Here is a 57,671-nt window from a genome sequence, read left to right on the forward strand (position 1 = left end):
TACATTTTATTATCTATTAAGCATCCTGAAAAATCGCCTAAAAAATCAAATCCAATAACAGTCTCTTAAAAAACAAAAATCATCACTGCCATATGCGCCGCTCTTAAAAATACGCATACGTCCACATCCCAATATGAAATACAAGACGCCTAATAGCTTGCTTCTTTAACAAGTATGATAAAATTTGTTTGCCATATCTTATGCCCTGAATGCTGTTACAAAACCGTTCAGCAAAGAAACATTTAGGCAATAGTAAACATCCAAAAGAGGCATTTACTCTCTATCTTTTCTAAAATAATGAATGCGATAGCTATAGAAAAAACTATCATATGTTTATTACTATTTGATATTTACCATTTTTATAAAATTCTTCATTATTTCACTCTTTTCTCTCCTTTTATTCAAAATCAACCAACGTATAGTGATAAAACTCATCCTAAAATTGTTTTATAAAAACCTCGATTTCCATTGTTATGGATATAATTTTTATGCAGCAATATATACATAATAAATAAATTAAAGAGATATTTTACTATTTTTAAAATCTACAAAAATAAAATACTTAATTTATAAATTATTTATAATATACAATTTATATTTTACTACTGCAGTTCAAAAATATCAATATGTAAAAAATATTTTTTTACATATTGATATTTTTAAAATTATAAAGATAATTTATTTGATTAGATATATTACATTATAAAATAAAAAATTTCATAATTTTAATATTTTTTATATATAATAAATGTTATATAATTGCATTTTTGTTTCAAAATGAAAATAATAATGATCATTTCAATATGATTTTCCTATGAAACAATATTTTCATTAAAATAGATTAAGGAAAATTTTTAAATCTTTATGGTACTCTGAAATCTGGTAAAAGCTCTTAGAACACAATGCGTAAAAATGAGGAAGACCTATTTATCACTTGGCTAATTGTCAATAATTACCTTTTGACTTTATGATGATCTCTGCTTTTTCATGATTGAGCAACCATTACAGACCAATGGCATAGATATATCTTGCAAGTAAATGAGGCTTGGCAGATTATTTCTAATCTTGGTTGCCATTATTAGATGTCCTTCTAGCACAAATCATTAGCCTTTTGTTGTTGGCTTAATCCTTATTCGTACCCTGGTGTCTCTTATTTTTCTCAAAATTAAAAAGTTTTAGTGCATAAAAGCAAAGAATAAGCCAAGAAATCCAAATAACACCTACGATTAAAACGGGTCGTGTATCATCAAAAAACCATAATAAAATAAAAACAAAAACCATAAATAAGATAGAAAAAATTGATCCTATAGGCCAAAATGGAATTGGAAATTTCAAACTAGATTGTATCTCTTCCGACATTTTAAGACGCATAAAAATTTGCGAAAGTAATATCATCATCCAAACAAAAACTGTTGCAAATGTTGCCATTGCTGCAATGAGAAAAAAAAGCCGATCGTGGTAAAAATAATTCAGGACAACGCCAAAAAGAAAGATGATAAAAATTAGTAAAATAACAAAAATAGGTATACCGTTTTTTGATAAATATTGAAACCTCTTCAAAGCATAACCTTCTTGCGATAAACCATATATCATGCGACCAGCACCATACATTCCACTATTCATTGCCGAAATAGCCGCTGTAACAACAACAACATTCAGAATATGAGCTGCTGATGAAATTCCAAGGCTTTCAAAAATTGAAACGAATGGACTCTCCATAAGGCCAATTTCATTCCAAGGATAAAGTGCCATCAAAATGGTTAACGTCATGATATAAAACAGTAAAATCCGAATGGGAGTAGAATTAATAGCCTTTGAAATTGTTTGATGAGGATCTTGCACTTCCATCACCGCCATCCCGATGATTTCTATGCCCCCAAAAGCAAAGATAACCACACTAAAGCAAGCAAGAAAACCAAACCAACCATTTGGAAAAACACCACCATTTTTCCATAGATTATTGATACTCACTGTAGAGGAAATTGTACTTGTACCCAAACCAAAGAAAATAATTGCTACTCCTAAAACAATGATAGCGATGATAGCAACGATTTTGATGGAAGAGAGCCAAAATTCTAACTCACCATAAACTTCTACTGCTGCCAAATTAATACCGGTAATGATTAATGTAATGCTAAGGGCCCATATCCAAGGTGCAACATCAGGATACCAAAATCCCATATAAGTCGCAAAAGCTGTGATATCTGCCAGACCAACAAGAATCATCTCAAAAACATATGTCCATCCTGTTACAAAACCAGCCAATGGTGATATATAATTTGCAGCATAGCGTGCAAAAGAACCAGGGAGTGGATTATGAATGATCATCTCACCGAGAGCACGCATAACCATAAAAATAGCTAAACCAGCAATACAATAAGCAATCAAAACACTTGGACCAGCAAGCTTAATGGCTTGTGCAGATCCGTAAAAAAGACCCGTTCCAATAGCAGAACCAAGAGCTAAAAAGATAACCTGGCGCTTACTCATACCCCTTTTCAGTTCATTTGTTATCATTTTTTCCCTTAATTCATTGAAATACTGAAAAAACCACACTCGAACACCAGCTTTATGATAAATAAAGCCTCATGTTTCTTTCACGGAATATATTTAAAAATCATCGAACAGCGACCACTTAGACATTTGGTCTTAGTAACGAAAATACTTTTATTGCGAATTATCTAGCTTTTTATAGCCTACAACTTTGTATCATTTCATTCATTTCATATTCTCTATTTTTTGCAGAAAAAATATTAGATTTCAGGCACCATTCATTCCTATACTTCTTTTTTGTGTACCGAAACAGAAATTCAAAAATTCACAACGTACTAGTTTAGCATGAATGTGCTAAAACTTTTTGTTACTTTAAGCAAACTCTCTCTATGTTTTTTAACCCATAACAATAAAAAATTATACACTGTACCGTATAAAACAACTTCGAACACCAATGCAATAGCTTAATCAGTGATAAAGTGAATCTCGCCAATCTTCAAAGGCTTGAGAAAATGTAGTCCCTACCCATCTCTTAAAAACTCCAACCATCTTAAGAGCAAGTGTTCCAAGGAAAAGAGCTATTGCGGTAACCTTTTCAGCCTTTTGTCTAATAATAGATATATCATTTTCTTTAGCATTTTGACCTGAAATACCGATAAAAATTCTATTTTTTTCCTTAAAAAGAATATCTTTTTCTTGTAAAACCATGGCCATAACAATACCTTCTTGAGAACGACATTTCCAAAGATTTGCATTAACCTCTACAATTTGTGAAAAACAAAAAATAACGACCATTAAAATACGTAATATGCTGTTCATAAACATGTATTTCCCTTTATTTTGATTTTTTAAATACAAATAAGTAATACGAAACTCATAAAGTATCCAAAAAACAAGAATAATAGATAATAAAACTATTCGCTTTAATTAATGGAATACACATAATACAATTTTGTAAGAGTAAAGAAATACAAGATGAAAATCCAATTTGTAGCTTTCTCTCAAGTAGGCTAAAAAGCTCCGTAAAAACCACTGGCAAAGCAGTCTTCCAAATATTAGCTTTTACAAACTAGTGCTTATAAATCATATACCAATGAAATATAATATTAGGAAGATAACTGAACACAAACACCCAACACATATAATCACTTAAATGAATGTATATTCATTTAAGTACGCAAAATATCATCAATTCCACAAATGTTGTATGAAGAAGTCCAAGAATTAAATGCCTTTCCTTCCTGCTTCTATCAAAATAAATATTATTTTGGCTTTAATTGTGGAAAAATTGTTTCTGATAAAACGGATAATAAACGCCCTTCACTTACAAGGATATGCGCTTTATGGAGATCTGACGCCAGATAACGATCTCCCTTCAAAGTATCAATATTTTTGCGGAGATATTCCATAACAGACTGTAATAAGGAGCTTGTTTTTAAAGGAGCCCGATATTCAATTCCTTGTGCTGCAACAAGCGTTTCAATACCAATAATAGTAAAGAGATTTTCACTCATTACCAACAATCGACGAGCACCATGGCAAGCCATTGAAACATGATCTTCCTGATTTGCTGAAGTTGGCGTTGAATCAACCGAAGCAGGATGTGCCATTTGTTTATTTTCAGACATTAAAGCTGCTGCTGTTACTTCAGCAATCATAAAACCCGAATTAAGACCCGCATTTTGGGCTAAAAAAGCTGGGAGCCCATAAGAAAGCGCTGGATCAACCATGAGAGCAATGCGCCTTTGAGAAATTGATCCTATTTCACATAATGCAAGAGCGATCTGATCAGCAGCAAATGCTACAGGTTCAGCATGAAAATTTCCACCCGATACAACTGTATCGTCGCTTAAAATCAATGGATTATCTGTGACCGCATTTGCTTCAATAATCAATGTTCTTGCTGCTGCTATAAGAAGATCAAAACATGCGCCCATAACCTGTGGTTGACAACGTATACAGTAAGGATCCTGTACACGGTCATCATCACGCAAATGTGCAACGCGAATTCCCGAATCCTTTATAAGATTTTCTAATGTCTCCGATACAGCAATCTGGCCATAATGGCCTCGTAAAATATGGATATCAGGATGAAATGGTGCTGTTGATCCCATAACAGCATCAGTCGTCAAAGCCCCTGCAAGAAGTCCACCACACAATGCTCGATAACCTCGAAAAAGACCTGCAAGAGCAAGTGCTGTTGATGTTTGGGTACCATTAATAAGAGCCAAACCTTCTTTTGCCTCTAAAGTAATAGGACATAATCCTGCTTTTTCTAAAGCAGCAGCCCCACTCATACGAATATTCTGAAAAAAAGCTTCTCCCTCTCCCATCATAACAGCAGCCATGTGAGCAAGTGGGGCAAGATCACCTGATGCACCAACAGACCCCTTTTCAGGGATAACAGGAATAACTCCATTTGCAAGCATATTTTCTAGCAATTGCACCAACTCTAGACGAACACCTGAAGCTCCACGCCCTAACGAAATAAGCTTTAAGGTCATCATTAAACGCACAATATTTTCTGCTAAAGGCGCTCCCACACCACAACAATGTGACAAAATGAGATTTCTTTGTAGAATAACCACATTATTTGCATCGATTTTAATCGATGCTAATTTACCAAAACCGGTATTGATACCGTAAACTGGTTCACTTCCAGCAGCAATTTCTGCAATGCGTTCAGCTCCTTTTTTGATAGCATGATAAGTATCATGATGAAGTTTGCTTACTTCACCATTCCAATAAACAGACTCAAGTTGGCTAAGCGTTACTTCGCCCGGATTTAGTACAATAGTCATAATTTTCTTTCTCGCTTATTTATAGCATAATGCTTAAGACTGCTGCTCATTTGTTCATTAAACAAAAAAGGACCTTTGCTCTTTAATGCTTAATGTGATAATTAAAATTGTTGAGATAAAATAATTCTGCCAATTCTTTAAATTCGCTCATTAATGATACTCATATATTTTTCTTTCTACAATTTCACAAAAAGTAAAATATTAAGATATATATGCGTCTCACTTTACGAATAATCTTTATAAAATTTTCAATGCAATATTATTATAAATAGTCCTCTCCCCCCTGCTCATAATAAAGAAACGAAGATGTTGAAAACAAAAGTGCTGACTTCTCATCTGTTTCTTAAAATAACGAAAAGAGCAGTTTTCTTATTTCATAAATTAAGAAAAATTTTCTACACAGAAAGTAATACCTCTAGCAAAATAACAAAAATGATAGCAATTTTTTCCATTAATTCCCCCCACTTGCTCGATTTTAATACCCAAAATAATTAACCGAAATGGCTCTCAAAAAAGCAATAAGTTTTGCTCTTTTTAAATTACTTTTCCCATTCAGTATAGAACTGAATAACATATTCCCGTGAAATTACTTTAAAATAAGAACACTCTATTGCCAAAAAACCAAAACCCATTACAAAATGGTAAAAAATGAAATGGAAACTTTGGTGCACCCGACAGAATTCGAATCTGTGACCTCTGCCTTCGGAGGGCAGCGCTCTATCCAGCTGAGCTACGGGTGCTTATCACTGATTGTTAAAATCATCTGTAGTCTTTTAACTGATCATACTTACTGCTTCAATGATGAATTATCATTCTGATAAAAATACTTGTTTATGTTTTATAAACACTGTGCAATCCTCCTCCCCTCTCCGGCAATGATCTTTTCTCTTTAAACAGATTACCTTTTGTAAAAAATCCCCTTCTTATTATAAAGATGGCTTTTATTACAACTTCAAAACTCTCAAAAAGTAAGTTACAAAATAAATTGCAAATATCAGGATAATTTTTAATGACTCGATTACCAAGCCGCTTTCATTTTATTTCCGCGGAAACTGAAGATGCTATCCAAGCTACTAATAAATTAATTTCTGCTTACGGTCACTATTCTTTGGAAGAAACTGACGTCATTGTTGCAATTGGTGGCGATGGAACAATGTTACAAACAGTGCGCAACGTTATGAACACTGGAAAACCTATTTACGGCATGAATCAAGGCTCCGTAGGGTTTCTTATGAATGAATTTCATGAAAAGAAATTGCCAAGCCGCATTGCTGTCGCACATAAAAAGGAAATTCATCCCCTGCGTATGATTGCAAAAGCTGAGTGTCAAGGAACTATTGAAGCACTCGCCATCAATGAAGTCTCCCTCTTTCGTCAATCTTACCAAGCAGCAAAAATTCGTATCAGCATTGATGATAACGTGCGTATGGAACAATTAAGTTGTGACGGTATCCTCGTTGCCACGCCAGCAGGATCAACTGCATATAATTTATCAGCACAAGGACCTATTTTGCCTCTCATGGCTCCCCTTATGGCGCTTACTCCCGTTAGCCCTTTTCGTCCTCGTCGTTGGCATGGAGCACTGCTTCCTAATACGGTAATAGTACGCTTTGATATGCTTGAGCCTGATAAACGTCCTGTAAATGCTGCTGCTGATAATGTTGAAGTGAAATCTGTCCATTCAGTGACTATTTCAATGGCAACAGAAGTAACAGCCTCAATCCTCTTTGACTCTAACCATTCATGGGATGAACGTATTTTATCAGAGCAATTTCTCTATTAATTATTGTATTATGCTCTCTATGCGTGTATGTCCGTTATAGTTGACTTTTTTATGAAGGTACTTTACCCCTCTGTATAATTTTATAATGCAGGGTACTTAATTTTACTAAGAGTTTGGAGAGCGAAATTAAAATCGCAAAACAATTGATAGAAAAAATGGCACCATCTTTAAACAGTTTTGATGATTTAGGTCTTTCTGCAAAGGTTATTAAAGCAGTAAAGTCAGTCGGGTATACCGTTCCAACGCCTATTCAAAGTGGGACAATTCCCCATGTATTGCAAAAAAAAGACGTTTTAGGAATCGCCCAGACAGGAACTGGAAAAACAGCATCTTTTGTTTTGCCTATGCTGACACTTCTTGAAACAGGACGCGCAAGAGCACGTATGCCCCGTACTCTCATACTAGAGCCAACACGGGAACTTGCAGCCCAAGTTGAAGAAAATTTCGATAAATACGGAATAAATCATCGTTTAAATGTTGCTCTTCTCATTGGTGGTGTGTCTTTTGAACAGCAAGATCGCAAACTTGAAAGAGGGGTTGATGTTCTTATAGCAACACCAGGACGCCTTCTTGACCATTTCGAACGCGGTAAATTGCTTTTAATGAGCGTTGAGATTCTTGTGATTGATGAAGCTGATCGTATGTTGGATATGGGTTTTATTCCTGATATTGAACGTATTTGCAAGCTAACCCCCTTTACGCGTCAAACTTTGTTCTTTTCTGCAACAATGGCGCCAGAAATCACAAAACTAACAAAGCAATTTTTACATTCTCCTGTAACTGTTGAAGTTACAAAAGCATCCTCGACAGCTAGTACAATTACACAGCGGCTTGTCAAATCTGGAAATAAGTCATGGGATAAAAGAGCTGTTTTGCGAGCACTCATCCACAATGAAGGCGACAAACTTAAAAATGCTATTATTTTTTGTAACCGAAAGAGAGATATCTCTGAACTCTTGAGGTCACTTATCAGACATAATTTTAGTGCTGGGGCACTTCATGGCGATATGGACCAACACTCCCGTATGAGCACGTTGGCCGATTTTAAAGATAATAAAATCACACTTCTTGTCGCCTCTGACGTGGCTGCTCGTGGACTTGATATTCCTGCAGTCAGTCATGTTTTCAATTATGATGTTCCTACACATGCTGAAGATTACATTCATCGAATTGGTCGTACAGGACGCGCGAATCGTAGCGGAAAAGCTTTTACGATTGTCACAAAAGCTGATCAAAAATATATCAGTGCCATTGAAGAAATAAGCAACGAAAAAATTGAATGGCTCAATGGAGATCTCTCTACTTTAGAAAACTCTGACCAAACAGATGATCTTATTTTAAAGAAAAAATCTCCACCATCATCAAAGAAAACTGCTCAAAAAGAGCGTTCTGTTCACACCCAAAAGTCATCGAAGGATGATAAAGTTACTTATATAAAGACCACAAATCATAAAGTAAATCTACTTGAAAAGCGGCATCCTCGAAAAAACAATACTCATACTCCCTTTGGATTTGGTGATGATATACCAGCATTCATGCTCATAAAAACCCGCACTAAATAGAAATTTGCTTCTTAAAGAAAACAAATACTCTACCAAGTACTCAAGCGAATACAATACTCTAGGAGCAGTAGGCTTTATTTCCCTTGCATAATCAGTCTTTTTATTACTTTCTCACGCCCTAAGAGCTGTAAAAGCTTTCCCATTTCAGGCCCATGATCCATTCCAGTAAGTGCCTGACGTAAGGGCATAAACAAAGCTTTCCCTCTACGATCTGTTTTTTCTTTTAATGCATTCGTCCAAACTTTCCAACTTTCGTCATTCAATGCACCCTCAGGCAAGAAATTGAGTGACTGACGAATGAATGCACGATCCTCAAGCGCCACTGTATCAAAATTCTGTTCCTCATGGAGCATTTTCCACCACAAAATAGCATCATTTACTTTATCAATGTTCCTTCTTATCGCGTTCCAAAAATATTCCACCTTTTCTCCCTCAATAGAAAGATTTTTAAGCCGCTTTTGAACTTCCTCATAGGTTAACTCATGAACAAGATGACTATTCAAAATAAGAAGATCAGCAATATCAAATTTTGCAACCGATCTTGATGTCTCTTGCAGATTGAAATGCCCTAAAAGAGCTGCTTGATTAGGATAAGGATGCACATTTTGTGACGTTCCAATCAAAACGGCAAGACACTGAACAGCTATAGATTCAAATCCCTCTGCCCGTAGAGAGCGAATAGAAAGATCATTGTTTCGTTTTGAGAGCCCTTTCCCTAAAATTGTAGTCAATAAATTGATATGACCAAAAGTTGGCAATTCTGCACCAAGAGCTTTAAAAAGAGCAATCTGCGCACCCGTATTTGTAATATGATCATCCCCACGAATAATATGTGTAATGCCCATATCTATATCATCAACTACGGAAGGTAGCGTATAAAGGTAGCTTCCATCTTCCCGAATGAGAATAGGATCTGAAAGAGAAGCCAAATCTATTGTCTGCTTTCCCTTTACTGCATCATTCCAGCAAACTTCTGTTCGCTTTTTTTGTAAAGGATCATTTTCAAAATTAGGAAGAAGAAAACGCCAATGCGGTTTACGACCTTGTGTTTCAAATTCTCTTTTCTCTTCTAGTGTTAACTTTAGTGCAGCGCGGTCATAAATAGGAGGCAATTTGCGTGAAAGCTGGATTTTACGACGCCGATCTAATTCTTCTGCTGTTTCATAACAGGGATAAAGAAGACCACGTTGTTTGAGAGTTTCCGCAACTTCATCATATCGATTAAATCGCTTAGATTGATAATGAATTTCATCGGGATGAACATCAAGCCATTCAAGATCAACAGCAATAGCATCAATATATTCCTGCTTAGAACGTTCAACATCTGTATCATCATAGCGCAAGATAAATGTCCCATTATGTGCTTGCGCATAAAGCCAGTTGAACAAGGCAATACGGATATTGCCAATGTGAACATAGCCTGTTGGAGAAGGTGCAAAACGAACTTTTATCATAAAATAGTACTCAATTTTTATTTTGTATTATCGCGAAAACGATTGACAATGGGATAACGGCGATCGCGTCCAAAGTTCTTGGAACTAATTTTTACACCAGGGGCGGATTGTCGTCTTTTGTATTCGGCACCATAAAGAAGGTGTTCTATTTTCTCAACTGTTTCCCGTAAATACCCACGTTTAATAATATCACAAACACTCATGTCATCTTCTATAAGAGATTGCAAAATATCATCCAGAATAGAATAAGGAGGGAGAGAATCTTCATCTTTTTGATTTTCCCGAAGCTCTGCGGAAGGCGCTTTTGCTATAATATTGGGAGGAATGGCAATTCCCTTTGGTCCCTTCAAATTTTGCAAATGATTTTGATTGCGCCACTGTGCTAATTTGTAGACTTGCGTTTTGTAAATATCTTTAAGAGGGTTAAAACCTCCATTCATATCACCATAAAGTGTTGCATATCCTACAGCCATTTCCGACTTATTGCCTGTTGTTACCAGCATTGAGCCAAATTTATTCGAAAGTGCCATCAAGATAACACCACGTATACGACTTTGAAGATTCTCTTCTGTCACATCAGATGGCAATCCTAAAAAAAACGGCGCCATTGTCTTCAAAAAAACCTCAACAGGTTGTGCAATCGGTATTATTTCATAATGACATCCTAAAAGATGCGCACATTCTTTAGCATCTTCTAAGGATTCTTGTGATGTATAATGATAAGGCATCATTATGCTGCGAACTTTCTCAGCACCAAGAGCATCCACCGCCATTGCCGTACACAGAGCTGAATCAATCCCTCCTGAAAGACCAAGAATAACGTTCTGAAAGCGGTTTTTATCGACGTAATCTCTCAAACCTAATACACAAGCTTGATAATCAGCAGCTAACCCATTAAGAAGAGTTTCATTGGGACCAAAAACACATTGCCATCCAGCTGCTTTTCGTTGCCAATAGCTCAAAGCAATATGGCTTTCAAAATGTTTCATTTGAAATACCATTTTGCCTTGTCCATCCAATGCAAAAGATCCCCCATCAAAAACCAGCTCATCTTGACCACCAACTTGATTAGCATAAATAACTGGCAAACCGGATTGAAGCGCTTGTGCACGTACGACTTCTATCCGTTTAAGTGTTTTATCACGTTGATAAGGAGAGCCATTAAGAGTGAGGACAATCTCAGCTCCTTTATTGGCAAGTTCTGCACAAAGAGAAAAATCATTCCAAATATCTTCACAAATCACTATTCCTAGTTTTAGCCCATGATAGACGATAGGCTCAGGGCGTGGACCAGAAGAAAATACACGTTTTTCGTCAAATTCAGCATAATTAGGTAGATCAAATTTTAAGCTTTCAGCAACTATCTGCCCTTCATCAAGGAGCACAACTCCATTGTAAATGTTATTATTATACCTTAGAGGAAGACCAATTATGATTCCTGGTCCCCTCTTCGTTACCTTTGCTAATTTTTTAACAGCATCTTCACATGTTTGAGTAAAAGCAGGTTTCAGAACGAGATCTTCCGGTGGATAAGCACTTATAAAAAGCTCCGTGAATAAAACTAGGTCAGCACCCTCTTCTTGAGCCTTCTGATGCGCCCTTACGGCAAGAGAAAAGTTCCCTTCAATATCACCAACGATAGGATTTAATTGGGCAATTGCTACCCGGAAATCATTTTTCATAAGCTTTTGCACCATTTCATCCGTTTGGCAAACATATCTCTGTTTTTACTTATTGCAAAAACACTCCTCTTTTTTAAAAACCTGCTTTTATAAAACCTCATAAAAATGTTATGTTATTTCCTCTAGCCACTGGCAGCCAATATTAATGGTTCCGTATTACGGTTTTTTTTCAGAAGCTCAGCTACAAGAAAGGCTAATTCTAACGCTTGATCTGCATTTAATCGTGGATCACACTGCGTATGATAGCGATCAGACAAATCTTCCACAGAAATAGCACGTGCACCCCCTGTACATTCAGTGACATCACGACCAGTCATTTCAATATGAATGCCCCCTGGATAAGTTCCCTCTTCATAATGCACTGAAAAGAACTTTTCTACCTCTTTCAAAACATAATTAAAAGGTCGCGTTTTGTAACCATTGACAGTAACTGTATTTCCATGCATAGGATCACATGACCATATCACACTCCTTTTTTTGCGTTCAACGGCACGGATCAATTTAGGCAAATAATTCTCAACTTTATCATGGCCAAAACGCGTAATGAGTGTCAATCGCCCTGGTTCATTTTCAGGGTTTAAAATATCAATTAATTTCAAAAGCTCATCAGGCTCAATGGAAGGACCACACTTCAATCCAAGTGGATTTTTAATACCGCGGCAATATTCAACATGGGCATGATCAATCTGGCGTGTACGATCGCCAATCCATAACATATGGCCAGACGTTGCATACCAATCCCCAGAAGTCGAATCAATGCGCGTTAAAGCCTCTTCATACCCAAGCAAAAGCGCTTCGTGACTGGTATAAAAAGACGTTTCACGTAATGAAGAATTCGTTTTGGAGGTAATTCCTATGGAGCGCATAAAATCAATCGCTTCAGAAATACGCTCTGCTAACATTTCATAACGCTCCCCCTGTGGACTATTAGAAACGAAACTCAACATCCATGCGTGAACATTTTCTAAATTGGCATAGCCCCCTTGTGAAAAAGCACGCAATAAATTAAGCGTTGCAGCAGACTGGCGATAAGCCATAGACATTCTTTGTGGATTAGGAATACGAGAATCGCCCTCAAATTCAATGCCATTAATAATATCCCCGCGATAGACAGGAAGCTCAACACCGTCTTTACTTTCCATGTCTGAAGAGCGTGGCTTTGCAAACTGACCAGCAATACGACCAATTTTCACAACAGGCTTAGAACTGCCAAAAGTTAAAACGATTGCCATTTGCAAAAATACACGGAAAAAGTCACGGATATTATCAGCTTCGTGCTCTGCAAAACTTTCTGCACAATCTCCACCTTGTAATAAAAAAGCCTGCCCCTTCGCAACAGTTGCTAATTCATTTTTCAAATCACGTGCTTCACCCGCAAAAACCAAAGGAGGATAGCTCCCTAGTTTTCGTTCAACATCTGCTAAAATAGATTTGTCAGGATAAGTTGGAACTTGTTTAATTGGCTTTGCTCTCCAGGAGTCTGGTGCCCATTCTTTTATCATTATACTCTCTCCAGAGGCTTAAGCTTGCACCTTTTCGAAAAGCTTTAGACTCTACCGTAATATACACTGCTGTTCAATCGTCTAGTTTTTTCCCGTTTTCATATACATAACTTGGTTTATACATCGTTACTAATTCTTCTGCCATCGTTGGATGCACTGCCATAGTCTTATCAAAAATATCCTTTGTTAGTTTCCCCTTGAGAGATATGCCAATAAGCTGTGCCATTTCACCAGCATTTTCCCCTAAAATATGAGCTCCTACGACGATACGGCTTTCACCATCAACAATAAGTTTCATAAACATTTTTTCCGAATTCCCGGAAAGAACATTGCGCATAGGACGAAAAACTGTACGATAAATCTCTACACGCTTATAACGATGGAGTGCATCTTCTTCTGAAAGACCAACTGTTCCCATCTCCGGCTGTGAAAAAACCGCTGTTGTGATTAGATCATAATCAGGTGTTGTGGGTGTATTCTCAAATGCTGTCTTAACGAAACACATTGCATCATGAATCGCAACAGGTGTCAATTGAATATGACCTGTTACATCACCAACAGCCCAAATATGTGGGACATTTGTTGTCATTCTTTCATCAACAATAACTGCACCAAATTCATTCACTTTAACACCTGCCTGCTTAAGTCCTAAACCCGTTGTATTTGGTACACGCCCCATAGCCAACATAACCAGGTCAGTACGAATTGTCTGCCCATTTGCTAAAACAACATTATAACAATCCCCTGTAGACTGTACTTGAGAAACAGTGGCTCCGTAGAGAATAGAAATCCCTTTTTCAACCATTGCATCATTGAGCAACTGGCGCAAATCATTATCAAAATTACGAAGAATTAAATCACCACGGTGGAGAAGTGTTGTTTTCACACCTAATCCATGAAAAATATTAGCAAATTCAACGCCAATATACCCTCCCCCAACAATGACTATTGATTTTGGGAGTTTTTCAAGATCAAAAATTTCATTGGAAGTAAGACATAAATCACTGCCTTTTAGGGCAGTGTTTGATGCAACTTTTGCACCCGTGGCAATCAAAATTTTTTCTGCGCTTATCCGTTCACCTGTCACACAGAGCTCTAATGTGTGTTCATCAACAAAAACGGCACGACTTTCATAAATATGAACATTGTTATCTTGTAACCCCTTGCGATAAAGACCTTCTAATCTTGATATTTCTTTATTTTTAGCCGCAACCAATTTTTTCCAGTTAAAAGTCGGATCAGCATATTCCCATCCAAACCCACCGCTTTTCCTAAACTCTTGTGCATATTGAGACGCATAAACATAGAGTTTTTTGGGAACACAACCGCGAATAACGCAAGTTCCTCCTATACGATATTCTTCTGCTATCGCAACACGCTTACCGAGTGCTCCAGCAAGGCGTGCAGCGCGTACCCCACCAGAACCGCTTCCAATAACAAACAGATCAAAGTCAAAAGATCCCACAAACTATTCCTTTTTCTATGTTTTCAACAAGAGATTCTTGTTATTTCTATTCAATGAAAGTGCTTTTTTATTCTCCAATATCATTTTTTCTATAAAGCACCCTGCTAAAAAGACTTACTTTTATTAAAAATGACGGAAAAACCGACACTTAAAAAAAACAAAAAACCTCATTATTTTGCAAACGATACCAAACTATTTGGGATTCGCTGAAGAATTAGATTTCGCAGGCGTGACAGAATTTTCCAAATGAAGGGTTTCAGACATTTCTTTTTTTACGTTTTTTACAAGATCTTGCATAATGCTAGAACGCCACGCATCAAACGTGGAATAAGCATCACGTGCAATACTCGGAACTTCTGTCAAAAACTTTTTACCGGTATCAGAACTATAGAACGCAGTGATTGCATCAAGCTCTTCTTGAGTAAAATACTTTGCGTATACCTGAGCAATTTCTTTTTCTAAATCAGAACGCCTTTTTACTAAAGCCAACGCCTGCTTATCAACAATCTCAGAAATAGCCGTTGCCAAATTCGGATCATCGCCTATCAATTCATTTTTGAGATCACGTGCTGCAGTTGGTAAAAAACTATCAAATTGATCAGTGGCATGAATCGCGTTGATAGCCTTTCTTGCTGAAATTAAATGCTGAGCGCTCACACCCTGTGCATCAACTATTCCAATATTTAAAAGCACAACGGCAACTGCACTAAAACATCCTATAAAACACTGAAAAGAAATTTTTTTTTTCATTAAATGATTACCCCGATAATTAATTGTAATTCAAATTTATTATTTTATCTAAAACCTTTAATCTCACTTTTATTACGCTGATCTAGAGATCATGTAAATTGTCTTACCTAAAAATCAAACGGTTCTAAAACTTTTATTTGACCATCTGCCATCGCTACAATTGCACGTGAAGCCAATCCTAAAAAAAGACCATGCTCGATAACACCAGGAATTGCAAGGAGTGCCTCCGATAATAATTGGGGCTGTAAAATGCACCCCCAAAATGCATCAAGAATGAAATGACCACCATCTGTTTTAAAAGGATTATTTCCATTCATCCGTAATATAATTTCACCCGAAAGCCCTAAATTATCAGCTACTTTTTCTATGGCAATGCGTGTAGTATGTACACCAAACGGATTAACTTCAATCGGCAACGCAAAAGCACCAAGCGTTTTTACCATTTTTGTTTCATCAGCGATAATGAGCATTGTACGAGAAGCAGATGCGACAATTTTTTCATATAACAATGCCCCGCCCCCTCCTTTAATAAGAGTCATCTCTGGACCAATTTCATCGGCCCCATCAATATCAAGATCTAGTTCAGGTATTTGTTCTAAGGTGCTGATAGGCAAGCCAAATTTACGACAGAGTTGTTCAGAATACTGCGAGGTCGCAACACACCTCACGCGCAAACCATTGGCAACGCGCTCACCAAGAAGAGGAATAAACTCATTTACCGTCGAACCAGACCCAATCCCAAGCCGCATATCATCTTCAATAAATTCAAGCGCCTTTAAAGCTGCCATTTTTTTTAACTGCTGAACATTCATAAATCTTTTTACCTTTTTACCAAAGCAGTGACATTTATTAAAATTTGATCACAAAGAGTAACCTATTGTATCACTCTTCCATATAATTTATTCGCCACCTTCTGGTTGAAGAAATATTAGTTATTATAATCATAAAAGAGAATAATTAACAATTTTATCTCTTGGTAAAGATTATTAACATTTTCCATATTCAATAAGCATTTTTAGTGTATTTCTCACTCTCGATAAGATGCATGCGTAAAATGCTCCCACAAAATTATAATTGTTTAGATTGCCAATTTTTTGAAAAACTGTAAATCAAGTGGGGAGCTTTAGTGAAACTGATAACCCTATTAAAATAATAAAGCCTCATCAAAAAATGTGCCTATCATTTGCTATTCTCTTCTTGCCTAGATATGAAAAAGATGGAGAATGCAGTAGTTTGTGAGATTTTTGTGAATACTGTCTGTGCCTATTCCATGGTCTATAAAACCCCATCGAGGACCAAATAACCTCTCCACTTTTGGTCATCATCACACTGCCTCGTGAGAGCAATTGTTGGAGAGTGAATATTTTTTTTGTCTTCTTATTACAGGTTTGATCATTCATTGCAAAAGTCTTAATTATGATGTCTGCCTCTCTACATTGCTCTGTTGTTTCTCCATACAGCACACTCACTTTTAATCCATTTGAGAATAAGGACACACAGGCATGATTATCACACATAAATTGTTCATTAAATGAAGGACCATATTTTGTTGGCTTGATTATCTCATTCACAAGAAATGATTTTTCCCATATGGATGTCGTGAATTTAGGGATACGGTAATGATCAAGATATAATTTGTTTTCACTGATAACACCCACAAGCCTCATATTCTCTGCTATAATGAGTTGTACAGGTGAATTCACCAAGCAAACATAAATACCAGCCAAAATAAAAGAACTAAAAGAAAACCTCAGAGATGTTTTGCAAAAAGTCAACCCAACCAAGCCTATAGTGAATAAAACCAACGCGGATAATGGCATAAATCCAGGATTAAAATCAGGAGAAATGGATGTGATAGCATGTGCAATTTTTATTACAAGACCAACACCAAAACCCATAATTTGAAGGGGCAACCATTCAAGTCCCCAAAACATTGCAAAAACTGCAATGAATCCAAAAGGGATGACGAGAATTGATACTATCGGCAAAGCTAAGGCATTGCTGATAATGCTAAAAAATGCAATATTCGAAAAATGATAAATAGCATAAATCCCACTGGCAATCCCCGCCACAAATGAAGATGCACATATTGAAAGTATCGATAAAAAGGCAAAATAGACTACTCCCGCTCCTACATAAGAGGGAGTTGTTTTTCTTTTGCGAAAAAATGACTTTCCACTGCACCAATCAAAAAATGCAATTAAAGCTGCAGTTGCCGAAAAAGACATTTGAAAGCTGGGACCTAATATTTCATGCGGCATAATAGCCAGAGTTACCAAACCCGCAATAGAAAAATTACGCATTGTTACAGCAGAACGATTACAGAGAACAGCAATCAACATAATAGCAATCATCACAAAACTTCTTTGTGCTGATACAGCTATACCGGATAGTAACAAATAAAAAGCTATTATCATTAATGCAGCAATAGCAGCGAATTTTTTAGCAGAATAATAGGATGAGAAAACTGGAAAAAGTGCTAAAAAACTACGGACAATCATAAGCACTACGCCACTCAACAAAGCCATATGCAAACCTGATATTGATAAAATGTGTGCTAATCCAGCCGTGCGTAATGCTTTATTTATGTCATTTGAAATACCACCCCGCTGTCCCGTTATAAGTGCAGCCGCAACGCTACCCTCTTCCCCCTTAATTGCCATACGGATTCTTTGTGTCATGTTCGTCCGTAAATTTTCAATTTTCTGTAAGACTATAGAGAATATTCTCTTCGGCTGTGAAATTGATATTTTGACTGGTTTTCCTAAATAAATCCCCTGCGCACCAATGCCTTTAAAATAATTATGGAAACTAAAATCGTATCCTCCCGGATATACCGGCCCAGACAATGCACGGATCTTGACTTTCCCATATAGACCATCCCCAATTGCCAATCCATGTGGTAAACGTCTTGCTGATAAACGAACACGATGAGGACCATGGCGTAATGCTGGTTTTTCTGTACTCAAGACCTCTAGAACTAAACGGTATTGTCCTCTTTGCCTTGCTTCAATAGAAACAATTCTTCCTGTTAACGTAGTAAAGACATCGCCACCCAACATTGGTGTAGAGATACGCCACGTTTCTATTTTCGCTGCCACAGTACCTAAAACAATACAAAATAGAAATCCCGTAGTGATCCATATTCTTCGGTGAGAGCGTAAAATATAGAGTATTCCAAGCAAGAGACTAACCAATACAGCCAATTGCCCCCAACTTGGCTCTCGCTCTAACCTAAAATAAAAAATGATGCCTATGGAAAAAAAGACTAAAATCAACGAAAAAAGAAGCCCAAAAGAGATTTCTTTGTTTATGCAATCTATCAACCACCTCCAGAAAAAAATTATTGCCCTTTTTAAGGGTGTAAATAAAAAAATCTTTTGTTTTTTATAATTGTCGTTCTTAGCATCATAAAAGATAGAAAAAACACCATGCCCTATCAGACGCAATGTTTTCTTTTCTGATATATTGCTTATGGACAAACCATCCTTAACATTATCTCGATGAAACATCTGCAAATCCCCCACTTTACTTGCAATGCGGCTATTGCACAGCCTATCACCTATGCTAACATATCTATTTCACAAAGTTTTATAAATAACATTGTAATTTTAAAGGAAGATATTCGTGCCCGTTATTACCCGTTTTGCCCCCTCACCAACAGGATTCCTTCATATTGGAGGTGCGCGTACAGCGCTTTTTAATTGGCTTTATGCAAAACATACCGGTGGAAAAATGCTCCTACGAATTGAAGATACAGATCGAGAGCGCTCAACAGAAGCAGCTGTAAAAGCTATCATAGATGGTCTCCATTGGATGGGACTTAGCTATGACGGTAACCCTATTTCGCAATTTGAACGTGCAGAGCGTCATCGCCAAATCGCTGAACAACTGGTAAAAGATGGAAAAGCTTATTATTGCTATGCTTCCCCTGAAGAATTAGCTGAAATGCGTGAAAATGCCCGAGCAGAAGGTCGTCCACCGCGTTATGATGGGCGTTGGAGAGAGCGTGATATATCGAAAGCTCCTAAAGATATAAAACCTGTTATTCGTATCAAAGCACCACAAGACGGCGAAACAATTGTGCATGACCGCGTTCAAGGGGATGTTTGCTTTCCTAATAAAGATCTGGATGACTTTATTATCTTACGTTCTGATGGTACACCCACTTATATGCATGCCGTCGTCGTCGACGATCATGATATGGGGGTAACACATATCATACGTGGTGATGATCATCTCACAAATGCTGCCCGCCAAACAATCATCTTCAATGCCATGGGATGGGATATTCCTGTTATGGCACATATTCCACTTATCCACGGTGAAAATGGCGCAAAATTATCAAAACGGCATGGCGCACTCGGTGTCGATGCTTATCGAACAATGGGGTACCTTCCTGCTGCTTTGCGCAATTATCTCGTCCGTCTGGGTTGGAGTCATGGTGATGACGAACTCATGTCAATCGAAGATATGATTTCCTGGTTTGATATTGATGATATTAATAGAGGTGCTGCACGTTTTGATCTCAAAAAGCTCGATGCCATCAATGGACATTATATACGTACGAGCAATGATCAGGACCTTTTTGATGCTGCTCTTAGTATTTTAGAAGAAATTAAAGGTGGATTACAAATCATGGAAAGGCTTGATGAAAAACATCGGGATCAATTTCTAAAAGCTATCCCCAATTTGAAAGAACGCTCCAAAACACTGTGTGAACTCATTGATAATGCCTCCTTCATTTTTACAAAACGTCCATTACAGCTTGATGAAAAAGCACAAATGCTCCTAGATAAAAATGGCCTAACCATTTTAAAAGCTGTTTATCTTGCACTGAAAACTTGCCCTTCTTGGGATGTGAAAAGCTTGGATGAAACTCTTCGATCTTATGCACAAACACAAGGGCTTAAATTTGGATCTATTGCTCAACCCCTTCGCGCTGCTCTTACAGGACGTCCAACATCTCCGGGAGTTTTTGATGTCCTTGTTTTATTAGGACGCGATGAATCTCTTAACCGTATCAATGACCAACTTGCAAATTGATTGCGCATGGCATACAAATTAACCTGTTTAACCTAAGGAAAATATACTTAATTACTCTGGACTTCAAGGATAGATGCCTCAACGCAAATTAAAAGTTATCTTCTCTTGCAAAGAATTGAAATACATGTTTAGCCAAATCACAAATATAAAAATATTTTTAGATTGCATGTATAAACTTTTAGAGTAAATCTACCCTCACATAGTAGAAAAAGCTTCGTTATTTATAGCGTTCCCTCTCTGATGAAGCGGCATCTTGATTTTCAAGGGAGAAGGATCTGAAAGGAATATCTTATGTCTGAGAATAAAGCACACATTACTGTGAATGATAAAAAAATAGAACTCTGCGTGCGTAAAGGTACACTTGGTCCTGACGTTATTGAAATTGCTTCTCTCTACAAAGAAACAGATACTTTCACCTATGATCCTGGCTTTACCTCAACCGCTTCTTGTGAATCAAAAATTACTTATATTGATGGCAATGAGGGAATTTTGCTTTATCGTGGTTACCCTATCGACCAATTGGCTGAAAAAGGGGACTTTCTCGAAAGCTGCTACCTTTTACTTTACGGTGAGCTGCCAACAAAACAAGAAAAAATTGATTTTGACCGCTGTATTATGCAGCACACGATGCTACATGAACAGTTTGTAAGATTTTTTCATGGTTTCCGTCGCGACTCTCATCCTATGGCAGTCATCATTGCATGTCTTGGAGCTATGTCTGCATTCTATCACGACTCTATTGATATTACAGACCCTCAACAGAGAATGATCGCTTCTATTCGTCTGATTTCAAAGGTTCCAACTCTTGCCGCTATGGCCTACAAATATAGTATCGGGCAAGCATTCGTTTATCCACGTAATGATCTTAGTTACGCTGCAAATTTCCTCCGTATGTGTTTTTCTGTTCCTTGTGAAGAATATAAAATTAATCCGGTGCTTACTCGAGCTATGGACCGAATCTTTACTCTTCATGCAGATCACGAACAAAATGCTTCTACATCTACTGTACGTCTTGCAGGATCATCGGGTGCTAATCCATTTGCATGTATTGCAGCAGGTGTTGCATGTCTTTGGGGACCAGCGCATGGTGGAGCCAATGAAGCATGCCTCAAAATGTTACAAGAAATAGGTTCTGTTGAAAGAATTCCTGAATTCATTGCACGTGCAAAAGATAAAAATGATTCTTTCCGCCTTATGGGTTTTGGTCACCGAGTCTATAAAAATTATGATCCACGTGCAAAAATCATGCAACAAACCTGCCATGAGGTTTTAAAAGAACTGAACATTCAAGATGATCCACTTCTTGATATTGCTATCGCACTTGAAAATATTGCTCTGAATGATGAATATTTTATTGAGAAAAAACTTTACCCTAATGTCGATTTCTATTCTGGCATTACATTAAAAGCTCTAGGCTTTCCAACCGAAATGTTTACTGTTCTTTTTGCACTAGCACGCAGTGTCGGCTGGGTTGCACAATGGAAAGAAATGATTGAGGATCCTGCACAAAAAATTAGTAGACCACGCCAACTCTACACAGGCTATACTACACGTGAATATGTCCCTATAGACAAGCGTGTAAATTAAAAAGAAGATAATTACTCAATAAAGCTTCAGTTTCTTGAAGCTTTATTGAGAATCTTCAAGGGTCTAAGATCAAAATATTTAAAAAACCTTGTTTCTGAAACTCTTTCCATAAGCTATAACATAACTACATAAAAATCATGATGAAAATTTTCTGATAAACTCTGTTTAGTGAAACAATAGAATGAAAGACATTTTTTCTAGATAAGTAACGTATTTGCAAAATAAAAAAACTTTTATTGGTAATTCCATTCAATGAGATACGTATTGCTCCCCGCTTCATCTATAACTTAGAAGCCACTATCCACATATAAAAAACTCAGAGATGATAAGAATTTCACTCTCCCCCTAAAAAGGTATCGTAAAAAATCGTCCAAGTGTTATTTTATATTATTTAAAACGAAAAATAGTTTCTGTCCTTTCTCTACAAATTCAAAAAAGATCTCAAAACTATTATTGAAATTTTGCTATAAAAAGCCAACAGCTACAGCAATTATTGTTGTGTGCTTATCATAATCCTGTAAAAAAAATCTTTTTGGGATCATCTGTTAACGATATAATTCTTTTACGAGTAAAGAGTTTCTCTGTACAAGAAATAATTGATCTTTTTTATGTTCATCGTATATAGATATTAATAAAGTTATTTTACTTAAATTGCATTTTTTTCAAAACTAAATTCTCACCTTTTGTGAATAAAATATTTCTTTCTTTTGTATCTTATCTTGAATAAAAATAGATAATTTTTTTAATAATGATACCCTTAAAACGATAATGAAATGAATCCCTATAAATTTTCGGATTGCTCTCAGAAGAACTTACAGATTATAAAATACATTGATAATCTAATATTCTCTCGCTTATCCGACAGGAGAACATAATGAAACTATTAGCTGTAGTCCTCATAACAAGTGCAACACTGTTCGCCCAATTGGCCAATGCTAAAACGCTGAAAATTGCAAGTGATGCTTCCTATCCCCCATTTAGTTATGTCAACTCAAATAACGAACTTCAGGGTTTTGACATTGATATATCTTATGCACTGTGTAAAAAGATGAATGTCGAGTGTACCATCGTCACCCAAGACTTTGAAGGAATGATCCCCGGCCTTCTTGCAAAAAAATATGATGCTATTATTTCTTCCCTCGCTCCTACAGAAGAGCGCCTACAGAAAATTGACTTCACTGATGCATACTACAGCACAGAATTAGTTGTAATTGTTCACAAAGATTCAGGCATTAAAGAAATCTCTGCAGAAGCTTTTAAAGGTAAAAATCTTGGTGTGCAATCAAATACAACACAAGCTGCGTACGCAGAAGATCATTATGCCTCTGAAGGTGCAAATATCAAACTTTATCCTACAGCAATAGAAGTTAAGCGTGACCTTTTAAGTCGTCGGCTTGATGTCGTCATCACTGATAAACTGGCAGCAGTAAACTGGCTCGAAAATGAAGAAAAAGATTGCTGCCAACTTCTTGGAAATCTGGAAAAAACAAAACTTCCTATTGCAATTGCTATACGCAAAAATAATAACGATCTTAAAAATAAATTCAATGAAGCAATAAAAGGAATCCGTGAGGATGGGACCTATGATAAAATTATGAAAAAATATTTTACATTCGATATTTATTAAAAATATCACTATAAACTAAATTTGAACAAATTATTTATTTGTAAGAAAATTTATCTTATTTGTGAGGAGCACAAGAATGGCTGAAAACTTAGCATTGCTATCATTTAGCAATGGAGGGTGGGGTGTGGTTATACTTTCGAGTGCAGGGATGACATTATCATTGGCTTTCTGCTGTGGTCTCTTAGGACTTCCTCTAGGACTGCTAGGTGCACTGATGATACGATCCAATATCAAGATAGCTAAAGCTGTAGCTACCCTTTTTTCATCAGTATTTCGTGGATTACCAGAGCTTTTAACCCTGTTTTTAGTCTATTATGGTTTACAGAGTGTTATTCAAACTACTCTTGATTATTTTAATATTGAAATAATATTTAGTATCAATGCTTTTATTGCTGGTGTTCTTGCACTTAGTATGGTTCTTGCTGCTTTTTCTTGTGAAGTTTGGCTCGGAGCATTCAACATTTTTGACAAAGGTCAATATGAAGCTGCTAAAGCTCTGGGGCTTTCACGCTCAACTACGTTTTTTCGTGTTGTCTTTCCTCAACTTATTCGGAATGCCTTGCCAGGACTTTCCAATAATTGGCTCACTTTACTTAAAGATACATCACTCGTTTCAACCATTTCACTTGTTGACCTTATGCAACAAACAAATTTAGCAGTCGCTGCCACTAATAAACCTATGCTATTTTACCTTGTGGCATGTTTACTTTATTTATTATTTTCAGCATTTTTTTCCGCAATCCTATATTATCTAGAAGCACGCACTCAACCAGGATGTCAAAGGGTTTTAGTACCATGATTCCTGAGTGGCTCCATTTCCTTTTCAATCCTACTCTCTTGAACCGTTATGGATTGAAATTTATTGATGGATTTCTTGTTACTTTTGAGCTGGTTTTTATTGCTTGCTCTCTTGGTTTTTTTCTCGGTATGCTCATTACATTTGTGCGCTTATCAAATAATAGGCTTTTGCGGTATTTTGCACATGCTTATGTTTATTTTTTCCGTGGATCTCCCTTATTGGCTCAACTTTTTCTTTTTTATTACGGACTTGGTTCAATGAGCAACTTTTGGCAACAGGTTGGTTTATGGTGGTTTTTCCAGAACGCATGGTATTGTTGTATTTTCATTTTTGCACTCAATTCTGCTGCTTATCAGTCCGAAATTTTTAAAGGGAGCTTTTTATCCGTAAAAACTGGACAAATTGAAGCATCAAAAGCTCTAGGGTTGAAAAGCTCTACAACTTTTTTTAAAATTATTCTTCCACAAGCAATGATTGTAGCATTACGTCCCTTAGGAAATGAATTTATTTTAATGATTAAATCCAGTGCCATTGCCTCACTTATCACTATTTATGATTTAATGGGGATTGCTAAACTCACTTATTCACGTACATTTGATTTTCAAGTTTATGTTTGGGCTGCTCTTATCTATCTTCTTACCGTTGCCCTTATTCACCGTTTTATAATCGCGATTGAACGCTACCTCACCCGACATTTACGATAAACAAAACTGATCAGAAAAATTTTTACCAAAAGGAAAATTCTTACCAAACTAGAATATTAAATTAATCAATTTATTCATCAATGAAAGAATAAAAAAGATGAATTTGAAAAATAATAAACCTATCTCTCCCTCTAAAAGCGCAGTAATCTCTATTCGGAATTTAAATAAATGGTACGGAAACTTTCAGGTGCTTCATGATATTAACCTAGATGTTGAAACTGGACAACGTATCGTGATTTGTGGGCCCTCTGGATCAGGAAAATCAACTTTAATTCGTTGTATTAATCAATTAGAACAAGCACACAAAGGTTCAATTTGTATCCATAATATTGATATCCATACCGCTCCTATACATCAACAAAAAACGGTTCTGCGCAAAGTAGGAATGGTTTTTCAGCATTTTAATTTGTTTCCCCACATGACTGTTCTGCAAAATTGCATTTTAGCACCTATGACAGTCCAAGGGCTTTCCAAACAACAAGCAAAAGAGCGTGCAATGCATTATTTGACACAGGTTGGAATTGAAAAGCACTGTGAAAAATATCCTTTACAACTCTCTGGTGGACAACAACAACGTGTCGCAATTGCACGTGCACTTTGCATGAAACCTGAAGTGATGCTTTTTGATGAACCAACATCAGCTCTTGATCCAGAAAGTGTTGGAGAAGTTCTAGAAGTTATGGCTCAATTAGCAGATACAGGAATAACAATGATGTGTGTTACCCATGAAATGCGTTTCGCTCGAGAAGTTTCAGAAAGAATAGTTTTTCTAGAAAACGGAAAAATTATTGAAGATACAGCATCTGACGAGTTTTTTACCAATCCCAAAAGTCAACGTGCTCGTGATTTTCTTGCTAAAATTAAACATTAATCATCACCATTATTTTATTTAGTTGTTTTATTTACGAAAATTTTAAAGGTCCACCTCTCTCTTTAAGGAGGGTGACTATTGTTTGAGCAGCGATAACTCCAGATGGCATTTCAGTCTTCATTTTCTGTTCTACCATCTCAAAAGCATCGAGCTGTGCCTGTCGTAATAAAGGATTATACAAAAGTTGTTCTATCTGCCTTGCTAACATGCCAGGACGTAGGAATTCATTAAAATATTCTGGCACAATAGGCTTATCAGAAATAATATTTGGAAGAACACCACTCCATAACATTATTTTGGGAAAAATGAATAGTTTAGAAAAACAGTCAAGTTTATAGCAAAGAACCATAGGAATTTTTGCTAATGCTAATTCAAGTGAAACCGTTCCAAGTGCCGCAAGTGCAACATCTGCCTTCGAAAAAGCATGCCATTTCGCATCTTCACCAATAACAATTTCTACTTTGCTTTTCCAGCTCTGGATAAAATTTTGAATTTCACCTACCAAATGGGGTAGGGTTGGTAAAATAATATGTAAATGAGGGATGCGTTGTACAAGAGTTTCTACTACTTCTTGAAAAATAGGCATTAAGGAGCGAATCTCTGAATTGCGTGACCCTGGTAAAATAACTAACGTAGGCGATAATGTTTGTTGAGCAAACAAATGTTTTTTTTCTGATTGACGTCTTTTTTCTAATTGAATAGTCAAGAGCGGAGGATAAGTTACAAGACGATGTCCAACGTAGGTAGTGGGTGGACCTCCCAAATCCTGCATAATCTTTTCTTCAAAAGGAAAAACCGCCAAAACATGATCAACAAATTGACGCATAGCTTTAGCGCGCTCAGGCCGCCATGCCCAAACCGTTGGTGCAATATATTTGACGATAGGAATAGAAGGCGCTAGAACACGCACTTTTTTTGCAACACGATGGGTAAAATCAGGGCTATCAATAATAATTAAACAATCGGGTTTTTCTTGTGCAATAAATTTGGATAAATTGCCAATCTTCATCAATAATGATGGAAGTTTCTTTAATACTGCGCCTAAACCGATTAAAGCAATATCTTGAGAATCAAAAAGGCTTTTTAAGCCTAATGCCTTTAAATGCCTCCCTCCAACACCAATCAAATCAATGTTGCATCCTGTCTGTTGTGACAAATAAGACATTAAATCTGCTGCAAGCAAATCACCAGATTCTTCGCCTGCAACAACAGCAATTTTTAAGAAACACTCATTCATGATTAAATTTTTCAAATGTTTCTATAAACAAAGAATATTTGTTGGCTTTTTCTAAGGTTGTTTTCACTGACAATATCAAACTTCTATTTGCTTCCACGGCAATTCCAGCCAATCCACTCTTTGCAATATTCATTATTGTTGTAGGCCCAATTGAAGGCAAATCAACGCGATGATCTTGTTGTGGCTTTGCACATTTAACAAGAACACCACCTTTAGGGGGAATTTGTCCTCTCTCTCGCATTTCGCAAATCCGCCACAGCATATTATCAGTTCCCTCTGCTCCCTCAACCGCAATCACCCTTCCATTGATAGCCACTGCTGCTTGCCCTATATCTAAACTTCCTAAAAGCTTTGCTGCTTCTGCTGCTAATAAAATATCTTTTTTTTCTTTTCGTGTAGCTCGCCGTAATGTTAAATCAAAATTTCTTGGAGCTAAAAGATTTGGAACTATCTCATGAGCACCAATAACACGAAAACCATGTGCTTCAATAACCCTTATAAAGGCTTTTAATAACACATCATCTCCTCTCCTCAAGGCTCCAATTAACTTAGGGAGAGCTAAAAATGTTGTCCAATCGAATTGCAATTGCGTAAGGAGCGGACGCCTTTTTACACCACCAGCCAAAACAATATTACAAACGTCAGCTGTCTTTAAGATTTTAACAAGCCGCGCTAATTCTACAATTGATAACTCGCAATGTTCATAGCGATAAAGCAAAGCATCTGCTTCATCACGCAAAAGAACAAGAAAAGGATTCTGTCCACCTTTTTCAAGTTCTTGAGCAATCGTGATAGGTAGAATACCATTTCCTGCTATAATAGCAGTGCGGCCGGAAGGAAAACTTCTCGCACCAAAGACAGGCATTTTTAATCCTTATTTTCTTTTATTCTATCACCTTCAAATTTTGGCGTACAATAAAAACGTTTCCCTTCTTCTTTAATAAAATTAACAACATCAATAACAGACTGAGAAGTAGGATAGGAAGAAGCAACATCGCTGACACGCTCTTTAAACGGCTTGCTATGATCAAAAAGCATAGCAACTGCATGGCGTAATGCATGAATATCTTTACGCTCAAGACCTGCACGCTTCATACCAATAATATTTAATCCTGCCAGTTTTGCCTGCACACCAACAGCTGTTCCATAGGGAATTAAATCGCCAACCAGTGCCGACACCCCACCAATAAATGCATGATGCCCAACACGAACAAATTGGTGAACAGCAGCACCACCACCAATAATAACATAATCACCAACAGTAACATGACCAGCGATCATCACATTATTTGCAAATGTGACATGATTGCCTACAGAGCAATCGTGGGCGATATGTGCATAACAAAAAAATTGGCAATGATCACCCACGGTCGTCATTCCCACACTCGAATCGGAGCCTCTATGCATTGTTACGCCTTCACGAATCGTACAATTTTTACCAATAGAAAGAGTTGTACAACCTCCCTTATGTTTATTATTTTGCGGTTCTGCTCCCAAAACTGCATGTGAAAATACTTTACTATCGGCTCCTAACGTTGTTTTTCCCATTATCACAACATGACTCATCAAACTGCATCCATCACCAATAACAGCCTGTGAACTAATATGACAAAACGGCCCAACGCATACATTCTCACCAAGCTGCGCTCCCTTCTCTACAAGAGCAGTTGGATGGATTTTCGTACCGGACATTTTTAAATCCCCACCAATATCGTTTACTCTTTCTCGAGAATCATTGCAGCAATTTCGGCTTCGGCAACACGAACTCCCTCTACCACTGCAACACAGGAAAAACGCCGCATGCCAGATCGCTTTTTTAAAAGCTGGACATGAATCTTTAGCTGATCACCAGGCACAACTGGCTTACGAAACTTCGCATTATCAACAGTCATAAGATAAACCAAATTTGTTTGCTTATTCCCTAATCTTAAAAGCGAAATTGCTCCTGCTGTTTGTGCCATAGCTTCTAAAATCAACACACCAGGCATAACTGGTTTTGCAGGAAAATGTCCCACAAAATGCGGCTCGTTAATGGTTATATTTTTAATACCAATAGCCTCTTGTTCGCCGTCAATTTCAACAATCCGATCAATCAATAAAAACGGATAACGATGCGGTAATATTGAGAGCAATTTTTCAATATCTACCGTCTCTAAACTTTTAATTCCTTCGGTGGTGACCATATTAGCGTTTCTCCTTTTTCACTTTGCCAATATTACGCAAAGCAGCGACTTCACGGAACCATTGTTTAAATGGTCGCGCAGGACTACCTCCCCATTTTTCACCATCCGGAATGTCATTCATAACACCACTCCCAGCAGCAATCTGAACATATTTACCTATGACGATATGGTCTGCCACCCCAACACTGCCGCCAAGTTGAGACATATCACCTATGGATGTACTTCCAGCAATTCCACATTGAGCGGCAATAAGACAATAACGACCAATCTTTACATTGTGAGCGATCTGTACTAAATTATCGATTTTGCTTCCCTCACCAATAATGGTATCCTCAAATGTTCCACGATCAATTGTTGTATTGGCACCAATTTCTACACCATTCTCAATGATAACACGACCAAGCTGCGGAACTTTTTCAATTCCAGAAGCACCACCGACATAACCAAAACCATCTTGCCCAATGCAGGCACCAGGGTAAAGATGAACTTTATCACCTATCAAAGAATACTGAACCGTTACCTTGGGAGCAATATAGCAATCACGCCCAATACGGCAGTTTTCACCAATGACAGCAGTCGATGCAATAACAGATCCTGAACCAATCTCAACATTTCTCCCAATAACAGCTCCTGCTTCAATACATACATCCTGTGCAAGCTTAGCACTTGGATGAATATGCGCGTGCGGAGAGATCTCTCTCTGTCCAAACCAAGGCATTGGCTTAACAGAATCAGGAAATAAGATGCGACCAATCTGAGCAAAATCACGCTGAGGCGTCGATGTCACCAAAATTGCCATAGATTCCGGAACTTTAAAAACGATTTCATTCGTACAAAAAACAGCAACAGCAGAACTTCCCACCAAAGCATCAGAAAACTTCCTATGCTCCACAAACACAAGAGAACCTTTTCCAGCACTTTCAAGCGAAGAAAGAGTATTTATAACTGTATTAGAAAACTCTGGATTAAGAAGTTTTGCACCTGTTAACTCCGCAATATTGGCAACTGTCAATCGCCGGGACGGCGTAAAAAAAAATGTATCCGCCATCAAAACACTTTCTCTCCCAGCTTACCCCATTCTCTTTAAATTGTTCCCTCTAAAGGAAATTTAAATCAGAATTTCGTAGAAATACCAAAGTTCAATTGCTGCAAACGATCCCCTTCTTGCTTTTTTATTGGCCAAGCATAATCAAAACGCAGCGGACCAAATGGTGAATCCCACATCAAACTCACCCCTGCAGAAGAACGCAATGCACTTTTAACATTCGTAACAGGCGTTTCACCCTGCAAAACAGGTTTATAATTATTGCCATAGAGCGTTGCAATATCGGCAAATAACGCACCGCGGAATCCTAATCCTTCAGGCACAACAGGTATAGGAAACTGTACTTCAGCAGTTGCATTCATATAGGTCGTTCCCCCTAAGAAATAAACTTCACCTTTGTTGGAAACCTGACGTGGACCTATGCCGTTATATTTGAAGCCACGGATCATATCAGTATTTACTTTAAACATATCGAAAATACGCACACCCTCTCGGCCTATTTCGTGGATATAACCACCACCAAAAGAAAGTAAACCGACAAGATCCATCCGGTCAGAAAGCGTTTTATACATCATCGCTTTACCCGTTGTCTTCAAGAATTTCGCATTGCCGCCAAGTCCTGCATATTCCTGAAGAACACGCACATACCATCCATCATGGGGATTTTTCATATCATCAATACTATTATAGGTTAGACCATAACTAATTGATGAACGTTTCCAAGGGCTATGCTGTGCTGCTTGAACAATTGCACCAGAATATTTCCCATATAACTCTCTTATATCAGTCTCTTTGCTTAAGTCATATTCTTTACCAAAATCATATTCTTCCTGCACATAAGAATAAGCTAAATTAGCAGACAACTGGTCATTAACAGGCATCGAAAACCGAAGTGACCCACCCGTCTGTCGTACATCATATGCTTTATCAGCACGGTAAGTACTGCGAAAAATATCAACCCCAGCAGATAAACGATAACCCAAGAAGTAAGGATCAACAAACGACAAATTGTAATTACGCGATTTCTCTTGCCCAGCACCTAAGCCTAAGCGAACATACTGACCACGCCCCCCTAGATTACGCTCGGTAACAGATACCTCAAGTGACATACCAGGACTTGTACCACCGGTTGTATACCCTCCAGAAAAAGAAAGATCTCCTGTTGGAGCCTCAACAACATCTACAACCAAAATAACCTGATCGGCTTGATCGGTGGGAACCATCGAGATATTAACAGCTTTAAAAAAGCCTAAACCTTCTAGACGAAGTTTCGCTCGCTGCAATAAGGTCTGATTGTAAGCATCACCTTCATTTAAATCAAGCTCACGGCGAATGACATAGTCACGTGTCTTTTCATTACCACGGATCTCAATACGCTGAACATACGCCCGAGGACCTTGTTCAATGTTATACAAAATAGAAATTGTGTGATTTGCCAAATCACGATTGCCCCGTGGCTCAACTTTAGCAAAAGCATACCCCGAATCAGCAGCCCTATTGTTAATAATTGCAACAGATTGTTCAATATTCTCTGCACTATAAATATCACCTGGATGGGTTTTAAGTATCCCTTTCATAGATTGAACATCAATCCCATCGATATCACTTTCAATCTTAACATCCCCAATTTTGTAGCGCACCCCTTCATCGAGAACAAAATCAATTTTATAAGCATTATGTGCTTCATCAAAAACTGCTTTAGAGGAAATAACGCGAAAATCCGCATAACCACGATTATAGTAAAAGCGACGCAGCGCCTCTTCATCAGCAGCCAAACGCTCTTCACTATAAACATCACCTCTCAACAACAACGAGAGTATTCCTGAAGGCTTTGTTGAAATTACATCACGTAAACGGCGACTTGCAAACGCATGATTTCCTTTAAAAGTTATATCACTAATCTTTGTTCTGCGACCTTCAGCGATATTAAAGACCACATTTACGCGGCCTTTCCCAAGGTTAATAGTTTGAACACTAACAGCAATATTATTACGACCAACAGTTTTATAAGCTTCACGAATCACATTAACATCAGCTGAGAGCTTAGCAGAATTAAAAGGCTCATTGGGCTTTAAAGAAATAAACCGCTTAAGATCAGGATCTTTAAGAGATTTATTTCCTTGAAACAGTACTTGATTGACAACTTCGTACTCTTTGACAAAGACAACAAGCTTATCGCCTACTTGGTTTATTTTAACATCATAAAATAATCCTAGTCCAAAAAGACGCTTTACAGCAGAATCCACATCACCACTAGAAAAATTCTTGCCAACTTTAATATCTATATTATCTCGAACTGCCTGAGCACTGACAAATTTATTTCCGTGAACGTCAATGGAACGGACAACAGATGCCTGCACCCCTCCAACCATTGCAATTGATACAAAGGCTGTTGTTGGGGCAATAACCCTCATACCTAACACCAACACAGATGCTGCATTTAAAAACCTTGAATTGATAGTCATTGGTTTTTTACCTTATCTTATTCCCTGAACACAACGCCTCAAAAAGCCAACTGCCATAAAAATTCCTTTACACAGCGAGACTTTCCACCCCTTAATTACTCATTATAGTGCACGATGCCACAATATTTTGTGGATATGGTAAACAACTTTTCATTTATATCTTTCTATTATTACCTAATTTGTAAAATATTTTCCATAATTTAATTAGCTAAACCAACAAAAATAATCATTAAAGAGCGCAAAAAACATAAACAAGAGAACAATACAAAGGCCCAAGCGAAAAATAATCTCCCGAATTTTAGCTGATACTGGCTTTCCAGTAACGATTTCAACAACATGAAATAACAAATGCCCACCATCAAGTGGAGGAATTGGAAAAAGATTAATAAGTCCAATACCTATCGAAAGAAAAGCTGTAAAATTCAACAAAGAGAGGAAACCTGTCTCACTCACTTTCCAAGCAATTTTAACTGTCTTAGAAGGGCCACTTAGACGACAATGATCTTCTTTTCCACCGAGTAAACGCCCCACGAAAAAAATTGTTTGGGTAACAATAAATGTAGCACGTTTTGACGCTTCTCTCAAAGCTCTACCAAAACCATAATGAATGTGTTTTACATAGGCTTGATCTAAACGTGCAGGATTATTTGGATCAACAGGAACCCCCACACCTATCAGTCCACTCCGAACCCGATTACCAAATCCATCATCTCTCTCGACCACTTTTGGTGTAATCACCGTCGTAAATAGCTGCCCACTACGTTCCATTTTAAATTCTATAGGCTCTCCACCGTGAAACGACACATAGTTCATCAAATCTTCAAAACTCTCAACCTGTTGACCATCCATTTCAATAAAACGGTCGCCTAATTGTAAACCAGCCTGAACAGCAGGAGAATCTTTTACAAAAGACCCAACAACTGGCTCAATAGCTACACGACCATATGTAAAGAAAAAAAATGTTAAAATAACAACGGTAAAAAGAGCGTTGAATAAGGGACCAGCAAAGACAGTCGCTGCTTTTTTCCAAGCATGCGCACTAGCAAATGAACCGTCAACAATTGGACGTGATTGGAAAGATGCTCCACACCCATCCTCCTCATCCCCTATAAATTTTACGTACCCCCCCAAAGGAATAAGTGCTAAACGCCACTGTGTACCATGCTTATCTTTGTACCCAACTATTTGTGGTCCAAACCCAAGCGAAAAAATTGATGCCTTGATACCGCACCACCGCCCAATAAGATAATGCCCAAGTTCGTGAACAAAAATGATCACTATAACGACGAAAAAAACGCTCAAACTTCTCAAAAGTAAGTCGCTCAAAGCACTTATATGATTCAAAAAATCCAAAATATCTTCTCCCGATTAAACCATAGAAAAAAGATTAAAAGGTGTATCCATATCAGACATAAAAGAACCAATTAAATAAAGAAGAAAAGCAGCCCCTACTAACCCATCCATACGGTCCATAAACCCACCGTGTCCAGGCAATAAAGAACTAGAATCTTTAACAGAAAATCGCCTTTTGAGCCACGATTGCCCCAAATCACTCATTTGCGAAACAATTGATAAAATCAGTGCAAGAAATGGCACAAAAAAAAATTGCTGAATTTAAATCAAAAAAACGAAAAGCAATCAATAGACCGCCAGAAACTCCGACAAATGTACCACCAATTGCCCCTGCCCATGTTTTATTAGGGGAAAATTGTGGTGCTAATTTAGGACCACCAAATGCACGTCCACTAAAATATCCAGCAATATCGGTTCCCCACACTATCGCAAATAAGAAGAGAACAGCCCAGAATCCTAACGGCTCATGACCACGTAAAAAGCACAAAGCCAAAACCGGAAAACATACATATAAAAAACCAGAAAAAACCCAAATAGTCCTTCTCAACGGCCCGATAGCTAACAGTGCTGAAAAAGCTAGCAAAAAACAAAAAATTAATGAAGCAGAAGCGTTCGATACAAAAAAAGCGCCAAAAACTAAATAAAAAATACTCGCTAGTATTTTTTGTGAAACATGCCACTTTTCTTTCGTAATACTCACCCATTCGTAAAGAATAAAACCGCCAATAACCCACACAAATAAAAAAAATACAATGCCCCCAACCCATGTTAAATACAAAGCAATAAATCCAAAAACAAAAGCAGTCAGAATACGAGAAATCAGATTAGACAAAATAATTTCCAAACATAAAATTAAAAAGACAAACCTCAAAAGCCCCTGCAAACAAAAAAGTTCGGCTTTGCTACACAGTATTTTTATATTTACATTTTGCAAACTTTACCGATAATTTACCATAAATGATCGACTCTACCAAGAGAGTTGTTCATAAGACCAATAAACAGTGATAACAACTTGAAAAGTTTACACATAAAAATCAATCCTAAAACATATGTTCCAATATATCATTCACTTTCAAAATAAAAAAATGCGCTTCACTCACCATATACCCCATGAAGATCCTGTAGGATAATTATCTGATATTAAAGTTTTTTTTCTAAAAGATCACTCTTCATTTGTTCAAAAGTAAAAAACATCAAACAAACGCTCAAGACAACCATCCTTTATCTCTTCCATTGCTTCATTTGTAACGGAAAGTCATATCAAAATTAAGATTAACTCTTTGACAAATAATCGCTTTTCGAAATTTTCCGTGAAATATTCGAAAAATCTTTAATCATGAAAACATTATTTTTTATCATACAACCCAAAAAACTAGACTTTGGCAAAAAACCTTCATTATCTAGTTAAATAATTGCGCTCCAGAAGATATCCTCACAAAGTGTCAATAAAGTTTCAAAAAATATCTGCCACTTCAAATCAATCTTGCCTATAGCGTACAATGCGATAAAATACATCTTTTCTCACTTTATGCCTTGCTATCAACAACACATATAAAGCCGCTTCCTCCCAATAAAAATAATCTTGTAAGATAGGAGCGTGATATTCTCTTTTTGATGAAAAAACCGTCTTAGACGTGCATAATTTCAGATTCTTTGACAGCTAAAATCTTATCAATATCGGCAATGGTTTCATCCGTGAGTTTTTGAACTTTTTCGGACAAACCATGTGCTTCATCTTGACCTATCTCGCCTTCTTTTTCTAACTTCTTCAAATTATCCATACCATCTCTGCGAACATGGCGAGTAGCAACACGGGCTTGCTCTGCATATTGATGGGCAATTTTTACCAGTTCTTTACGCCGTTCTTCATTCAATTCAGGTAGAGGAATACGCAAATTCATACCATCAGTAATAGGATTTAAACCAAGACCAGAATCACGGATAGCACGCTCCACAGCTCCTACCATCGCTTTATCCCAAACAAAGACTGAGAGCATTCGCGGTTCGGGAACAGAAATATTTGCAACCTGATTTATATGTACAACAGAACCATAAGCCTCCACCGTTAATGGCTCTAGTAAACTGGCTGAAGCTCGCCCAGTTCGCAATCCCCCTAATTCATGTTTAAAAGCCGAAATAGCACCGTGCATGCGACGTTTCAGGTCATCCATAATTGATGTAACATTCATATTTCTGTCTCCTTTAATTACGCCTTGAAGATTATCTTCATTCCGATACTATTGTAAACCGTCCTGTTCCATTCAAAACCCTAGCTAAACCACCTTTTTCATGAATGGAGTAAACAATGATCGGTACATTGTTCTCGCGCGCTAAAGTAACTGCGGTTGTATCCATAACGGATAACCCCAATTGCAAAATCTCGACATGTGTTAGCTGATCAAAACGCTTAGCCGTAGGATCTAACTTTGGATCTGCAGAATAAATACCATCTACTTGCGTTCCTTTCAGAAGAACATCTGCACCAATTTCTGCTGCACGTAAAGTAGCAGCAGAATCAGTCGTAAAGAACGGATTACCAGTACCGCCTGCAAAAATAACGACCTTTCCTTGATTCATATAACCTATCGCCTTACGCTGTGAGAAACTCTCACAAATTTGCGGCATGGCAATCGCAGATAAGACAACCGTCTCAACACCTAGTTTTGTCAATGATGTTCGCAACGCTAAGGAATTAATAGCCGTTGCCAGCATTCCCATATGATCACCTGTCACACGATCTCCACCATGCGAAGCAACAGCAACACCACGAAAAATATTACCTCCACCGATAACAATAGCGACCTCTACCCCCATCGCCCGCACTTCAGCAACATCAGCAGCAATACGGTCCGCAACGGAAACATCAATTCCAAAACTCTGCCCTCCCATAAGAGCTTCACCAGAAACCTTTAAAAGAATACGTTTATATTGAAGCGCTAATGTCATTGATAATCTCCCCAAAAGCATATTCACTTTTTGCTTTTGACACCACTAAGGGCACCACTTTACTCTGTGACGCCCTCTTAATAACTATACTCTTTCGCTCTCAGTGATTTTACAATCAATGTTATGATTTAAAATCTCTGGTCAATCATTAATAAATGGTTATCCTTTTGCAGCAGCTGCAACCTCTGCAGCAAAATCAGACTGCTCTTTTTCCACACCTTCACCCAGTGCAAAACGAATAAAACCTGTGATTTTTGCCGGTGCACCAATCGATTTTTCAGCATCCTTCAAAGCAGCATCAACAGTTATATCAGGATTCATCACAAAAGCCTGAGAAAGCAAAACAACCTCTTCGAAAAACTTACGCATACGCCCTTCAACCATTTTCTCAATAATATTTTCAGGCTTTCCAGATTGACGCGCTTGTTCTGAGAAGATCGCTTTTTCACGCTCAATGGCATCGGCATCAACATCTTGCGCTGTTAGCGCCAACGGATTGGTGGCTGCGATATGCATTGCAACTTGCCTACCAAAAGCTGCTGCCGCCTCCTTATTTCCTGTTGTTTCGACAGCAACCAAAACACCAAGTTTGCCAAGTCCCTCAGCTACACTATTGTGCATATAAGTGGCAACGACACCATCCTCAACAGAGAGTTTAGCAGAACGACGAAATGTCATATTTTCGCCAATGGTCCCAATTGCATCCTTAATTGTAGCCTCTACAGTCTTCTCAGAACCGGGATAAAAAGATGCACAAACAGCATCAACACTTCCCTCTGTTCCCAAAGCAGCTGTCGCCACATTGCGCACAATATCTTGGAATACATCGTTGCGGGCAACAAAATCTGTTTCAGAATTGATCTCAACTAAAACCGCGCTTAAATCTTGTGATACAACTCCAACCAATCCTTCAGCTGCCGTACGCCCAGCCTTTTTATCGGCTTTAGCTATCCCTTTTTTACGAAGCCAATCAACAGCAGCCTCCATATCACCGTTGGTCTCTGCCAGCGCCGCCTTACAATCCATCATACCAGCGCCTGATAATTCTCGAAGTTCTTTTACTTGTGCAGCAGTAATGCTCATATTTGCCTCTTTATTCTGTAACTGTAAAAGGCGTGCAAAAAGAAAATCCTGTGCACGCCTATAACTTTTTCTCTAGAAAACAAGCCCTAATAGGCGTTTTTAATATCACTCAGAAACCGGAACAGCATTTTCCAAAACAGGCTCCATAGGTGCATCAGCTTGAGCTCCCAAATCGATACCCATCGCACCTTGCTGACGAGCAATACCATCAAGAGCCGCACGAGCAAAAAGATCACAATAAAGAGAAATAGCTCGCGAAGCATCATCATTACCGGGAATCGGATGATCAACGTTATCAGGATCGCAGTTGGTATCAATAATAGCAATAACAGGGATACCTAAACGCTTCGCTTCTTGGATAGCAATATTTTCTTTATTGGTATCAATAACAAATATAAGATCTGGAACAGACCCCATATCCTTAATACCACCAAGTGCACGATTAAGCTTTTCACGATCACGTTCAAGATTTAAACGTTCTTTTTTGGTAAAACCTTGCGCTTCAGCAGCAAGGATTTTATCCAGCTTACGCAAACGATGTATCGAATTGGAAATTGTCTTCCAGTTTGTTAGCATACCCCCAAGCCAACGTGCATTAACATAATATTGCGCTGAACGATTCGCTGCATCGGCAATAATATCAGAAGCCTGTCGCTTGGTGCCAACAAAGAGAATACGACCACCACGGGCAACAGTATCTGAAACAAGTTTAAGTGCTTGGTGTAAAAGTGGAACAGTCTGAGCAAGATCAATAATATGAATATTATTACGCTGACCATAAATATAAGGAGTCATCTTCGGATTCCAGCGATGAGTCTGGTGACCAAAGTGTACACCTGCTTCTAAAAGCTGGTGCATAGTAAAATCTGGTAGTGCCATAAATTTATCCTTTCCGGTTTAACCTCCGCGGAAAAAGCAGGAAAACCTACTACCGGTGGACATTTACTAGACTTTATCTTGCAAATACCCAAGCTCCGCGTGTGGAATGAGATAAACATACTAATATTTGACTCTTTTTCAAGTTATTTTATACAATCATTTAGCATTCGCCATTTAACATTTGCATTGACATTTAATGTTTACATTGATCAAGGCTTTTCTCGCCGTTAAGAAATTCAAGACTATGCAATTTTGCGCGCACCGCAAAAGCCCCATAATCTATATAAAGATCGCGCGTTACACCATTCTCATGTAGGAGAAAGCTGGTACGATAAACAGGCAAGCCATCCTTCTTTTCTACATCATCAAAATAAGAAATCGTAACGGGCCAATAGCCCTCCTCATCCAATTTTCCCAACTTTTCTGTTTCATCATTAGAGAGTTGCGTTTTCTTTTCACCAATAATTATACTTTCTTTTATAACTTTGTCTGCTTTATCTGTTCCGTCAAATACAGTAGTATTGTAAAAGTGACGACCCGCTTTTGCATGCCGTATGATACTTTTGAGTTGCATAATGGGAAACTCAGCCATTGCAAGTTTATACTCTTTATCCTTTGGCTTTTTCAGTTTTATTATAATCCCGTCTTGAGTACGCTCAGCTAAACCTTCAGAATTATGTGCAATCTCTTGTCCAACCTGATCTTTAACGCTAAAATGAAAGGTCCGACTGTCCCCTGTTTCATAACTTGTCGTTTGTTGATCAGTTAAGCGCATTGGCATATCTTCCATATGGAGACGACTGATAAAACGAAAACGTGTCGTATACCCCTGACAGACTGAACCTGTGAGCTCATAAACCATTCGTCCAGTCATCCCCAAAATTGCCATATCATGAGAAGCGCTATCAAGCTGAAAATCGTAAATCGCTCGATGAGGAGCAATAAAAATAGACTCCTCAGCTCTCGCGGTACATAAAAAAGCAATATATAAAACTATTATAAATAATAATCTGCTCATTCCCAATTTCCAATTTTTTGCCATTGCATACCATCATCAACGAAGACAAAAAAGGTCACCCCCTTAATTAACCACAAATTTCCTTCCATCGAAAAATAGTTTATGCAACAAATGTATGATAAAATAGCTATGGAGTTTAAATTATGACCAATGCAATTGAAAACCATCTCAAAAATTTTGGAATAACTCTGCCTGAAGCCACACAACCTCTTGCTAATTATGTAACAGCTTCACAAAGCGGCCATCAACTCTTTATTTCTGGACAGTTGCCTCTTTTGGATGGAAAGCCAGTAGCAACTGGTAAAGTTGGTGCAACAGTTAATACGGAACAAGCAAAAAAATCAGCTCAAGTCTGTGCACTCAATATTCTCGCACAAATTAAAGCAACTCTGGGTGATTTAAAGAGAATAAAACGCGTAGTAAAAATTACTGTTTTTGTTGCTGTAGATCCTCATTTTACTGATATTCCTCTTGTAGCTAATGGAGCTTCTGATCTCTTCGTCAATATCCTTGGTGATGCTGGAAAACATGCCCGTTCCGCTGTTGGTGTTGCTTCTCTTCCTATGGATGTTCCAGTAGAAGTCGAAGCCATTATAGAAATCTAAACCTTCATCAAATGATAGAACATTATAAAAAGCAAAAACTGAATACAAAATCCCTCTTTCTTACCCCTGCCATCTTTTGCATTGTCCCGTATTGAATTAAAAGTGTAAAATCAAAATGCATAAAAGGAAATATTTGTATGGAACAAACTTATGATGATAACAATGTTTTTGCGAAATTGATTCGTAATGAAATCCCTTCCGTTCGTGTTTATGAAGATGATGATGTCATTGCATTCATGGACATTATGCCACAAGCACCAGGTCACACGCTGGTTATTCCTAGAAAAGGCTCTCGAAACTTACTGGATGCAGATACTGAAACATTGTTTCCAGTTATCAAAGCTGTCCAAAAAATCGCCAATGCTGTCAAAAAAGCTTTTCAAGCAGATGGCATAACAGTTATGCAATTTAATGAAGCTGCTAGCCAACAAAGTGTCTACCATCTCCATTTCCATATTATACCGCGTATGGAAGGAATAGAACTCACCCCCCATAATAATATTATAACGCCTACAGAAATACTTGAAGAGAACGCAAAAAAAATTCGAGCGGCCCTTTAAAAAGCACTCTTTAAGTTGCTGAACTTTTTCTTCCCAAACGTTTTTTGTTCAAACGTGGTGTTTTTCTGTTCTTTAAACCAACAAATTCGTCAGAAGATAAAATTTTTAACTGTAGCTTCTCTTTTCCTCCCTTTGGTTTGTGCGTTAATACGCGCACCATGCCGCCATTGCGCAATTTTCCAAATAAAATTTCGTCAGCAAGCGGTTTCTTAATATGCTCTTGTATAATACGAGCCAAGGGGCGCGCACCCATCTGAAAATCGTATCCTTTATTGGCAAGCCAGACCATTGCAGAAGGAGTTAATTCAAAACAAATTCCCTGATCAGCCAATTGTGCCTCAAGTTGAAAAATAAATTTTTGTATAATTTGATTAATGATTAACTGAGATAAAGGTGCAAATGGAATGATTGCATCTAACCTATTACGAAATTCTGGTGTAAATAAACGATTGATCGCTTCTATATCGTCACCATCGCGATGCACCTTACCGAATCCAATAGCCGATTTTGCCATATCTGAAGCACCAGCATTGGTTGTCATAATTAAAATGATATTGCGAAAATCAATTTTTTTGCCGTTATGGTCTGTTAACTTTCCGTAATCCATTACCTGCAATAAAATGTTAAACAACTCTGGATGGGCTTTTTCGATCTCATCCAACAATAAAATTGCATGGGGTTTCTGATCGACTGCATCTGTAAGAAGTCCTCCTTGATCAAAGCCTATGTACCCAGGAGGAGCTCCGATTAAGCGTGCCACCGTATGCCGTTCCATATATTCTGACATATCAAAACGCAATAATTCAATTCCTAACGACAATGCGAGCTGTTTTGCAACTTCGGTTTTTCCGACACCTGTTGGCCCTGAAAATAAATAACTTCCTATTGGTTTATCCACATCGCGCAATCCTGCTCGCGCCAATTTAATGGATGATACTAATGCTGAAATCGCTTGATCTTGTCCATAAACAACATGTTTGAGTTCCCTTTCAAGCTTTCTAAGGATTTTCTGGTCATCGCCAGAAACTGTTTTTGGCGGAATTCTGGCCATAGTAGCAACAGTTGCTTCAATTTCTTTGATACCTATGCTCTTTTTTCGTTGTTTTTTTGGCAAAAGCTTTTGCGGCAGCACCGCTTTCATCAATAACATCAATTGCTTTATCAGGTAATCTGCGATCAATCATATAACGTGAAGATAATTCTACGGATGCCTTCATCGCCTCATCCGTATATTTGATCTGATGAAAATCTTCAAAATAAGGCTTTAATCCCTGCAAAATCTTAATTGCGTCAGCAACAGAAGGTTCATTAACATCAATCTTCTGGAAACGACGTTCTAAAGCTCTGTCTTGTTCAAAAATTTTGCGATATTCTTTATAAGTCGTCGAACCAATACATCGAATAGTTCCGGAAGATAATGCAGGCTTTAAAAGATTGGCTGCATCCATATTCCCTCCTAATGTAGCCCCTGCTCCAATCAATGTATGAATTTCATCAATAAATAAAACAGCCTCTGAATATTGCTCAAATTCTTTAATAAGTTGCTTTAGTCGTTCTTCAAAATCACCACGATAGCGTGTGCCAGCAACAAGCCCTCCCATATCAAGGGAAAATATCGTTACGTTTGATAAAACTTCAGGCACTTGTCGATCAACAATGCGTTTTGCCAACCCCTCAATTATAGCGGTTTTTCCAACTCCAGGATCACCAACCAAAAGCGGATTGTTTTTTGATCTTCGACATAAAACCTGAATCATGCGTGAAATTTCCATTTCACGACCAATTAATAAATCAACTTTTCCATTGCGTGCTTTACAATTGAGATCAATACAATAAGCAGTCAGTGCACTTGTTACCTTTGCATTATTGTCCGATATCTGATGATCCAATTGCTCTTCAAGATCTTCAAGTAACATAGATAATCCATCATCACGCGTGATACCATGTGAAATAAAACGCACCACATCATAGCGTGTCATACCCATCTCTTGAAGAAAATATGCCGCATAACTTTCACGTTCAGAAAAAATTGCAACGAGAACATTTGCCCCCGATACTTCATCTTTCCCAGCTGACTGAGCATGAATCACTGCACGCTGAATAACACGCTGGAAAAATGTTGTCGGCTTCGTATCCTCATCATCTCTTATTTGTGCACCTAACTCTGATTGGATATAGTTGGTTAAGCGCTCTCGTAATTCCTCCACATCTACCTGACAAGCGCGAATGACTGAATTTGCATCAGCATCATCTAGAAGAGCAAGGAGAAGATGCTCTAATGTCGCATATTCATGGCGCGCTTGATGAGCAATTGTTAATGCGCGATGAAGAACTTCTTCAAGACTAGGCGTAAAAGATGGCATAAACCCTCACTTCCATTCCATCACATATTGTCACGGATGTTCATTTACGTACGCACTCCCTCACTTGTACTACTACTTTCATTTCAGCTACTTCATAAATTATAATTTTCGCCTTCACCTATTCCATTTTTATGAACATTGAACATAATACGCGTTGCTTTTTCGAAGTCTATTTTAAAAAAGTTATTTAAAATAAAAACAATAAACTCCATAGCTGTATAATTATCCTTTAGTAAGAACACACAATATAGCTTAGGCTTTTAAAGTTTTGATCTCATTTTAGGCTATTACAACAGTATCATGTCTCTATTCATCCCTATTCTTGCCCTTTTCATAGTGCATAATATGGAGTATGGAATTTTTTATTAGCTTTTTTACCATCATCCTTTCTCTTGCAGCAGCCCCTTTATTACTCTTAAATTCTTTCATAACTATTGCAACAACTGTTTATGTAAAGAACGAAAAAAGCTTTCTTTTATGATAAGATTACGTCAAATATGAAAACTCCCAAAATAGTTTCTGTAAACAAATTAGTAATACCATTCGTCTAAATTGTATCAACAAGCTGCTGTGCAAAAAAGTTTTACAGATTTTTTCAGGGTAAATGGAAAAATAGGATACTAAAAGTGTATATTAACCGCCAAAAAGTTATGTGTTGTTATAAAAAAATAGCAATTGCTTTTATTGTTTTAGCTCTTTCTTACTCTCAGGCATTCGCTACTCCTCAAGAAGCCTATCCTGATAAGTATGCTGCTATTGTTATAGATGCCAATACAGGAAAAACCCTATTTCAAGCCAATTCAACGCTAAAACGTTATCCTGCTTCTTTGACAAAAATGATGACGCTTTATATGCTTTTTGAGGCTATGCATATGCGTCGTGTAACACCCAATACACCAATCCCTGTCTCACGTGATGCAGCAGCACGACCACCAACAAAACTTGGACTTAAAGAAGGTCAAACAATTTCGGCACAAGAAGCCGCTAAAGCACTCATTACACGATCAGCAAATGATGTTGCTACTGCAATTGCCGAATATCTTGGTGGCAATGAAAAAAAATTTGCACGAATAATGACAGCGAAAGCCCGCAAACTTGGCATGATAAATACTCATTTCGCAAATGCTTCAGGACTTCCGGATGTACGCAATTATTCTACAGCACAGGATATGGCCACTTTGTCATTGGCTCTACGCAAACATTTTCCACAACAGTATAAATTGTTCAAAACAAAAAGTTTTATTTTCCGTGGACACACCGTGAACAGTCACAATAAATTAGTCCAAACAATGAAAGGCGTCGATGGAATTAAAACTGGATACACACAAATGTCAGGTTCTAATCTAGCAACCTCTATGCGTACTGAAGGGCGCTCTATCGTTGCTGTTGTTATGGGAGGTAAATCCTCTAACGCACGTGATAAGCACATGGCCAGCTTATTGAGCCAATATTTACCCAAAGCAAGCCGTATGAAAAATGGTGAACATTTAATAGCTTCTGCACACTATAAATTACCCACTGGCGCTAACACTCCTATACCACTTGTTAAAGCTGCTTCCACCGATTCCGATGATGAAATTTCTACTCTTTTGACAGCATTTGCAGAACAACCTACGAACTCCAATATAGCAATAGCCGCTGTTAACCAAGCGATTATACCAATTCCTAATCCTCAGAAAACTACACCTGTTAGAACCGAGAAAATTGTTACCGCCTCTTTGTCGACCAAAGCCGGATGGGCAGTCCAAATCGGTTCTCTTCCCAGTAAAGAACAAGCAGAAACTCTGCTTTTAAAAGCAAAAAATACAGCCTATAGCGCTTTAAAGAATGCATCTTCACACATGCAACTTTTTGAAAAAAATGAACGTCGTTATTATCGTGCACGGTTTATAGGATTTCAATCAAAAAAGGCTGCATTTAATGCTTGTTCTCTATTAAAGAAAGCAAATTTTAACTGCTATACTGTAGCTTATTAAAAGTTTTTGAATTCTGCGTTAAGGATAGTACCATGACACATAATGCTCTTGCTTCATCTACCGAAAAAGAAAAATTATTGAAGCAATCATTTCTTCTCTCGTTGCGTTCTCTTCAGAATGCTGCAGCAAAACTTGCTGGCTTAAAGCACACTCCTGCTCCCCTCAACACGCAGTCTCTTGTAAGTCTTCTCATTTGTCAAACAATGCGCAATCGTCGTCTTACCATGCCTCCTGTACGCATTCATTTACGCGTTGCAAGCCAAACAAATAACGTGCCTATTAAAATCCGTCTTGGTGCAACAAATGTCTAATTTTATAAATTTTCCATAAGGATTATTTTGTTAATAAGAATTTTCCTACATAATCGTCTAAAATCTCTAAAAACCACAAACGTATTTCTTGCTTAAATTTATAAGAGTTGCCCTGCAAATTTCTATCAAACTCTCTCAAGAGGTATCTGCAGCTTTTCAATAAAACCATCTTTTTAAAATACGTCAAAACACTGCATGTTAGGATTTAATATCAAACGATAAGCATTGGGGATCTTTTCATCAAAAAACACGCCTCCATTAGATACAAATCTCTCTCATTTAGAAAGCAGTTTTGTAATAACTCAATAAAGAAAAGGCTCTTTAATAAAGTTCAAATTTATTCCAACAATATAACTGTTGTGCAAAATTCCTTAAGCTATTTCCTAAACTGATATTTTTTTCAAAATACAAAATAATTTTAAGGTATAATGACTCTTTATGAGCATATCATTCTTTATAGTCCCTTTCCTTGTTTGTCGCCACCGTCTCAAGAATGGTATAATATAATCGCTACCGAAATCCTTACATTTTCGCGCTTATACACCTAGAGCTTTGCACCATCATTATATTTTACAGCATTTACGTATCATCACAACTCTCGCACTCAAACAATTTTTGCATGCCATATGCCTGTCCGCATTTCGCATTATGATTGAATAAATTCTGTTGAATACGAGTGACAGTGTATAAAATAAAAATAAGTTTGATATTAAATATTTTGATATGATGTGAAGATAATAATTTGCAATAAGGTACCAATTGGCTATCTCTTACTCAAGACATCTTTATCAAGCTAATTCATCGTTTAAAACTTGAATGAGAGGCACGAATATATAAAAGTAAATCAGTAAAAACCGCTTGTTCGCACATCAAAAAGAGAATAGTTCTACGGATAAAGTCATTTAAAAAAGAGTTCAATATGCCTCTTTATGAACTGTCTTAATACAAAAGCTATTTCCAATGTTGGAAGCTAACAAAAACAGCAGTGTTGTCTATTTTAACTCCATAGACAACCAATAAGTCGTAAAAAATTTACCCGATTAAATATCGTTGTCATACTTTAACAGGATATTGCATTAACTGCGAGTCCAGCTTTACTCGTTTCTTTATAGCGTTCACTCATATCATGCCCGGTCTGGCGCATTGTCTCTATACAAGCATCAAGAGAAACAAAATGCTTCCCATTACCATGCAACGCAAGAGAAGAAGCTGTTACCGCCTTTACAGCCCCCATCGCATTGCGCTCAATGCAAGGAATCTGCACAAGACCTGCAACTGGATCACAGGTCATTCCCAGATGATGTTCAAGTGCAATCTCTGCTGCGTTTTCAATTTGAGCTGGTGTACCACCTAACGCGGCTGTCAATCCAGCAGCTGCCATTGAAGATGCCGTTCCCACCTCACCTTGACACCCAACTTCTGCACCAGAAATAGAGGCTTTATGTTTGATGACACCACCAATAGCTGCTGCCGTTAACAAAAAATTATGTATTCCCTCTCGATCGGAATCATCATGAAACTGAAGATAATAACGCAAAACTGCAGGCAAAACACCAGCTGCCCCATTTGTTGGTGCTGTAACAACACGACCACCGGCGGCGTTTTCCTCATTCACTGCTATAGCATATACTGAAAGCCAATCATTCGCCCAAAGTGGATAATTGCGATTTCTCTTTTGGTTTTTCAAAAGTGTTTCGTATAGCTTTTTAGCACGCCTTGGAACATGCAATCCACCTGGTAACTCACCTTCTTGTGAAAGACCTCTCTCAATGCATTTTGTTATAGCTGAAAAAATTTCATCAAGACCTGCATCAAGTGCAGAACGTTCCATCTTTGTTTCTTCATTTAAACGCTTCATTTTAGCAATTGACAGTCCTGATTTTTCTGCCATTGACAACATTTCACGTGCACTATCAAAGGGATATGGTACTTCAGAGGTTTCTGATTGTATATTACCATTCACAGAGCTTAATTCCTCCTCAGTCACCACAAAACCACCGCCGATAGAATAATAAATCTTGCGTAAAAGAACATTCCCATCAACATCAAGCCCTTCAAATGCAAGTCCATTAGTATGCCCAGGTAAAACTTCCTTTCGTTCAAAAATAAGATCACGTTGCAAATCAAACCGATAAGCAGGATGGCCATCTGGTTGCACTTTTTTTTCACGTGTAACCTTTTCTAACAACATATCCATGTTATCAGGATTAACAGTTGCGGCTTCTTCTCCTAAAAGTCCTAATATAACAGCTCTATCTGTAGCATGACCAATTCCCGTAAAAGCTAATGAACCATAAAGAGAGACACGTATATGAGAAACCTCAGTATGAGGTAACCTTAGAAAAGGGCGTCTCATAATCTCTTGCAAAAACATATTAGCAGCAGTCATTGGCCCCATTGTATGGGAACTAGATGGACCAATACCAATTTTAAAAAGTTCAAAAACAGATAAAAACACCACTCGCCTCAAAATCAAATATGAATTTTGGGTGTTCGCTTTTTTATCACTTTTATCCCATTTAAAATTAAATAGCGAGATAAGCTAAAAAAATAACAGCAATAAAAACGAATGTTGCTCGTCTTGCTACTATCCAACACTTTCTTTCTATAGCGCTTTCCATAGCCAACCTTCAAAAAACTGACAATGACCCCCGACACCCCGAACAATCATTCTCTTGATGCCTTAAACGTAGTAAAATAAGTGTTAAGATGCAATATTAAAATGAAAGAAAAAGGAGAATTCCCCACCGAAATATTTTTCATATGGACTTCAATGTCTTTAAACTTTTTTATACTCAATTATATGATAACATATCTACCGATCTGGTTCAATAAAACGTACAAAATTATCGATTGGTTCGCGTTCAGTCTCAAAATTGTTTTCTGGTGCCTTCACATCGCGATAACCAAGTGCCATACCACAGATAATATGCCGATCAGAAGGTACAGATAAAAGTGTATGAATTTGTTTATGATAATCGGCAAAAGCAGCTTGGGCACACGTATCTAAACCAAACCCACGTGCTGCTAACATAAGAGTCTGCATAAACATGCCTAAATCAAGCCAACTTCCCATTTCCATGTCATGATCTATTGTGAACAATAATCCTACAGGTGCACCAAAAAATAAAAAATTTTTTGCCTTCTGATAAAGCATTTTTTCTTGATCACCCTTTTGAATTCCAAGGCTCTTATAAAGATCTAAACCAACTTTTCGACGCCTTGAAAGATAAGGTTCACGCCACTGACGTGGATAATAATGGTATTCACGCTCTCCTTTTACTCCTGAAAGGACAAGTTGTGAAAGTTCTTGGCCTACTTTCTGTAATATTTTTCCTGTCAAAACAATCACTTGCCAAGGTTGGAGATTTGTTCCAGATGGCGCACGTGCTGCAAGTTTTAAAATTTCTCTAATCGTTTCCTGTCTAACAGGCTGGTCAGTAAAAGCCCGTATTGACTTTCGCGACAAAATAGATTGAAAAATATCAATAGGAGCATCCGCCATTGTTTTTACTTTCTTTTTGAAAAATAAATTTGAATATTATTGTTTTCTCATTTAACATCAATGCATTGTAAAAAACCTTGCAGCTCTTTTATTCAGACGACTCCTCACAAATAACTGATACATTTCACACTCTGTTCATGCTTATCATAAGAGAATAATAAAGCCTCTCTCTTTTAAGAGAAAGGCAATCCTCAAAAATGAGTAAATGAAATACATTTTAAAATCAACGATTAATCCCCAATTCAGCTAAACTTTCAAAAAAAGTTTCCTCAATGCGTTCTAAATCATGCAAAAGATCATCAATATCGCGCCGCATCTGTTGCAAATTAGCGCGTTTTTATTAATCCCTGCAATTAATTCCTTAAGCTTTTTCTCATCATTCGGTGGGTTTCCGACTACGCTTAACATATCCGATATTTCCGACAAAGAAAATTTAACTCTTTTAGCACGCAGTATTTATTTTAATTTATGATGATCTGTTTGCGTATAAAACCGTGCAGCTCCACGCAGAAAGGACACAAGAAGCTCTTTTTTTTCATAATAACTTAGCGTCCGAGCCGTTATTGAAAATTCTCGTGTCAATTCACCAATTAAATAATATCCGTACATTCTATCATTCTGTTTTCACAAACCACACTGTTCACATAAATATATCTGTTTTTTATAAAATTTTATTTAGCGTTTTATCCTCTACTTTCTCACATTTTTAAATAGAGGAAAGATAAAGCTTTCTAACTACGCAAGCATGGTAGATGAAGAAAATCAATTATTTTAATAAGATTTTCTGAGTGTTCATTATAATGTCTTTTCAACCTTTATAGAAGATATTCAAAATCAACACTCACCTTGTTTTTAGACAATCTCCCTTTTTTTCTTAACACATGGCAGCTTATCATATTAACTTATGCATTTTTAGACTTTAGAATCTATTGAAAATAGAACTTTTTAGCTGTTTGCTATAATGAGGAACTTTATAAATGAAGCCACAAAAAAGATTCTTCTCTCAGCAAGCATCATGACAAATTATTAGATTTATCAAAGAATGAATATTACAAAGCTTTGCTCTCTAAAATGTGACATTGCCATTGCCAAAACCATGCCCTCCTCATCTTGGTAAACAAATTACCCAATCTGGTAAAATCGTATTGTATGTGCGTACTGTTCATGGAAAACGCATTAGAATACGTGGAACCTATGGAACACAAGAGTTTGTTGATAATTACAAAACTACACTTGCCGAATTACAAGGCATCATACCTCCTAAACTCAAACCCGGTAAACTAATTTAAGATTTATTTTACATGGCTGTTTAAACAGTCTTTTAACAACGTTAATTGATATAGCCTTGCTTAAAGGTACAAAAAGACAAAGAGAACTCATTCTGGTGAAAATTGCTGATACCATAGGCAATATTCCATACAAAGAAATAAAAAAAGTCACATATTACAGCAGAGAAAAGAAACACCAGCAATGGCTGATAGTTTTCTGAAAATCCTTAATGGACTTTTTAAGAAGATGTTGAGAAATATTATCAACTATAGACTTTAGGAACCCATGAACATGTTTGGATTAATGTTCTTCTGTGTACGGGCTTGCGTCGTGGTAATGCTGTTCGCATTGTCTGGAAGGACGTTAACGATAATATCATTCATCTCAAGACTGAGAAAAGTAAATTCCAAACAGATGTTTTTCTCCCCATTCTACCGGAATTAGCCAAAACACTTGAAACTGGTCCTATCGGAGATGAAACGTTCATTGCACGGCTTAACGAAAATTAGTAGCAACCCGTGCTGCCAATTCAGGAGAAATGATAACACAACTTAAAGCACTTTTGGGCTGGACAGATGATAGTATGGCATCTCTTTATATAAAAAGCGCAGATCGTAAAAAACTTGCCTTGGAATCGATAAAAAGCTCCCAAAAATGAGGAATAGAGGCAAAAAAACACAATAGAATCAATAACTAAATAACTCCCTCAATTAGTTAATAGATTGATTTTATTATAAAATAAAGCGCGTCATAAGGAAAATGCCATGAGCACAATAAGCTTCCAAAGTGCTTGAAATAACTCTCACCTTATCGTTTTTATTGTCATATATTTGTCAGAGAAAAACTGTTTTTGCATTTTAAGACTAAAAAACGCCCAAATTCTCTATTTGGACGTTTTTATATCACTACTTTATATAAGTACTGGCACTCATTTAACTTTATTCAGCAATTGCACCAGTTGTCATGTTCGTTAACATCGCTTTCGCCATTTCGTTATTACCAGATTTGCGCTGTTCATCAATAATCAGATCATCACGAACTGAAGCAATACGACGGATTTGAGCAATCGTCCCTCCTGTACCTGCAGGAATAAGACGGCCGACAATAACATTCTCCTTAAGACCTTGCAAAGTATCAATCTTTCCAGAAACCGCTGCTTCTGTAAGTACTCGAGTTGTTTCCTGAAATGATGCCGCAGAAATAAAGGAGGGTGTTTGAAGAGACGCTTTGGTAATCCCAAGCAGTATAGGATTACCAGAGGCTGGTCTCTTTCCTTCTGCAAGCAAATTATCATTGATCTCATCTAATTCAATACGATCAACATGATCCCCTGGAATATAACCAGAATCCCCTGATTCAGTAATTTCAACTTTTTGCAACATCTGACGAACAATCACCTCTATGTGCTTATCATTAATTAAAACACCCTGCAAACGATAAACTTCTTGAATTTCATTAACTAGATAAGATGCCAAAGCCTCAACACCCTTAATCGCCAAGATATCATGAGGGGCTGGATTGCCATCGAGGATATAATCCCCTTTTTCGATTTGGTCACCTTCTTGGAAATGAAATAACTTACCCTTTGGAATCAAATATTCTACTGGCTCAAGAGTTTCATCATTGGGCTCAATAATAATACGACGCTTATTTTTATAACCACGACCAAATCGGATTGTACCACTGACTTCAGCAATGATGGCGTGATCCTTTGGACGCCGCGCTTCAAAAAGCTCAGCCACACGGGGAAGTCCCCCTGTAATATCTTTTGTTTTGGCACTTTCCATTGGCAAGCGCGCAATAACATCACCCGCCTTAACATGAGAACCAGGCTCAACAGAAAGAATAGTCTCCACTGACATCATATAACGGGCTTCAGCTCCCTTATATTTGGCAATGGTTTCGCCTTTTTTATCTGCATGAATGATAATGGCAGGTTTTAGATCAGCGCCCTTTGGATTAGCACGCCAATCAATCACTAAGCGCTTCGTAATCCCTGTTGATTCATCAGCGGTTTCAGTAACTGATAAACCATCAATCATGTCTTCAAAACCTACATACCCCTCAACTTCAGTGAGAATTGGACGTGTATAAGGGTCCCATTCTGCAATACGCTGGCCACATTTCACAACATCACCATCATCAACAAAAATATGCGCACCATAGCTAATACGATGGACAACACGCTCTTTTCCAGATGCATCCTTGATAAGGATAGCCATATTACGTCCCATAACCACCAAATGGCCTTCAGAATTGCGAACCACATTGCGATTACGAATCTCTACCGTACCTTCATAAGAAGCTTCTAAATGAGATGAATCAACAACTTGCGCTGTTCCTCCTAAGTGGAAAGTACGCATAGTAAGCTGAGTTCCAGGTTCTCCAATCGACTGAGCAGCAATAACACCAACTGCCTCACCCTGATTAACTGGTGTCCCGCGCGCCAAATCACGACCATAGCATTTGGCACAAACACCAAGGCGCGTTTCACATGTCAAAGCAGAGCGGATTTGAACAGATTGAATTCCGGCTTCTTCAATCCTAGCAACATCAGCCTCTTCAATCATCGCACCACCTTCAAGAATAACTTCTCCAGAAACTGGATGCAGAATATCAACAAGCGCTGTGCGACCAAGAATTCTTTGCCCAAGAGAGGCAACAATTTGTCCAGCATCAACAATTGGCTGCATAGTCAGGCCTTTTGCAGTACCACAATCAACTGCCGAAATAATAGCATCTTGAGCAACATCAACAAGACGCCGTGTGAGATAACCAGAGTTAGCAGTTTTTAATGCAGTATCAGCAAGTCCTTTACGTGCACCGTGAGTAGAGTTAAAGTACTCATTAACAGTAAGACCTTCCTTAAAGTTTGAAATGATCGGTGTTTCAATAATTTCACCGGAGGGTTTTGCCATTAACCCACGCATACCAGCCAACTGTTTCATCTGGTTAGCAGAACCACGCGCACCAGAATGCGACATCATATAGATTGAATTCATGGGCCGCTGACGACCTGTTTTAGGATCAAATTCGACAGCTTGAATGCGTTTCATCATTTCATCGGCAACACGATCGGTACATTTCCCCCAAGCATCTACAACTTTGTTATATTTTTCACCTTGTGTAATCAAACCATCATTATATTGTTGTTCATACTCCTTAGCCAAAGCTTCCGTTTCTGCAACCAAACGCAACTTGCTATCAGGAATAACCATATCGTCCTTACCAAACGATATCCCCGCACGACAAGCATGAGAAAAACCAAGCTGCATAATACGGTCACAAAAAATAACCGTCTCTTTTTGTCCACAGTGTCGATAAACCTGATCAATCATTTTAGAAATGTTCTTTTTAGTCATTTCTTGATTAACAATATCAAAGGAAATATTCGAGTTTTTCGGTAAAAGCTCTCCAATAATCAAACGACCAGGTGTTGTATCATAAAGTTTAGCAACTTCTTTTCCATCACTACCGATATTTTTAACGCGGCCTTTGATCTTCGTGTGAAGAGTTACAACCTTATTTTCCAAGGCGTGATGAAGCTCACCTATATCGGAAAAAGCCATTCCCTCACCCGGTTCTTTTTCAGAGACAATCGAAAGATAGTAAAGACCAAGAACCATATCCTGTGATGGAACAATAATTGGAGCACCATTGGCTGGATGAAGAATATTATTGGTCGACATCATCAAAACACGCGCTTCAAGCTGTGCTTCAAGAGAAAGCGGAACATGAACCGCCATCTGATCTCCATCAAAATCCGCATTAAAAGCAGTACACACCAATGGATGAAGTTGTATAGCTTTCCCTTCAATCAAAACAGGCTCAAAAGCTTGAATCCCCAAACGGTGCAATGTCGGTGCACGATTAAGCAAAACAGGATGTTCACGAATAACCTCATCCAAGATATCCCAAACTTCTGGATGCTCTTTTTCAACAAGCTTCTTTGCCTGTTTTACAGTTGATGAATACCCCTTTGCATCAAGCCGTGCATAAATAAATGGCTTAAATAATTCGAGAGCCATTTTCTTGGGAAGACCACATTGATGCAATTTTAATTCAGGACCTGTCACAATAACAGAACGCCCCGAGTAATCAACACGCTTCCCAAGTAAGTTTTGACGGAAACGTCCTTGCTTCCCTTTTAGCATATCTGAAAGAGATTTTAGAGGACGCTTATTGGCTCCAGTAATTACACGCCCACGCCGACCATTATCAAACAACGCATCAACAGCTTCCTGCACCATACGCTTTTCATTGCGCACAATAATTCCTGGAGCCCGCAACTCAATCAGCCGTTTCAATCGATTATTACGATTTATAACCCGCCGATAAAGATCATTCAAATCGGACGTAGCAAAACGACCACCATCAAGTGGAACCAAGGGACGTAAATCCGGTGGAATAACCGGAATGGTTTTCATAATCATCCATTCTGGTCTATTGCCAGATTCAAGGAAATTCTCAACAATCTTAAGCCGCTTAATGAGCTTTTTCTGTTTTAACTCCGAAGTTGTCTCGGACAATTCGGCACGCAAATCATTGGCAATTTTCTCTAACTCCATGCTGGCTAAAAGTTCGTAAATAGCCTCTGCACCAATCATGGCTGTAAATTGATCTTCCCCGAACTCATCAATAGCAAGCATATATTCTTCTTCAGAAAGAAGTTGATGGAGCTTAAGGGACGTCAATCCTGGTTCTGTTACAATATAATTCTCAAAATAGAGAACCCGCTCGATATCTTTCAAAGTCAAATCTAAAAGTGTCGAAATGCGACCTGGTAATGATTTAAGGAACCAAATATGCGCAACAGGTGCTGCAAGGTCAATGTGCCCCATACGCTCACGACGTACACGTGAAAGAGTAACCTCTACACCACACTTTTCACAGATAATGCCCTTATATTTCATGCGTTTATATTTACCGCATAGACATTCGTAGTCTTTAATGGGACCAAATATACGCGCACAGAAAAGACCATCACGCTCTGGCTTAAAAGTCCTATAATTAATAGTCTCAGGCTTCTTGATCTCACCATACGACCAAGACAAAATCTTCTCAGGACTCGCAATTGAAATACGAATAGAGTCAAATGTCTGCGCCGGTGACTGAGGATTGAAAAGATTCATGACCTCGTGGTTCATGCTGTTCTCCTTCAAAGATTCTTAGAACCTGTTATAATATCTCATTAATTTTATTACAGACTTTATTTAAAACCTGTTTTTATTTTAAACTGTCTACACTCGCTTAATAGAAATTCCTTTATTTAGCCTTTTAAAGACACTCAGAGCGCACTGTTTCAGCGCGCTCGTTAAATTATTGTTCTGCTGTATCAGACAATGCGCGTTGTGCAATAAGCTCACGTGCATCATCAAGTTCTACATTAAGAGCGAGTGAACGCATCTCTTTCACTAACACATTAAAGCTCTCAGGTATACCTGCCTCAAATGTATCATCACCGCGTACAATCGCCTCATAAACTTTCGTTCTCCCAGCCACATCATCTGATTTCACTGTCAGCATCTCCTGCAAAGTGTACGCCGCACCGTAAGCTTCAAGTGCCCAAACCTCCATTTCACCGAAACGCTGACCACCAAATTGTGCCTTACCACCTAATGGCTGCTGCGTAACAAGCGAATACGGCCCAATCGAACGCGCATGAATCTTATCATCAACAAGGTGATGCAATTTCAACATGTAAATATACCCCACCGTCACAGGACGATCAAAAGGCTCTCCAGTACGACCATCATAAAGCGTAACCTGCCCTGAGCTATCCAAGCCAGCATCTTCCAGCATCATGTTAATATCAGCTTCATGCGCTCCATCAAAAACAGGAGTTGCAATTGAAACACCTTTCCGCATCTGTAGTGCCAATTTGTAAAGGCTCTCATTATCATACTGACGGACTGGTTCATTATGCTCATTATCAGGCATAAGATTCTCAATCCGCTGCCGTAAAGGAAGTATATCGCCGGTTTCTTGATACAAATCTACCAAATCGCCAATCTTCTTGCCCATACCTGCACACGCCCAACCAAGATGTGTCTCAAGAATTTGACCAACATTCATACGACTAGGCACACCAAGCGGATTCAAGACGATATCAGCATGCGTTCCATCTTCAAGAAATGGCATATCTTCTATTGGAAGAATACGTGAAACAACACCCTTATTCCCATGGCGTCCTGCCATTTTATCGCCTGGTTGGATTTTGCGCTTCACAGCCACAAAAACCTTCACCATCTTCATGACGCCAGGGGGCATTTCATCACCTCTTTGAACTTTTTCAACTTTATCCATAAAACGACGTTGCAAAGCTTCTTTCGATTCATCATACTGATTGCGCAAGGCCTCAATTTCACTCTGAAGCCTTTCATCTTCAACCGCAAATTGCCACCACTGAGACCGTGGATATTGCCCCATTATTGTAGTATCGAGCTTTTTGTTTTTCGAAAAGCCTTTTGGCCCCTCTATCGCAACTCTCCCCACCAACATATCGGTAAGACGCGCATAAACATTGCGGTCCAGAATCGACTGCTCATCATCACGGTCTTTCGCTAAACGTTCAATTTCTTCGCGTTCAATCGCCATCGCACGTTCATCTTTTTCCACACCATGGCGGTTAAAAACACGGACTTCAACAACAGTTCCAAAAGCCCCAGGAGGCATTCTCATAGAAGTATCACGAACATCTGAAGCCTTTTCTCCAAAAATTGCACGCAGAAGTTTTTCTTCCGGTGT

41 protein-coding genes, 1 tRNA gene and 3 pseudogenes (1 of these 45 running past the window's edge) are annotated in these 57,671 nt (G+C 37.9%); 14 read left to right on the forward strand and 31 right to left on the reverse strand.

What is annotated here, in order from left to right; genetic code table 11:
* Nucleotides 1-1,122: 1,122 nt before the first annotated feature.
* From BN200_RS00015 to BN200_RS00035, 4 genes are all read right to left on the reverse strand, one after another.
* The gene (locus BN200_RS00015) at nt 1,123-2,517 is read right to left on the reverse strand and encodes an amino acid permease (protein WP_019220354.1); all 1,395 of its coding nucleotides are present in this window, start codon (nt 2,515-2,517) and stop codon (nt 1,123-1,125) included.
* A gap of 444 nt (nt 2,518-2,961) precedes the next feature.
* Entirely contained in the window at nt 2,962-3,312 is a 351-nt protein-coding gene (locus BN200_RS00020; protein ID WP_341871737.1) for a hypothetical protein, read from the reverse strand.
* Nucleotides 3,313-3,755: 443 nt separating this feature from the next.
* Nucleotides 3,756-5,294, reverse strand: coding sequence for a histidine ammonia-lyase (gene hutH / locus BN200_RS00025; RefSeq protein WP_019220356.1), 1,539 nt, complete (start codon nt 5,292-5,294; stop codon nt 3,756-3,758).
* A 663-nt stretch (nt 5,295-5,957) separates the two neighbouring features.
* Nucleotides 5,958-6,034 (reverse strand) — tRNA-Arg (locus BN200_RS00035).
* A gap of 269 nt (nt 6,035-6,303) precedes the next feature.
* Here BN200_RS00035 and BN200_RS00040 point away from each other — a divergent pair.
* Both BN200_RS00040 and BN200_RS00045 read left to right on the forward strand, forming a co-directional pair.
* Nucleotides 6,304-7,077, forward strand: a complete 774-nt coding sequence (locus BN200_RS00040; RefSeq protein WP_019220358.1) for an NAD kinase — start codon at nt 6,304-6,306, stop codon at nt 7,075-7,077.
* Nucleotides 7,078-7,232: 155 nt separating this feature from the next.
* Nucleotides 7,233-8,639 carry a DEAD/DEAH box helicase gene (locus BN200_RS00045; protein ID WP_034988795.1) on the forward strand — a complete coding sequence of 469 codons (1,407 nt, stop codon included), beginning with the start codon at nt 7,233-7,235 and terminating at the stop codon, nt 8,637-8,639.
* Between the two features lie 74 nt (nt 8,640-8,713).
* Here the strand turns inward: BN200_RS00045 and gltX (BN200_RS00050) are convergent, their stop codons facing one another.
* The 7 genes from gltX (BN200_RS00050) to BN200_RS00080 form a co-directional block, all read right to left on the reverse strand.
* Nucleotides 8,714-10,093 (reverse strand): glutamate--tRNA ligase, encoded by a 1,380-nt coding sequence (gltX, locus tag BN200_RS00050; RefSeq protein ID WP_019220360.1) that lies wholly within the window; start codon nt 10,091-10,093, stop codon nt 8,714-8,716.
* 17 nt (nt 10,094-10,110) lie between these two features.
* On the reverse strand, nt 10,111-11,775 hold the full coding sequence (locus BN200_RS00055; protein WP_081585538.1) for an NAD+ synthase: 1,665 nt from the start codon (nt 11,773-11,775) through the stop codon (nt 10,111-10,113).
* A gap of 122 nt (nt 11,776-11,897) precedes the next feature.
* Nucleotides 11,898-13,277 (reverse strand): class II 3-deoxy-7-phosphoheptulonate synthase, encoded by a 1,380-nt coding sequence (locus BN200_RS00060; RefSeq protein WP_019220362.1) that lies wholly within the window; start codon nt 13,275-13,277, stop codon nt 11,898-11,900.
* Between the two features lie 73 nt (nt 13,278-13,350).
* Nucleotides 13,351-14,742, reverse strand: a complete 1,392-nt coding sequence (gene gor, locus BN200_RS00065) for a glutathione-disulfide reductase (protein ID WP_019220363.1) — start codon at nt 14,740-14,742, stop codon at nt 13,351-13,353.
* A gap of 192 nt (nt 14,743-14,934) precedes the next feature.
* Nucleotides 14,935-15,492, reverse strand: a complete 558-nt coding sequence (locus BN200_RS00070; RefSeq protein ID WP_019220364.1) for a DUF2059 domain-containing protein — start codon at nt 15,490-15,492, stop codon at nt 14,935-14,937.
* Nucleotides 15,493-15,599: 107 nt separating this feature from the next.
* The gene (gene rpiA, locus BN200_RS00075; RefSeq protein ID WP_019220365.1) at nt 15,600-16,304 is read right to left on the reverse strand and encodes a ribose-5-phosphate isomerase RpiA; all 705 of its coding nucleotides are present in this window, start codon (nt 16,302-16,304) and stop codon (nt 15,600-15,602) included.
* Nucleotides 16,305-16,655: 351 nt separating this feature from the next.
* Nucleotides 16,656-19,004, reverse strand: coding sequence for a ComEC/Rec2 family competence protein (locus BN200_RS00080; protein WP_019220366.1), 2,349 nt, complete (start codon nt 19,002-19,004; stop codon nt 16,656-16,658).
* Nucleotides 19,005-19,119: 115 nt separating this feature from the next.
* Between BN200_RS00080 and gltX (BN200_RS00085) the strand changes: the two genes are divergently transcribed.
* From gltX (BN200_RS00085) to BN200_RS00110, 6 genes are all read left to right on the forward strand, one after another.
* Nucleotides 19,120-20,538, forward strand: a complete 1,419-nt coding sequence (gene gltX, locus BN200_RS00085; RefSeq protein WP_019220367.1) for a glutamate--tRNA ligase — start codon at nt 19,120-19,122, stop codon at nt 20,536-20,538.
* Nucleotides 20,539-20,829: 291 nt separating this feature from the next.
* Entirely contained in the window at nt 20,830-22,125 is a 1,296-nt protein-coding gene (gene gltA, locus BN200_RS00090) for a citrate synthase (protein WP_019220368.1), read from the forward strand.
* A gap of 874 nt (nt 22,126-22,999) precedes the next feature.
* The gene (locus BN200_RS00095) at nt 23,000-23,752 is read left to right on the forward strand and encodes a transporter substrate-binding domain-containing protein (RefSeq protein WP_019220369.1); all 753 of its coding nucleotides are present in this window, start codon (nt 23,000-23,002) and stop codon (nt 23,750-23,752) included.
* 76 nt (nt 23,753-23,828) lie between these two features.
* On the forward strand, nt 23,829-24,551 hold the full coding sequence (locus BN200_RS00100) for an ABC transporter permease (protein WP_019220370.1): 723 nt from the start codon (nt 23,829-23,831) through the stop codon (nt 24,549-24,551).
* Entirely contained in the window at nt 24,548-25,255 is a 708-nt protein-coding gene (locus BN200_RS00105; protein WP_019220371.1) for an ABC transporter permease, read from the forward strand. The genes BN200_RS00100 and BN200_RS00105 overlap by 4 nt, the downstream gene beginning before the upstream one ends.
* A 97-nt stretch (nt 25,256-25,352) precedes the next feature.
* Nucleotides 25,353-26,126 carry an amino acid ABC transporter ATP-binding protein gene (locus BN200_RS00110; RefSeq protein WP_019220372.1) on the forward strand — a complete coding sequence of 258 codons (774 nt, stop codon included), beginning with the start codon at nt 25,353-25,355 and terminating at the stop codon, nt 26,124-26,126.
* 31 nt (nt 26,127-26,157) lie between these two features.
* On the opposite strand, the gene lpxB is transcribed toward BN200_RS00110, so the two are convergent.
* The 13 genes and pseudogenes from lpxB to BN200_RS00175 all read right to left on the reverse strand — a co-directional run bounded on the left by lpxB (nt 26,158) and on the right by BN200_RS00175 (nt 40,335).
* Nucleotides 26,158-27,363: a lipid-A-disaccharide synthase gene (gene lpxB / locus BN200_RS00115; RefSeq protein WP_019220373.1), complete on the reverse strand. Its 1,206-nt coding sequence runs from the start codon at nt 27,361-27,363 to the stop codon at nt 26,158-26,160.
* Nucleotides 27,356-28,228 carry an LpxI family protein gene (locus tag BN200_RS00120; RefSeq protein ID WP_019220374.1) on the reverse strand — a complete coding sequence of 291 codons (873 nt, stop codon included), beginning with the start codon at nt 28,226-28,228 and terminating at the stop codon, nt 27,356-27,358. Before BN200_RS00120 ends, lpxB begins: the two co-directional genes overlap by 8 nt.
* A gap of 2 nt (nt 28,229-28,230) precedes the next feature.
* A complete protein-coding gene (gene lpxA, locus BN200_RS00125; RefSeq protein WP_019220375.1) occupies nt 28,231-29,055 on the reverse strand; it encodes an acyl-ACP--UDP-N-acetylglucosamine O-acyltransferase in 825 nt (274 codons plus the stop codon).
* Between the two features lie 23 nt (nt 29,056-29,078).
* A complete protein-coding gene (gene fabZ, locus BN200_RS00130) occupies nt 29,079-29,546 on the reverse strand; it encodes a 3-hydroxyacyl-ACP dehydratase FabZ (protein ID WP_019220376.1) in 468 nt (155 codons plus the stop codon).
* Between the two features lies 1 nt (nt 29,547).
* Nucleotides 29,548-30,594 (reverse strand): UDP-3-O-(3-hydroxymyristoyl)glucosamine N-acyltransferase, encoded by a 1,047-nt coding sequence (gene lpxD / locus BN200_RS00135; protein ID WP_019220377.1) that lies wholly within the window; start codon nt 30,592-30,594, stop codon nt 29,548-29,550.
* Between the two features lie 65 nt (nt 30,595-30,659).
* Nucleotides 30,660-33,056, reverse strand: a complete 2,397-nt coding sequence (gene bamA / locus BN200_RS00140; RefSeq protein ID WP_019220378.1) for an outer membrane protein assembly factor BamA — start codon at nt 33,054-33,056, stop codon at nt 30,660-30,662.
* A 204-nt stretch (nt 33,057-33,260) separates the two neighbouring features.
* A complete protein-coding gene (rseP, locus tag BN200_RS00145) occupies nt 33,261-34,409 on the reverse strand; it encodes an RIP metalloprotease RseP (protein ID WP_019220379.1) in 1,149 nt (382 codons plus the stop codon).
* Between the two features lie 15 nt (nt 34,410-34,424).
* Nucleotides 34,425-35,241: pseudogene (locus BN200_RS00150) on the reverse strand (phosphatidate cytidylyltransferase).
* A gap of 796 nt (nt 35,242-36,037) precedes the next feature.
* The gene (gene frr, locus BN200_RS00155; RefSeq protein WP_019220380.1) at nt 36,038-36,598 is read right to left on the reverse strand and encodes a ribosome recycling factor; all 561 of its coding nucleotides are present in this window, start codon (nt 36,596-36,598) and stop codon (nt 36,038-36,040) included.
* Between the two features lie 37 nt (nt 36,599-36,635).
* Complete coding sequence (pyrH, locus tag BN200_RS00160) at nt 36,636-37,355, reverse strand: UMP kinase (protein ID WP_019220381.1); 720 nt, start codon at nt 37,353-37,355, stop codon at nt 36,636-36,638.
* Nucleotides 37,356-37,514: 159 nt separating this feature from the next.
* A complete protein-coding gene (tsf, locus tag BN200_RS00165) occupies nt 37,515-38,438 on the reverse strand; it encodes a translation elongation factor Ts (protein ID WP_019220382.1) in 924 nt (307 codons plus the stop codon).
* Nucleotides 38,439-38,543: 105 nt separating this feature from the next.
* Nucleotides 38,544-39,317 carry a 30S ribosomal protein S2 gene (gene rpsB, locus BN200_RS00170; RefSeq protein WP_019220383.1) on the reverse strand — a complete coding sequence of 258 codons (774 nt, stop codon included), beginning with the start codon at nt 39,315-39,317 and terminating at the stop codon, nt 38,544-38,546.
* A 193-nt stretch (nt 39,318-39,510) separates the two neighbouring features.
* Nucleotides 39,511-40,335 carry a cell envelope integrity EipB family protein gene (locus BN200_RS00175; protein ID WP_034988797.1) on the reverse strand — a complete coding sequence of 275 codons (825 nt, stop codon included), beginning with the start codon at nt 40,333-40,335 and terminating at the stop codon, nt 39,511-39,513.
* A 143-nt stretch (nt 40,336-40,478) separates the two neighbouring features.
* On the opposite strand from BN200_RS00175, the gene BN200_RS00180 reads away from it, so the two are divergent.
* Both BN200_RS00180 and BN200_RS00185 read left to right on the forward strand, forming a co-directional pair.
* Nucleotides 40,479-40,940: a RidA family protein gene (locus BN200_RS00180; RefSeq protein ID WP_019220385.1), complete on the forward strand. Its 462-nt coding sequence runs from the start codon at nt 40,479-40,481 to the stop codon at nt 40,938-40,940.
* Nucleotides 40,941-41,077: 137 nt separating this feature from the next.
* The gene (locus tag BN200_RS00185; RefSeq protein WP_019220386.1) at nt 41,078-41,500 is read left to right on the forward strand and encodes an HIT family protein; all 423 of its coding nucleotides are present in this window, start codon (nt 41,078-41,080) and stop codon (nt 41,498-41,500) included.
* 10 nt (nt 41,501-41,510) lie between these two features.
* Here BN200_RS00185 and clpA read toward each other — a convergent pair.
* Together clpA and BN200_RS00195 are read right to left on the reverse strand one after the other, a co-directional pair.
* Nucleotides 41,511-43,863 (reverse strand): annotated as a pseudogene (clpA, locus tag BN200_RS00190) (ATP-dependent Clp protease ATP-binding subunit ClpA).
* Nucleotides 43,864-43,893: 30 nt separating this feature from the next.
* Nucleotides 43,894-44,244: pseudogene (locus tag BN200_RS00195) on the reverse strand (ATP-dependent Clp protease adaptor ClpS).
* Between the two features lie 245 nt (nt 44,245-44,489).
* On the opposite strand from BN200_RS00195, the gene BN200_RS00200 reads away from it, so the two are divergent.
* Both BN200_RS00200 and BN200_RS00205 read left to right on the forward strand, forming a co-directional pair.
* Nucleotides 44,490-45,839 carry a D-alanyl-D-alanine carboxypeptidase gene (locus BN200_RS00200; protein ID WP_019220389.1) on the forward strand — a complete coding sequence of 450 codons (1,350 nt, stop codon included), beginning with the start codon at nt 44,490-44,492 and terminating at the stop codon, nt 45,837-45,839.
* A gap of 32 nt (nt 45,840-45,871) precedes the next feature.
* Complete coding sequence (locus BN200_RS00205; RefSeq protein WP_019220390.1) at nt 45,872-46,150, forward strand: hypothetical protein; 279 nt, start codon at nt 45,872-45,874, stop codon at nt 46,148-46,150.
* A 1,060-nt stretch (nt 46,151-47,210) separates the two neighbouring features.
* On the opposite strand, the gene BN200_RS00210 is transcribed toward BN200_RS00205, so the two are convergent.
* The 3 genes from BN200_RS00210 to BN200_RS09500 all read right to left on the reverse strand — a co-directional run bounded on the left by BN200_RS00210 (nt 47,211) and on the right by BN200_RS09500 (nt 50,264).
* Nucleotides 47,211-48,608 (reverse strand): L-serine ammonia-lyase, encoded by a 1,398-nt coding sequence (locus BN200_RS00210; protein WP_034988799.1) that lies wholly within the window; start codon nt 48,606-48,608, stop codon nt 47,211-47,213.
* A 357-nt stretch (nt 48,609-48,965) separates the two neighbouring features.
* A complete protein-coding gene (locus BN200_RS00215) occupies nt 48,966-49,655 on the reverse strand; it encodes a nitroreductase (protein WP_019220392.1) in 690 nt (229 codons plus the stop codon).
* Between the two features lie 456 nt (nt 49,656-50,111).
* Nucleotides 50,112-50,264 carry a MerR family transcriptional regulator gene (locus tag BN200_RS09500; protein WP_244426841.1) on the reverse strand — a complete coding sequence of 51 codons (153 nt, stop codon included), beginning with the start codon at nt 50,262-50,264 and terminating at the stop codon, nt 50,112-50,114.
* Nucleotides 50,265-50,740: 476 nt separating this feature from the next.
* Between BN200_RS09500 and BN200_RS00225 the strand changes: the two genes are divergently transcribed.
* Together BN200_RS00225 and BN200_RS09505 are read left to right on the forward strand one after the other, a co-directional pair.
* Complete coding sequence (locus BN200_RS00225; protein WP_244426843.1) at nt 50,741-50,944, forward strand: hypothetical protein; 204 nt, start codon at nt 50,741-50,743, stop codon at nt 50,942-50,944.
* 303 nt (nt 50,945-51,247) lie between these two features.
* Entirely contained in the window at nt 51,248-51,433 is a 186-nt protein-coding gene (locus BN200_RS09505) for a hypothetical protein (RefSeq protein ID WP_019220394.1), read from the forward strand.
* 429 nt (nt 51,434-51,862) lie between these two features.
* On the opposite strand, the gene rpoC is transcribed toward BN200_RS09505, so the two are convergent.
* Both rpoC and rpoB read right to left on the reverse strand, forming a co-directional pair.
* On the reverse strand, nt 51,863-56,071 hold the full coding sequence (gene rpoC / locus BN200_RS00235) for a DNA-directed RNA polymerase subunit beta' (protein ID WP_019220396.1): 4,209 nt from the start codon (nt 56,069-56,071) through the stop codon (nt 51,863-51,865).
* A 172-nt stretch (nt 56,072-56,243) separates the two neighbouring features.
* Nucleotides 56,244-57,671 carry the final stretch of a DNA-directed RNA polymerase subunit beta gene (gene rpoB / locus BN200_RS00240; protein ID WP_019220397.1) on the reverse strand. Its footprint extends 2,724 nt past the window's final position, so the window shows 1,428 of its 4,152 coding nt (coding positions 2,725-4,152); the start codon falls outside the window, past its right edge — the gene reads right to left on this strand; its stop codon occupies nt 56,244-56,246.

This window comes from Bartonella senegalensis OS02 (assembly GCF_000312545.1).
Taxonomy (GTDB): Bacteria; Pseudomonadota; Alphaproteobacteria; order Rhizobiales; family Rhizobiaceae; genus Bartonella; species Bartonella senegalensis.

What these genes read in the sequence shown, in the direction of transcription:
- gltA (WP_019220368.1), top strand. Translation starts at nt 20,830, where the DNA reads ATGTCTGAGAATAAAGCACACATTACTGTGAATGATAAAAAAATAGAA.
- BN200_RS00045 (WP_034988795.1), top strand. Translation starts at nt 7,233, where the DNA reads ATGGCACCATCTTTAAACAGTTTTGATGATTTAGGTCTTTCTGCAAAG.
- lpxA (WP_019220375.1), bottom strand. Translation starts at nt 29,055, where the DNA reads ATGTCCGGTACGAAAATCCATCCAACTGCTCTTGTAGAGAAGGGAGCG.
- lpxD (WP_019220377.1), bottom strand. Translation starts at nt 30,594, where the DNA reads ATGGCGGATACATTTTTTTTTACGCCGTCCCGGCGATTGACAGTTGCC.
- BN200_RS00080 (WP_019220366.1), bottom strand. Translation starts at nt 19,004, where the DNA reads ATGTTTCATCGAGATAATGTTAAGGATGGTTTGTCCATAAGCAATATA.
- bamA (WP_019220378.1), bottom strand. Translation starts at nt 33,056, where the DNA reads ATGACTATCAATTCAAGGTTTTTAAATGCAGCATCTGTGTTGGTGTTA.
- BN200_RS09500 (WP_244426841.1), bottom strand. Translation starts at nt 50,264, where the DNA reads ATGTACGGATATTATTTAATTGGTGAATTGACACGAGAATTTTCAATA.
- hutH (WP_019220356.1), bottom strand. Translation starts at nt 5,294, where the DNA reads ATGACTATTGTACTAAATCCGGGCGAAGTAACGCTTAGCCAACTTGAG.
- BN200_RS00105 (WP_019220371.1), top strand. Translation starts at nt 24,548, where the DNA reads ATGATTCCTGAGTGGCTCCATTTCCTTTTCAATCCTACTCTCTTGAAC.
- BN200_RS00060 (WP_019220362.1), bottom strand. Translation starts at nt 13,277, where the DNA reads ATGATAAAAGAATGGGCACCAGACTCCTGGAGAGCAAAGCCAATTAAA.
- rpoC (WP_019220396.1), bottom strand. Translation starts at nt 56,071, where the DNA reads ATGAACCACGAGGTCATGAATCTTTTCAATCCTCAGTCACCGGCGCAG.
- BN200_RS00120 (WP_019220374.1), bottom strand. Translation starts at nt 28,228, where the DNA reads ATGCCTGTCTTTGGTGCGAGAAGTTTTCCTTCCGGCCGCACTGCTATT.
- BN200_RS00055 (WP_081585538.1), bottom strand. Translation starts at nt 11,775, where the DNA reads ATGAAAAATGATTTCCGGGTAGCAATTGCCCAATTAAATCCTATCGTT.
- BN200_RS00020 (WP_341871737.1), bottom strand. Translation starts at nt 3,312, where the DNA reads ATGAACAGCATATTACGTATTTTAATGGTCGTTATTTTTTGTTTTTCA.
- BN200_RS00015 (WP_019220354.1), bottom strand. Translation starts at nt 2,517, where the DNA reads ATGATAACAAATGAACTGAAAAGGGGTATGAGTAAGCGCCAGGTTATC.
- BN200_RS00215 (WP_019220392.1), bottom strand. Translation starts at nt 49,655, where the DNA reads ATGGCGGATGCTCCTATTGATATTTTTCAATCTATTTTGTCGCGAAAG.
- BN200_RS00100 (WP_019220370.1), top strand. Translation starts at nt 23,829, where the DNA reads ATGGCTGAAAACTTAGCATTGCTATCATTTAGCAATGGAGGGTGGGGT.
- rpiA (WP_019220365.1), bottom strand. Translation starts at nt 16,304, where the DNA reads ATGAATGTTCAGCAGTTAAAAAAAATGGCAGCTTTAAAGGCGCTTGAA.
- lpxB (WP_019220373.1), bottom strand. Translation starts at nt 27,363, where the DNA reads ATGAATGAGTGTTTCTTAAAAATTGCTGTTGTTGCAGGCGAAGAATCT.
- BN200_RS00070 (WP_019220364.1), bottom strand. Translation starts at nt 15,492, where the DNA reads ATGAAAAAAAAAATTTCTTTTCAGTGTTTTATAGGATGTTTTAGTGCA.
- BN200_RS00185 (WP_019220386.1), top strand. Translation starts at nt 41,078, where the DNA reads ATGGAACAAACTTATGATGATAACAATGTTTTTGCGAAATTGATTCGT.
- gltX (WP_019220360.1), bottom strand. Translation starts at nt 10,093, where the DNA reads ATGATAAAAGTTCGTTTTGCACCTTCTCCAACAGGCTATGTTCACATT.
- BN200_RS00095 (WP_019220369.1), top strand. Translation starts at nt 23,000, where the DNA reads ATGAAACTATTAGCTGTAGTCCTCATAACAAGTGCAACACTGTTCGCC.
- BN200_RS00205 (WP_019220390.1), top strand. Translation starts at nt 45,872, where the DNA reads ATGACACATAATGCTCTTGCTTCATCTACCGAAAAAGAAAAATTATTG.
- frr (WP_019220380.1), bottom strand. Translation starts at nt 36,598, where the DNA reads ATGAATGTTACATCAATTATGGATGACCTGAAACGTCGCATGCACGGT.
- BN200_RS00180 (WP_019220385.1), top strand. Translation starts at nt 40,479, where the DNA reads ATGACCAATGCAATTGAAAACCATCTCAAAAATTTTGGAATAACTCTG.
- rpsB (WP_019220383.1), bottom strand. Translation starts at nt 39,317, where the DNA reads ATGGCACTACCAGATTTTACTATGCACCAGCTTTTAGAAGCAGGTGTA.
- BN200_RS00175 (WP_034988797.1), bottom strand. Translation starts at nt 40,335, where the DNA reads ATGAGCAGATTATTATTTATAATAGTTTTATATATTGCTTTTTTATGT.
- BN200_RS00040 (WP_019220358.1), top strand. Translation starts at nt 6,304, where the DNA reads ATGACTCGATTACCAAGCCGCTTTCATTTTATTTCCGCGGAAACTGAA.
- tsf (WP_019220382.1), bottom strand. Translation starts at nt 38,438, where the DNA reads ATGAGCATTACTGCTGCACAAGTAAAAGAACTTCGAGAATTATCAGGC.
- pyrH (WP_019220381.1), bottom strand. Translation starts at nt 37,355, where the DNA reads ATGACATTAGCGCTTCAATATAAACGTATTCTTTTAAAGGTTTCTGGT.
- fabZ (WP_019220376.1), bottom strand. Translation starts at nt 29,546, where the DNA reads ATGGTCACCACCGAAGGAATTAAAAGTTTAGAGACGGTAGATATTGAA.
- BN200_RS00110 (WP_019220372.1), top strand. Translation starts at nt 25,353, where the DNA reads ATGAATTTGAAAAATAATAAACCTATCTCTCCCTCTAAAAGCGCAGTA.